This is a genomic window from Trichormus sp. NMC-1 (genome assembly GCF_001858025.1).
In the GTDB taxonomy this organism is placed as follows: domain Bacteria; phylum Cyanobacteriota; class Cyanobacteriia; order Cyanobacteriales; family Nostocaceae; genus Anabaena.
Genome location: NZ_LZQD01000002.1, coordinates 824572 through 882242, shown reverse-complemented (window position 1 = coordinate 882242; position 57671 = coordinate 824572). Strand labels below are relative to the sequence as shown.

At 38.7% G+C, this 57671-nt stretch carries 57 protein-coding genes, 1 tRNA gene and 1 pseudogene (1 of these 59 running past the window's edge); 25 read left to right on the top strand and 34 right to left on the bottom strand.

What is annotated here, in order from left to right; translation table 11 throughout:
- Positions 1–599, bottom strand: partial view of a ferredoxin--nitrite reductase gene (locus tag A9Y75_RS10600; protein WP_071189516.1) — the beginning only. Its footprint begins 970 nt before the window's first position; 599 of the gene's 1569 nt are visible here — the first part of the coding sequence; the start codon lies at positions 597–599; its stop codon lies beyond the left edge, outside the window.
- 381 nt (positions 600–980) lie between these two features.
- Between A9Y75_RS10600 and A9Y75_RS10595 the strand changes: the two genes are divergently transcribed.
- The 3 genes from A9Y75_RS10595 to A9Y75_RS10585 are packed head-to-tail and all read left to right on the top strand — an operon-like array spanning position 981 to position 2189.
- Positions 981–1346: a hypothetical protein gene (locus A9Y75_RS10595; protein WP_071189515.1), complete on the top strand. Its 366-nt coding sequence runs from the start codon at positions 981–983 to the stop codon at positions 1344–1346.
- A 27-nt stretch (positions 1347–1373) separates the two neighbouring features.
- Entirely contained in the window at positions 1374–1718 is a 345-nt protein-coding gene (locus A9Y75_RS10590) for a hypothetical protein (RefSeq protein ID WP_071189514.1), read from the top strand.
- 3 nt (positions 1719–1721) lie between these two features.
- Positions 1722–2189: a hypothetical protein gene (locus A9Y75_RS10585; protein WP_071189513.1), complete on the top strand. Its 468-nt coding sequence runs from the start codon at positions 1722–1724 to the stop codon at positions 2187–2189.
- Between the two features lie 28 nt (positions 2190–2217).
- On the opposite strand, the gene A9Y75_RS10580 is transcribed toward A9Y75_RS10585, so the two are convergent.
- The 4 genes from A9Y75_RS10580 to A9Y75_RS10565 all read right to left on the bottom strand — a co-directional run bounded on the left by A9Y75_RS10580 (position 2218) and on the right by A9Y75_RS10565 (position 3809).
- Positions 2218–2703, bottom strand: coding sequence for a DUF3368 domain-containing protein (locus tag A9Y75_RS10580; protein ID WP_071189512.1), 486 nt, complete (start codon positions 2701–2703; stop codon positions 2218–2220).
- 5 nt (positions 2704–2708) lie between these two features.
- The gene (locus A9Y75_RS10575) at positions 2709–2945 is read right to left on the bottom strand and encodes a UPF0175 family protein (RefSeq protein WP_071189511.1); all 237 of its coding nucleotides are present in this window, start codon (positions 2943–2945) and stop codon (positions 2709–2711) included.
- 118 nt (positions 2946–3063) lie between these two features.
- The gene (locus A9Y75_RS10570) at positions 3064–3405 is read right to left on the bottom strand and encodes a XisI protein (protein WP_053539158.1); all 342 of its coding nucleotides are present in this window, start codon (positions 3403–3405) and stop codon (positions 3064–3066) included.
- The gene (locus A9Y75_RS10565; RefSeq protein WP_071189510.1) at positions 3393–3809 is read right to left on the bottom strand and encodes a XisH family protein; all 417 of its coding nucleotides are present in this window, start codon (positions 3807–3809) and stop codon (positions 3393–3395) included. Before A9Y75_RS10565 ends, A9Y75_RS10570 begins: the two co-directional genes overlap by 13 nt.
- Before the next feature lie 225 nt (positions 3810–4034).
- Here A9Y75_RS10565 and A9Y75_RS10560 point away from each other — a divergent pair, with 225 nt between their 5' ends.
- From A9Y75_RS10560 to A9Y75_RS10550, 3 genes are all read left to right on the top strand, one after another.
- Complete coding sequence (locus A9Y75_RS10560) at positions 4035–4331, top strand: hypothetical protein (protein ID WP_071189509.1); 297 nt, start codon at positions 4035–4037, stop codon at positions 4329–4331.
- Between the two features lie 5 nt (positions 4332–4336).
- Positions 4337–4741, top strand: coding sequence for a PIN domain-containing protein (locus A9Y75_RS10555; RefSeq protein ID WP_071189508.1), 405 nt, complete (start codon positions 4337–4339; stop codon positions 4739–4741).
- Between the two features lie 61 nt (positions 4742–4802).
- Positions 4803–5243 carry a ubiquinol-cytochrome c reductase iron-sulfur subunit gene (locus tag A9Y75_RS10550; protein WP_071189507.1) on the top strand — a complete coding sequence of 147 codons (441 nt, stop codon included), beginning with the start codon at positions 4803–4805 and terminating at the stop codon, positions 5241–5243.
- On the opposite strand, the gene A9Y75_RS10545 is transcribed toward A9Y75_RS10550, so the two are convergent.
- From A9Y75_RS10545 to A9Y75_RS10505, 9 genes are all read right to left on the bottom strand, one after another.
- Positions 5240–7174 carry an adenylate/guanylate cyclase domain-containing protein gene (locus A9Y75_RS10545; protein WP_071189506.1) on the bottom strand — a complete coding sequence of 645 codons (1935 nt, stop codon included), beginning with the start codon at positions 7172–7174 and terminating at the stop codon, positions 5240–5242. The two genes, A9Y75_RS10550 and A9Y75_RS10545, sit on opposite strands and share 4 nt — an antisense overlap.
- A gap of 12 nt (positions 7175–7186) precedes the next feature.
- Entirely contained in the window at positions 7187–7906 is a 720-nt protein-coding gene (locus A9Y75_RS10540; protein ID WP_071189505.1) for a DUF928 domain-containing protein, read from the bottom strand.
- A 181-nt stretch (positions 7907–8087) separates the two neighbouring features.
- Entirely contained in the window at positions 8088–8501 is a 414-nt protein-coding gene (locus tag A9Y75_RS10535; RefSeq protein WP_071189504.1) for a hypothetical protein, read from the bottom strand.
- Positions 8502–8633: 132 nt separating this feature from the next.
- Positions 8634–11237: a CHAT domain-containing protein gene (locus tag A9Y75_RS10530; protein ID WP_071189503.1), complete on the bottom strand. Its 2604-nt coding sequence runs from the start codon at positions 11235–11237 to the stop codon at positions 8634–8636.
- A complete protein-coding gene (locus tag A9Y75_RS10525; RefSeq protein ID WP_071189502.1) occupies positions 11234–11803 on the bottom strand; it encodes a POTRA domain-containing protein in 570 nt (189 codons plus the stop codon). Before A9Y75_RS10525 ends, A9Y75_RS10530 begins: the two co-directional genes overlap by 4 nt.
- Positions 11804–11999: 196 nt before the next feature.
- Positions 12000–12629, bottom strand: coding sequence for a Uma2 family endonuclease (locus tag A9Y75_RS10520; RefSeq protein ID WP_071189501.1), 630 nt, complete (start codon positions 12627–12629; stop codon positions 12000–12002).
- Positions 12630–13066: 437 nt separating this feature from the next.
- Entirely contained in the window at positions 13067–14200 is a 1134-nt protein-coding gene (locus A9Y75_RS10515; RefSeq protein ID WP_071189500.1) for a class I SAM-dependent methyltransferase, read from the bottom strand.
- A gap of 134 nt (positions 14201–14334) precedes the next feature.
- Positions 14335–17205, bottom strand: a complete 2871-nt coding sequence (locus A9Y75_RS10510) for an S-layer family protein (RefSeq protein ID WP_236721370.1) — start codon at positions 17203–17205, stop codon at positions 14335–14337.
- A gap of 84 nt (positions 17206–17289) precedes the next feature.
- Positions 17290–18990: a ShlB/FhaC/HecB family hemolysin secretion/activation protein gene (locus A9Y75_RS10505; RefSeq protein WP_343232399.1), complete on the bottom strand. Its 1701-nt coding sequence runs from the start codon at positions 18988–18990 to the stop codon at positions 17290–17292.
- A gap of 338 nt (positions 18991–19328) precedes the next feature.
- On the opposite strand from A9Y75_RS10505, the gene A9Y75_RS10500 reads away from it, so the two are divergent.
- The 4 genes from A9Y75_RS10500 (at position 19329) to A9Y75_RS10485 (ending at position 22700) form a co-directional block, all read left to right on the top strand.
- Positions 19329–19895: a hypothetical protein gene (locus A9Y75_RS10500; protein WP_071189499.1), complete on the top strand. Its 567-nt coding sequence runs from the start codon at positions 19329–19331 to the stop codon at positions 19893–19895.
- A gap of 238 nt (positions 19896–20133) precedes the next feature.
- A complete protein-coding gene (locus A9Y75_RS10495; protein ID WP_071189498.1) occupies positions 20134–21636 on the top strand; it encodes an ATP-binding protein in 1503 nt (500 codons plus the stop codon).
- Positions 21608–22276 carry a response regulator transcription factor gene (locus A9Y75_RS10490; RefSeq protein WP_071189497.1) on the top strand — a complete coding sequence of 223 codons (669 nt, stop codon included), beginning with the start codon at positions 21608–21610 and terminating at the stop codon, positions 22274–22276. Before A9Y75_RS10495 ends, A9Y75_RS10490 begins: the two co-directional genes overlap by 29 nt.
- Before the next feature lie 352 nt (positions 22277–22628).
- Positions 22629–22700: transfer RNA gene (locus tag A9Y75_RS10485), tRNA-Lys, on the top strand.
- A gap of 202 nt (positions 22701–22902) precedes the next feature.
- Here the strand turns inward: A9Y75_RS10485 and A9Y75_RS10480 are convergent.
- The 3 genes from A9Y75_RS10480 to A9Y75_RS10470 form a co-directional block, all read right to left on the bottom strand.
- Positions 22903–23238: a hypothetical protein gene (locus tag A9Y75_RS10480; protein WP_071189496.1), complete on the bottom strand. Its 336-nt coding sequence runs from the start codon at positions 23236–23238 to the stop codon at positions 22903–22905.
- 152 nt (positions 23239–23390) lie between these two features.
- Entirely contained in the window at positions 23391–25088 is a 1698-nt protein-coding gene (locus A9Y75_RS10475; protein ID WP_071189495.1) for a DUF262 domain-containing protein, read from the bottom strand.
- Between the two features lie 200 nt (positions 25089–25288).
- Positions 25289–26194, bottom strand: coding sequence for a TetR/AcrR family transcriptional regulator (locus A9Y75_RS10470; protein WP_071189494.1), 906 nt, complete (start codon positions 26192–26194; stop codon positions 25289–25291).
- 125 nt (positions 26195–26319) lie between these two features.
- On the opposite strand from A9Y75_RS10470, the gene A9Y75_RS10465 reads away from it, so the two are divergent.
- The 3 genes from A9Y75_RS10465 (at position 26320) to A9Y75_RS10455 (ending at position 29651) form a co-directional block, all read left to right on the top strand.
- Positions 26320–27624, top strand: a complete 1305-nt coding sequence (locus tag A9Y75_RS10465) for an ABC exporter membrane fusion protein (RefSeq protein ID WP_071189493.1) — start codon at positions 26320–26322, stop codon at positions 27622–27624.
- Positions 27621–28802: an ABC transporter permease DevC gene (gene devC, locus A9Y75_RS10460; RefSeq protein WP_071189492.1), complete on the top strand. Its 1182-nt coding sequence runs from the start codon at positions 27621–27623 to the stop codon at positions 28800–28802. The genes A9Y75_RS10465 and devC overlap by 4 nt, the downstream gene beginning before the upstream one ends.
- 132 nt (positions 28803–28934) lie before the next feature.
- On the top strand, positions 28935–29651 hold the full coding sequence (locus A9Y75_RS10455) for a DevA family ABC transporter ATP-binding protein (protein WP_071189491.1): 717 nt from the start codon (positions 28935–28937) through the stop codon (positions 29649–29651).
- Positions 29652–29686: 35 nt separating this feature from the next.
- Here A9Y75_RS10455 and A9Y75_RS10450 read toward each other — a convergent pair whose 3' ends face one another.
- From A9Y75_RS10450 to A9Y75_RS10435, 5 genes and pseudogenes are all read right to left on the bottom strand, one after another.
- Complete coding sequence (locus tag A9Y75_RS10450; protein WP_071189490.1) at positions 29687–30148, bottom strand: DUF29 domain-containing protein; 462 nt, start codon at positions 30146–30148, stop codon at positions 29687–29689.
- A gap of 223 nt (positions 30149–30371) precedes the next feature.
- Positions 30372–30827: a DUF29 domain-containing protein gene (locus A9Y75_RS10445; RefSeq protein ID WP_071189489.1), complete on the bottom strand. Its 456-nt coding sequence runs from the start codon at positions 30825–30827 to the stop codon at positions 30372–30374.
- A 91-nt stretch (positions 30828–30918) separates the two neighbouring features.
- Entirely contained in the window at positions 30919–32472 is a 1554-nt protein-coding gene (locus A9Y75_RS10440) for a bifunctional ADP-dependent NAD(P)H-hydrate dehydratase/NAD(P)H-hydrate epimerase (RefSeq protein ID WP_071189677.1), read from the bottom strand.
- Positions 32473–33027: 555 nt separating this feature from the next.
- Positions 33028–33276, bottom strand: a pseudogene (locus A9Y75_RS29540) (type II toxin-antitoxin system antitoxin SocA domain-containing protein); the annotation flags it as partial.
- Positions 33276–33797 carry a hypothetical protein gene (locus tag A9Y75_RS10435; RefSeq protein WP_177176149.1) on the bottom strand — a complete coding sequence of 174 codons (522 nt, stop codon included), beginning with the start codon at positions 33795–33797 and terminating at the stop codon, positions 33276–33278. The gene A9Y75_RS10435 and the pseudogene A9Y75_RS29540, both read right to left, overlap by 1 nt.
- A gap of 237 nt (positions 33798–34034) precedes the next feature.
- Here A9Y75_RS10435 and mnmA point away from each other — a divergent pair, with 237 nt between their 5' ends.
- Positions 34035–35087: a tRNA 2-thiouridine(34) synthase MnmA gene (mnmA, locus tag A9Y75_RS10430; RefSeq protein ID WP_071189487.1), complete on the top strand. Its 1053-nt coding sequence runs from the start codon at positions 34035–34037 to the stop codon at positions 35085–35087.
- Between the two features lie 148 nt (positions 35088–35235).
- Positions 35236–35838 (top strand): Uma2 family endonuclease, encoded by a 603-nt coding sequence (locus A9Y75_RS10425; protein ID WP_071189486.1) that lies wholly within the window; start codon positions 35236–35238, stop codon positions 35836–35838.
- Positions 35839–35874: 36 nt separating this feature from the next.
- Here the strand turns inward: A9Y75_RS10425 and A9Y75_RS10420 are convergent, their stop codons facing one another.
- On the bottom strand, positions 35875–36303 hold the full coding sequence (locus A9Y75_RS10420) for a hypothetical protein (RefSeq protein ID WP_236721368.1): 429 nt from the start codon (positions 36301–36303) through the stop codon (positions 35875–35877).
- Positions 36290–36736 carry a type II toxin-antitoxin system antitoxin SocA domain-containing protein gene (locus A9Y75_RS10415; protein WP_071189485.1) on the bottom strand — a complete coding sequence of 149 codons (447 nt, stop codon included), beginning with the start codon at positions 36734–36736 and terminating at the stop codon, positions 36290–36292. The genes A9Y75_RS10420 and A9Y75_RS10415 overlap by 14 nt, the downstream gene beginning before the upstream one ends.
- Positions 36737–37007: 271 nt before the next feature.
- On the opposite strand from A9Y75_RS10415, the gene sat reads away from it, so the two are divergent.
- The 3 genes from sat to A9Y75_RS10400 all read left to right on the top strand — a co-directional run bounded on the left by sat (position 37008) and on the right by A9Y75_RS10400 (position 40782).
- Entirely contained in the window at positions 37008–38189 is a 1182-nt protein-coding gene (sat, locus tag A9Y75_RS10410) for a sulfate adenylyltransferase (RefSeq protein ID WP_071189484.1), read from the top strand.
- 100 nt (positions 38190–38289) lie between these two features.
- Positions 38290–40419, top strand: coding sequence for a caspase family protein (locus A9Y75_RS10405; RefSeq protein WP_071189483.1), 2130 nt, complete (start codon positions 38290–38292; stop codon positions 40417–40419).
- 39 nt (positions 40420–40458) lie between these two features.
- On the top strand, positions 40459–40782 hold the full coding sequence (locus A9Y75_RS10400) for a hypothetical protein (protein WP_071189482.1): 324 nt from the start codon (positions 40459–40461) through the stop codon (positions 40780–40782).
- A gap of 102 nt (positions 40783–40884) precedes the next feature.
- Here the strand turns inward: A9Y75_RS10400 and A9Y75_RS10395 are convergent, their stop codons facing one another.
- Positions 40885–41757, bottom strand: coding sequence for an S-methyl-5'-thioadenosine phosphorylase (locus tag A9Y75_RS10395; protein WP_071189481.1), 873 nt, complete (start codon positions 41755–41757; stop codon positions 40885–40887).
- Positions 41758–41942: 185 nt separating this feature from the next.
- Between A9Y75_RS10395 and A9Y75_RS10390 the strand changes: the two genes are divergently transcribed.
- Both A9Y75_RS10390 and A9Y75_RS10385 read left to right on the top strand, forming a co-directional pair.
- Entirely contained in the window at positions 41943–42146 is a 204-nt protein-coding gene (locus A9Y75_RS10390; RefSeq protein WP_071189480.1) for a hypothetical protein, read from the top strand.
- A 94-nt stretch (positions 42147–42240) separates the two neighbouring features.
- On the top strand, positions 42241–42936 hold the full coding sequence (locus tag A9Y75_RS10385; RefSeq protein ID WP_071189479.1) for a response regulator transcription factor: 696 nt from the start codon (positions 42241–42243) through the stop codon (positions 42934–42936).
- A gap of 325 nt (positions 42937–43261) precedes the next feature.
- On the opposite strand, the gene A9Y75_RS10380 is transcribed toward A9Y75_RS10385, so the two are convergent.
- A complete protein-coding gene (locus tag A9Y75_RS10380) occupies positions 43262–43495 on the bottom strand; it encodes a hypothetical protein (RefSeq protein WP_071189478.1) in 234 nt (77 codons plus the stop codon).
- A 173-nt stretch (positions 43496–43668) separates the two neighbouring features.
- Here A9Y75_RS10380 and A9Y75_RS10375 point away from each other — a divergent pair, with 173 nt between their 5' ends.
- Positions 43669–45732: a flavin-dependent dehydrogenase gene (locus A9Y75_RS10375; protein ID WP_071189477.1), complete on the top strand. Its 2064-nt coding sequence runs from the start codon at positions 43669–43671 to the stop codon at positions 45730–45732.
- Here the strand turns inward: A9Y75_RS10375 and A9Y75_RS10370 are convergent.
- On the bottom strand, positions 45722–47284 hold the full coding sequence (locus A9Y75_RS10370) for a hypothetical protein (RefSeq protein WP_071189476.1): 1563 nt from the start codon (positions 47282–47284) through the stop codon (positions 45722–45724). The genes A9Y75_RS10375 and A9Y75_RS10370 overlap by 11 nt on opposite strands.
- A gap of 401 nt (positions 47285–47685) precedes the next feature.
- On the bottom strand, positions 47686–50214 hold the full coding sequence (locus A9Y75_RS10365) for a mannose-1-phosphate guanyltransferase (protein ID WP_071189475.1): 2529 nt from the start codon (positions 50212–50214) through the stop codon (positions 47686–47688).
- A gap of 635 nt (positions 50215–50849) precedes the next feature.
- Here A9Y75_RS10365 and A9Y75_RS10360 point away from each other — a divergent pair.
- The gene (locus A9Y75_RS10360; protein ID WP_071189675.1) at positions 50850–51041 is read left to right on the top strand and encodes a hypothetical protein; all 192 of its coding nucleotides are present in this window, start codon (positions 50850–50852) and stop codon (positions 51039–51041) included.
- 42 nt (positions 51042–51083) lie between these two features.
- On the opposite strand, the gene A9Y75_RS10355 is transcribed toward A9Y75_RS10360, so the two are convergent.
- Complete coding sequence (locus A9Y75_RS10355) at positions 51084–51353, bottom strand: YciI family protein (RefSeq protein WP_071189474.1); 270 nt, start codon at positions 51351–51353, stop codon at positions 51084–51086.
- Positions 51354–51502: 149 nt separating this feature from the next.
- Here A9Y75_RS10355 and A9Y75_RS28395 point away from each other — a divergent pair, with 149 nt between their 5' ends.
- Positions 51503–51697 (top strand): hypothetical protein, encoded by a 195-nt coding sequence (locus A9Y75_RS28395; protein WP_071189473.1) that lies wholly within the window; start codon positions 51503–51505, stop codon positions 51695–51697.
- Here A9Y75_RS28395 and A9Y75_RS10345 read toward each other — a convergent pair.
- On the bottom strand, positions 51687–51875 hold the full coding sequence (locus tag A9Y75_RS10345; protein WP_071189472.1) for a type II toxin-antitoxin system HicA family toxin: 189 nt from the start codon (positions 51873–51875) through the stop codon (positions 51687–51689). The genes A9Y75_RS28395 and A9Y75_RS10345 overlap by 11 nt on opposite strands.
- A complete protein-coding gene (locus tag A9Y75_RS10340; RefSeq protein ID WP_201788405.1) occupies positions 51872–52075 on the bottom strand; it encodes a type II toxin-antitoxin system HicB family antitoxin in 204 nt (67 codons plus the stop codon). Before A9Y75_RS10340 ends, A9Y75_RS10345 begins: the two co-directional genes overlap by 4 nt.
- Positions 52076–52100: 25 nt before the next feature.
- Between A9Y75_RS10340 and A9Y75_RS28390 the strand changes: the two genes are divergently transcribed.
- Positions 52101–52247, top strand: coding sequence for a hypothetical protein (locus A9Y75_RS28390; protein ID WP_177176147.1), 147 nt, complete (start codon positions 52101–52103; stop codon positions 52245–52247).
- Positions 52248–52319: 72 nt separating this feature from the next.
- On the opposite strand, the gene pheT is transcribed toward A9Y75_RS28390, so the two are convergent.
- Entirely contained in the window at positions 52320–54755 is a 2436-nt protein-coding gene (gene pheT, locus A9Y75_RS10335; RefSeq protein WP_071189470.1) for a phenylalanine--tRNA ligase subunit beta, read from the bottom strand.
- Between the two features lie 570 nt (positions 54756–55325).
- On the opposite strand from pheT, the gene A9Y75_RS10330 reads away from it, so the two are divergent.
- Positions 55326–55859: a single-stranded DNA-binding protein gene (locus tag A9Y75_RS10330; RefSeq protein WP_071189469.1), complete on the top strand. Its 534-nt coding sequence runs from the start codon at positions 55326–55328 to the stop codon at positions 55857–55859.
- A 198-nt stretch (positions 55860–56057) separates the two neighbouring features.
- Here the strand turns inward: A9Y75_RS10330 and A9Y75_RS10325 are convergent, their stop codons facing one another.
- Positions 56058–56936: an NAD(P)-binding domain-containing protein gene (locus A9Y75_RS10325; RefSeq protein ID WP_016949074.1), complete on the bottom strand. Its 879-nt coding sequence runs from the start codon at positions 56934–56936 to the stop codon at positions 56058–56060.
- A 331-nt stretch (positions 56937–57267) separates the two neighbouring features.
- Positions 57268–57671: SAM-dependent methyltransferase (locus tag A9Y75_RS10320; RefSeq protein WP_177176146.1), on the bottom strand; the 404-nt coding region annotated here is incomplete at its 5' end.

Genomic DNA, 57671 nt, shown 5'->3' with positions numbered 1-57671 from the left:
ATTTCTGCGTGAACTGAATTATCTCTTCCGCCGGTAATTGCAATATTAAATTTACGGGGAAGATTGCTAAATTCTGGATTACCTTCACCGCTATTAGTGAGCATATCTTGGATTTGCTGCACTAATTCCCTGGTATCATAAAATTCGTCAGCATCCAAACCCGCTACAGGATCACCTGTAATATTACGGATGTTATCCATCCCGGATTGGATGGTAGTCAATCCCACTTTGTGAAATTTGTTAAAGATATCTGGGATATCTTCAATATTGATCCCGCGTAGTTGTATATTCTGTCTGGTGGTAATATCAGCGCTGCCATTTTCACCGTAACGCTGTACCACTTCTGCTAAGGCAGACATTTGATTGCTGGTGAGAATACCGTTAGGTAAACGCATCCGCATCATGAATTTACCGGGAGTGACTGGACGGAAGAATACACCTAACCATTTTAGGCGATGGTTGAGGTCGTTTTCGTCCATTGCTTCCCAACCTATTTGGGCAAAGTTTTCTATTTCGTTTTTAACTGCAAGTCCGTCTTTTTCAGCTTTGAATTTCTCGAATTTATTAAGTTTTTCGGTGGTAGTTGCTGCTTCTGTCATGGGCTTTTTTTGGGGAACAGGACTTAATTAACTGTGTATCCGTGTTCTTATCGGTTTTGTACTTGCCACTTTGGGGAAATAACTGTTAGTAGTTTCCTGGTTGGTGGTGTAACTGTTTCGATGTTGTTACGTTAGTGTGATTTTTCATAACAATTCGTATAGTAGGTTACGGAATTTGGGTAACTATGCAAAAATCGGATAAAAAGATTGCGATTTTTACATAATTAAGATAATACAAAGCATTTGTGACTATTTATATAGCATTAAAAAATGTATTGACTAAAAGTGATTAAGAATCATTACATAGGCATTGCTTTAATGAGACTTTGTTTATTAAGATAACCGCATAAACAGAATGGAAATTTTTACAAATCTAATCTTATGCCCAGTTTTAATTTGAGTGACTCAATTGCGTCAGTTAAAAATGCTTTTTCTCAAGCATTAAAATCTATTCCTGAGTTTGTAAATCTAAATGCTTTTGATAAAGGAAAAGTTATAGATGCTAATTTTAAGTCTCTTATCAAAGACTTAATGAAAGATTTCGGTATGATTGCTGGTGAAGATTATAAAGATGATTTACTTGATAATGAACCAGCCGCTGATTTTGTTATTCTTTCAGAAAGGGCAAACAATTTGATGAAAGATTTGTTAGAAGGAAGGATTACAGTGGTTAAAGAACATTCTAGAGTGAGTAAAGCAGGTGCTAATTGTATAGTTAAAGCTCATTTTAGAAAAGTTACGAGATAAATCAATTTAATAATTCATGTACTAAATATGCAATCTAAAGTTTTTAAACAGGGAAATTACATCTGGGAATGCAAATCTTCCCACGATCTTAGTGGTGAAATTGATTTAACTTATTTGAAGTCAGCAATTAAAGAAGTAGAAAAAAGATGGGAAAGAGAAGGAAAACCAAGTGGTTATAATTATGTATTTCCCATTAATTTGATCACAAATACAGCTAGACAAGAGTTAGAAAGATTTAAAAATGCTTACCGAGGTCAGGTAGACATTGACTATTATGATCGGGAACAGGTGCAAAAATTAATTCAAGGTTTGTCAAAAATGAGTGATATGGAATCTCTTGTTAATTATATAAAACAGGTATGGAAAGGGTAAATTATGTCGCAAACTATTCAATTTTACACAATAACGATTTTCTCAGAAAAATTTGTTTCAGAATTTAATGAAGAAACATCACCTTTTTCTTTAGATAGTATTTACAAATGCTTGAAAGAGTTGTTTAAAGGAACTGAAAAAAACGCAAAAGAGTATAGAGACAAATATTTTGAAAGTGTAGAATTAGATATATCCATTAGTGGAACTGAACTAGAACAAATAGATAAAGATTTTACTCAAGAATTACAATATATTTTTGATCCCGAAACTGATATTTTTTCATTAGTTGATGACAAGCTTTGGTTCTCCTTGCAAAAAATCATACATAATAAAATGAAGGTAATTATTAATGGTGAAAATGACGAAAATGATATAAATAAAATATTAAAGTTCAATACTGAAATTAGTAAAGACTACGCTAAATTATCAGAACTTTTTCATAAAAGAAAATTGTTTATAGCTCTTTTTTAGTATGGAAGTTTTTACCTGTTACCTATTATCATTCACCAACAATTGATAAAATACGATTATAAAGAGAGGGACTAACCCAAAATTTAGCTGTATTAATTAAATCATCAAGAATAGGTTTAACTAAGGGAATTAATTTCTGACGTTTTGCGTCAATTAAAATTCCTAAAATACCTGTTATCTTTAAGTTATATTCTGTTGCTGTTTGTCTGCCTAATTGTTCATCTATAATTAGCAAATCTGCATTTAATTCTAATGCTAAAGCTATTACCGAAGATTCCCCTTCGTCCAATTTGTTTTTTAGAGATTGTACTAAAGTAAGATTATTAACAGGTTTTACAATAATCCAGTCATAAGTTTTGACTTCTTTTGCTCCTGGTATTGACTCTCCCCATTGTGTTAATTCTTGAAAAACGGCTGATGATATGATGATTTCTCCATAAAGTTGTTCTAATAATTGGATTTTTCCTATAGCTGATAGATTAGTAATAGGTGAAGTATTGCTAACTATGATCATAAATTTTAGATAATTCCCAAGTTTTTTAAATCAACATCTAAATCAGTTTCATCATAATGAATATTAATGTTTCTGATAGCTAATTCATTTTGAAATTGCAGTAAAGGCATTTTAGCAAGTTGGGATGCTTTACCGATACTAATTTTTTTCCTTTGAAATAATAGAATAATCAACTCTAACACTAATTCCTTTTCTGATAATCCACTTGCTTGGACAATATCTTCGGAAATGACTAAGCTCATTGTGATCCTCCTGTTAACACAGATTAGGAAAATTATAACACACAGGTAGAGGCTTGATACTTTCTGTTATAAATTTGAGAACAGACACTAACTTATTTGCATCATTTTAAAAAGAGAATTAAGCAAAAGCAAACTCAGTCAATTTCCGAGTTTCTGGATCATAAAAAGCTAAAACAATATCTTCTTTGGGTACACCTTCTCTTAATAAGTCTGTAGCTATTCCCTCTTCAGTCCAATCTTCCTCAATGTAAATTTTCTCATTTTTAATGCGAATATAAACAGAAATTGTTTTTACTCGTTTATCATTTTTCCAACCAATATTAAACCAAAGATATTGACTTCTTTGATCATCAAACATTAACACTTCATCTATATCAGGATCAATTACTTGTGATGAGATTTTTTCATATTCAGTTAAAATTTGTTTGATTAAGTTTTGATAATGAGTTAGCTTGTCCATTTGATAACCACCTCTTGATTAATATCAATAACTAATAGTGAAACTTGATATTTTTGTAAAATCAGTTGAATAGCAACTTGTTCAAAAAACTTTTCATAAATATTTTTACTGATGGCTAAAAATACTTTATATTCAGGATGAGTAACCAAAAGAAAAGTTTGATAAATCAGATATTGACCTAAAGCTGTTTCAAATTCACGCATGGGAGAACGACTCAAAAAACTTTTAACTTCAATAACAATTTGTTCACTTTCTTTTGTCGCAGCAATCGTTTTTTCACCAGCTAAATCAGCAATAAGTCTGATTTCTTCATACTTAATCGGATAAGGATCAGCGGTAATCGTCCAACCAGCCTTAATTAAAGCATTTTTAACCGCATCATGGTAAGTATCCTTTGCTGGCATTGTTTTATTTGTAATTACAGGGTAAACATTACCCACTGTAATATTATACTAAACCAAAACGGCATCATATATAAAACTTAATAATTAAACTATTAATTTCAAGGTCTGACACAATCTATTCCTCATAAATTAACACTGGAGCAATGAACAAACATCACAAAACTAAAAAATGCTACAATATATAACATCCATGAATATCATTTACATTTCCCAGGAAGAAATATTATGTTATCAACAGAACTTCAACAAGAATCCATGCTCAACAGAATTGAGAAAATTGTGACTATTTTAATGGAAGAACGTCCTTTATTTAAAGAAGAACTTAATCCAAGAGAAATAGTTGAACATTTATATCATATCGTTCAGCAAAATTTAACTAAAGAACAATTCAATAACTTATCCGATGACAAGTTAAAAGAAAATTGTAGCTTTGTCATGTCAACAGAAATCATGTCAGGAATGTTAGATGATTTAACACCTGAACAAATCGCAATTTTTGATGAAGCAGTTAAACGGAAATAAGTATTTTGAGTTATTTATTAGATACAAACATTGTTTCTTTTGCGATTAAGAAAAATTTGCAGATTACGCAAAAGTTAGAAGTAATGAAATTTCAAGGTGTGCCAATTTATATTAGCTGCATTACTTATTTTGAAATAAAAAGAGGTTTACTTGCTGTTAATTCCCCTAAACAAACAGAAATTTTTAATAAGATTGGACAAGATTACCAAATTATTTTTCTAGACGATTTAGCGATTTTAGAAAAAGCGTCAGAAATTCATGCGAATCTCAGATTAAGAGGATTACCAATCCAAACAGAAGATATTTTAATTGCTGCGACTGCTATTATTAAAAATTTTACTCTCGTTTCTAATGATAGTGATTTATTGAGAGTTGAAGAATTAAGTTTAGAGAATTGGTTACAGGAATAATGACAGTATCGAAGTAATAATATATATTGGTGAAAAACAACACATTAACTAAAAGCAACTAATGAAACGTCGTGAGTTTATCAATTGGGTAGGATTGGGTTGTTTAGCTAGTTCTTTACCTGTCGCACTTGCTGCTTGTTCTCCCCAAGCCAGCACATCTGCTACTTCTGGATCTAATGATGCTAATAAGGGCTGGCAAAAGGTGGGTACTATTGCAGAATTAGATAAAACTGGGCAATTATTGGCGGAGAATTCACCCATTGGTGCAGTATTGGTAGTAGGGACATCTAAAGCTGCAAAAAATTTAATTGCTGTTAACCCTACTTGCACTCACAAAGGTTGTACAGTTGCGTGGAAAACAAATAAAAATCAATTTGTCTGTCCCTGTCATGATGCAGAATTTGGTGGTGATGGTAAGGTGAAAGCAGGTCCTGCGGAAAAACCTCTGAAAACTTATCAAGCTAAGATTGAAGCTGGTTCTGTCTTAGTTAAAGCAACTTAAGAAAGTAGAACTTGGTAAATTTGAGTTAATTGATCTCGTCCTTTTAGCTGGCTACTGCCGATAAATTTTGTAGGAAACTTATCTTTAATATGTTGATAAGTTTCTTCACTAATCAAAATTCGGCAAAGTCCACAATTCAAAGATTTATCATAACTTTCTAGTCGAGATGCGATGTTTACGGTGTCTCCCAGGGCTGTATATTCTGCTCTTTTGGCATTGCCTAACATACCTGTAACTACTGTTCCTGTGGCAATACCAATGCGAATAGCAACGGTGGGATTACCTGATAACTGCCATTGTTGATTAAGCGATCGCAATTTATCGGCCATTGCTAAAGCACAACCTACTGCATTTTCGGCATCAACGGCGATTTCTGTCAATCTTGTGCGTTCAATCGGTACACCAAAAAGCGCCATTACCGCATCACCAATAAATTTATTCACCATACCGTTATATTCCAGGACAATATCAGCCATTGCTTGCATATATTCATTCAGCCAAGACATCAGCGCTGTAGGACTTATGGTTGTAGCAATAGAGGTAAAACCCTCTAAATCTGAAAATAGTACAGTTGCTGTCATTTCTCGCCCGACAATTGACCCTTTCTGGAGCAAATTGTGGCGAGATGTCCAGATTTGATCAGCAACTTGAGAGGTAACTTGCTGTTTAAACAGTGCCATGAGAGTGTATCGATCTTGACGTTCTAAACTAGTAGTGTAGATAGCAATAGCGATCGCAGATCCTCCTAAACCTACTAAAGGTGGGACAACTGGAATCCACCAACCTTGGAGAAAAACGAGGTAAGAACCAAAAATCAAACTACTTCCAGCCACTATTAAACTTAATATTGTTTCTTTATAGGAAATATTTTTATGAATAAATTTTTGAGAACGCAATGTCCAGCCGAGAATAGCACCGACAAAAGACCATAAAATAATCCATAACCATTGTATTGCTTCGGGACTACCTCGCATCATCGGTCTTTCTTCAAGTGCAGCACTCAAAATTTGACTAATAACATTAGCATGAATAACTACCCCAGGCATTCTTTCTGGAAAAGCACTAAAAGAACTACTATAAGGAGTGAAAAAATCATCATGTAAACTTTCCGCAGTTGCGCCAATTAAAACAATGCGATCGCGTCCCCAATCCTGTGGTACTTTACCATTCAACACTTCCATGATTGAATATTTTTGAAAGTACTCTTGCGTCCCTCTAAAATTCAATAAAATCTGATAACCTCGATCATCGGTGCGAATATAACCACCATCATTTTTTTCAAAAGGGATAAAAGTAGCTTTTCCTAATTGATAATGACGTTTTTCAGCATCTAGTTCTTTTAACTCAATACCTTTATTTTCCAAATACATTAAAGATAGTCTTGTCCCCAAACTCATAACTTGCTCACCCGAATTAGGCTCAAGAGAAATTAGACCCCGACGGACTTTACCATCAGCGTCTAATAACAAATCAGAAGCAGCTATTTGATCAAGTTTATTTAAAATAGGATGGGGATTTACTGCCGGACCAAATCCATCTCCTACTACCTTTTTGACTCCAATTAGATTTGGTGTAGATTTGAGAATCTCAATGAGTTTTTCATTACCAGGTTGTACAGGTAAATCTCGATATAAATCCAACCCAATAGCTACAGGTTTTTGTTGGCGGATTGTATCCAACATTTTCGCCAGCACAGCATCAGGGATGGGCCATTGTCCAACTTTTCTAATTGTGTCTTCATCAATAGTGACTACCACAATGCGGGAGTCTAGAGGTTCTGGGGGACGCAGTTTAAAAAACTGGTCGAGTGCTGCCCAATCTATCACCTGAAACAATCCCAGAACCCGCATGAGAATGATGAAACCCGCTACTGATGGAGTTATTAGCAATACTGCTCGCCAGTTATTGAGAAACTGTTTGAGTTTAATCACATCAGCGGACTGTTAATTTTTGGGCTGCTGACAACAATCAACTACAGGTACTTGGCTAAGTTCAGTTAAGCCAACAGACTGAAGAAGTTCGTGCCATTCAGCGCCAATTTGAGTATTTTGGGGAAGCGATCGCTTCAAATCAGCTAAAGTGGCTACAGTATCATACCAAAGCCCATGTTGAGCATAGAGTTTAGCTTTTTCTAAAGGACTGGCAGTTGCCAGACTACTATTAAGAGCAGAACTGAGTTCGACACGTTCCAATTTTCCTTCCAGAACTATATCCCGTTGTCGTTCCTCTGGATCACAAATCAAAGCCAGATTCCATTTATACCGCTTACCAACTGCCAAAGGTTCAGCCGCTTTCGGAATTTTAAAGCTAGTAATTCCGGAGGTAGCATTCAAATCAACGACAGTTTGGTAAATTCCGTTGCCTTCTTCATCCCATAAAGTCAACTCAGCCTTCCGAGTTGCCGGTTCAGATATTTTCACCAGCACTGTGGGATAAGCCGCTGCGGTTAATTCCCTTTCTGTCGCTGGTATCAATGCCGTCAAAATTGGTTGTGGGGATGAAGTCCCAACCTGCTGACAAACTCCCCTAGTTGCGCCCCCTGCGGTTTTATGGGGACTACCTTTAGCGCGAAAGGTGACACTGTAGGCTGGTGTTAAGGGTAACAGTACCAGTCCGGTAAAAAGCAGAGATAATACAGAACGAGATAATTTTTGCATATTCATAATTTAAGATTGAAAGTTATCTAGTTATATAAACAAGGAATATTTACTGTATTTCTGTAATTGCGATTTCTAGGCTTCTAAGTATTTCTCCTTAGAGAGATGAATTAATTGTAATTTTCATGAAGAACTAATGTGATTATACTGAAAAGTCCTGAAAAATAAAATACCCCCAGGTAAAAATTCACAATAGCTTTAAAAAAGTAGAGACGTTTCGGCGGAACGTCTCTACAAAGTTTATTTTAGCTGACATAATCCAAGTATCTAGAGCATCTTGAATTTTACCCCGTTCTAGTTGTAATTGTCCTTGAATATCGAGACTTTGGGCAAGTATGCGCTGTTGTTTGGAAGTTGGAGTTTGGGATTTGAGAAGGGAAAGACTAGAATTGATATTTTCTTCTGCTTGTTCCCATTGTCCTAACTGTCCGAAGGTTGCAGCGAGATTACTTAATACTATACCTTGATTTAAGAAGTCTCCCTGATTCTTAAATCCGGTTGCAGCTTGTTGTAATAAAAAGACAACTTCTGGAAACTTTCCCGCATCATAAAGAATTCGAGCTTGTTGAATAATTGTCTGTGGTTGTTGGATTTGAGCCATTACAGGAGTAACGCCAATTGTCAACAACAGAGAGAGGAAAAACAATAAAATTGATTTTAGTAATTCATGAATTACCCCTACTTCCGTTCTCTTTTGCGTAAGTCCTATAATTTTTTAATTTTTACCAAATGTCTATTGCCAATTTCCTATCAACACAAAGGCCGACCAAAAATAAGGATTCTGGAACTTACGATTTTTTAATAGCAAAAGTTGAGCATTGCGGAGGGCTTCAGCTTTACTAACTTTTGACTTGGCCAATTGTCGGTAAAATTCACTAATGAGGATAGATGTAGATTCGTCGTTAACTTGCCAAAGAGTCCCCACAGTGCTACGAGCGCCCGAACGAATTGCTATACCTGCCAAGCCTAAAGCCGCACGTTCATCACCAGCAGCCGTTTCACAGGCACTGAGAACTAACAATTCAATAGGAAGTTTTTGGGAATTACTGCGCGATTCTCTGAGTAATTGGTCTAATTCCTTCACATTTAGCCGCTGATTCCAAGTCAAAATAAAGGTGTCTGCGGCATTAGAGCTAAATTGGCCATGTGTAGCTAAATGAACAATGGGAAAAGACACGGCTTTAATTTGCTTTTGTAGCGCCTCAACTATAAACTGCTGATTTAAAAGTGTATGTGTTGGTATTTCTGATGAAATCTGTTGAACTTCAGTAGCCACATCTGGTAAAGCTGGAAAACCCTGACGTGCTTCCGTTAAAGCCGCAATTAAGGCTTTGAGTTTAACTTGGGTGAGGGGTTTAGGTTCGAGAAGTTGGAGTCCAGGAGTCAGAGCAATGTTATATTTTTCTAGGAGATATTGTTGGCCATCATGAAGCGTGGCCATTGGTAAACTCTGTAAAGCACCATCGAGGACAAATACCAAAGTTTTGATACCATTGGCAGTCAAATCAGCCTCTGCGGGACGAATTAGCCAATCGTAAAGTTTTTGAACTTTGGGTAATCGCTCTTGCGTAAAAGCCGTCCGTCTCAGGGAAATTCGGGCTTGCTTAATGGCATTTTTTAATTCTGCTTGGGGTTGATTAGTTGTGTATTTACGTAAAGGTTTACCAGGAATAGAGAGAATAACTTCTAGTCTGTCATTTAAAATAATCGGATAAATAACAGCAGCAGTGGGATCAATTTGATCAATTAATTTCGGTTTAGCATCTGCACAAGCATCACGGAAAAAGTTATCTAATTCTGCTAATTGCAAAGATTCAATTATCTGCCGAGCTTGTTGCAATTTAGCCTGATTGGGAGATTCTTCTTGCAGTAGCAACCCGACTAACTCCCGATAAATAGGTTCTACACTTTCCCGAAAAGAAAATTGGACATCAGGGTTAACTGTCACTAAGTCACCGCGCAAAGAACCTAGAATTTTAATAGATTGAGTATATTGAGAAATTGCGCCTTCAGTATTTTTTTGTAATTGTTGAATACGTCCTAATTGCCAAAATAATTGATAAGCAATATCAGGATATTCAAAAGATGGAGCTAAATTCAACGCTTGAGTTGTATAGTTTTCCGCTCTTTTCCATTGTTTTTGCAGTTCAGATAATCTTCCCTGAGTGAGTAATATATAAGCTTGAGTGCGGGGAGTTCCTAAATTTTGGGCTTGTTGATAAGCACGGTTAAGAATTTGCTCAATTTCTGTAAATGATTCAGAATAATGTATTGCTAATTTAATTAAACTTTCAACTAGATTAATTTGAGAGTAGATTCCCGTTTGATTATTATAAATTTGATTAATTTGCGGTTTTAATGTTAACCATAAAGTTTGTGCTTCTTGCCAGTTTTGCAAATTTGTAAATAAACTGAGACGATTTAATAAAGCTTGAATTTGAGTATTTTGACGAGTTGCTAATTGAGCAGAATTAATATAAGCAGCAAGTGAATTTTCTTGATATTGATTTTTTTGTTGTTTATTTAAACCAGGTTGATTAGCAAAAGCACGGGCTGTATTTCCAATATTTAAATAAACTTCTGCTGCGATTTGAGGAAGACTTAATTTTTCAGCAGCTTGTAAACCCAAATTTAAAACTTCTTGAGATTCATGCAACTGTCCTAAAACTCGCAGAACATGACCTAAAGCATTTATAGATTGTATATTCTGCAAAGAGAATGATTGATTTTTCCAAGTTGCTAATGTTGCAGAGTCAACTTCACAGGTTGATGTTTCTAAATTTAAAGATAGTAATAGTGTTTGGCAAGCTCTGGGATATAATCCTAATGATTGTAAAGCTAGACTTTGGTTAATTTGACTTTGGATAATTCGTTCTTTTGCTCCTAGCTGTTTGTAGATTTTAGCTGACATAATCCAAGTATCTAGAGCATCTTGAATTTTACCCCGTTCTAGTTGTAATTGTCCTTGAATATCGAGACTTTGGGCAAGTATGCGCTGTTGTTTGGAAGTTGGAGTTTGGGATTTGAGAAGGGAAAGACTAGAATTGATATTTTCTTCTGCTTGTTCCCATTGTCCTAACTGTCCGAAGGTTGCAGCGAGATTACTTAATACTATACCTTGATTTAAGAAGTCTCCCTGATTCTTAAATCCGGTTGCAGCTTGTTGTAATAAAAAGACAACTTCTGGAAACTTTCCCGCATCATAAAGAATTCGAGCTTGTTGAATAATTGTCTGTGGTTGTTGGATTTGAGCCATTACAGGAGTAACGCCAATTGTCAACAACAGAGAGAGGAAAAACAATAAAATTGATTTTAAAAGCGATTGGGTAAATTTCATGAATAAATCTGAATAAGCATATTTATATTATTTTCTGTTAATTCCCCTTCAATAATCTGGATTTTTACCACACCACCTTCTCTAGGAAAGGTTTGGTTAGCAGAAATCACCGCACCAGAATTTATATATCCGGCTTCGACATATTTTTGCGTTATGGCTGTCTCTATTGCTATCAGTTCCCCAAAGGTGATTTCCCTATCTGTAAAGGGCTTGGTGACTTCTGCAAGTTGGCGATCGCTAAATGCAGTGTTTCCCTCAAATTCAACGCCTTCTACACGAATTGTCCCCGGAATCTGCGGCGATATTTCCCCCGGTTGCGGTATGGGTGGATTTGTTTCCAGGGGAGTAGGTGGAGACTGTTCTGGTTGAACTGGGGTTAATTCAGGTTTTTGAGGGATAATGGGGTTAGGTAGTTGACCCACAGAAGCTTGAATTCTACTATTTAATTCCCCTGGATTTTGAATACCTAAAAGCTGTACAAGCCCCGCATCAATAGTAATATTTCCTGCATCACCTGAACCTAAAGAAGCCGCCGAAATTATCCCCCCATTCTCAAGAGTCAGCACTGGTGTAGAAAGGTAAATATCACCTCCTCTGCTATTAGTATAAGTATCAGCACTGAGGAAACTAATACTCCGGCCTCCATTCGCTAAAACCCCAGAAACACCAGTTAATTCTACTGATCTCCAAACCTCTCCCCTTGTAGGGGAGAGGCTTTGACTCCCACTTCCCTGGTAGGGAAGGGGGCTGGGGGGGTTAGGTCTATATTATATTTTTTAACGCCCACCTACTTAAAATCTGAGAAATCGTTAAGTTTAAATCTGGAAAAAGTGGAGATATGATTTGATCATCACCTCTAAATTGATTAATTTCATATTCTTCATCAATTAAGGAATATACTGAGATAGTTGGTTGTTTAGGATTACCGATAAATCTTCTCCCACCGAAAGCAGCATAATCAACTATCCAATATTCAGGAATACCCATTGATTCATATTCATCAGCTTTGATGGAATAATCTGTTTTCCAATTACTGCTAACAATTTCTATGACTAAAGGAACAGAAGCAGCTTGAGTAATGGTTGATTCTTTTTTCCACAAGGGTTCATTAACTAAGTTATTTCTATTCAATAGTAATAAATCAGGTGAATAGGCTGATGAACCGTTAGGTGTTTTAATTAAAGCTGTTTTAGGGATAAAATAAGGAAATTGGAGTTTTTTGTATTCTGTGACTATTTCTTCTACTAAAAATCCAATAATTTCCTCATGATCTCCTAGTGGCGGGTTCATTTCAATAATTACTCCGTTGTGTAATTCATAGCGTAATCCTGTTTCTGGATACCATTGGATAAATTCGTCAAAGGTTACTGGTTTAGTTAAGGTTTGAACCATAATTCACCTCTTGAATGGTTATGATTATTTTACACTGATACTAGGGCATTTTATATAATTATTTGGCTAAATCATAGTATTTGTTATCAGTTGAAGAATTAATTCAGGAAGATTTATCTTTACCCAATCCTAATAGAGTATTTTTAGTAACGTAAGTTGCTAGTTAAGTAAACTGTCTGATAGCGTTCACGTAGTGTGCCGTAGGCATAGCGTGGCGTAAGCCATATCAGGATGTCCAGGATTAAAGGATTAACAGGATGAAGACAGAAATTTACTCACCAATTACCCAATTACGAATTACGAATTACGAATTACCAATTACCAGGTTCAACCAGATAACTAGCAACTTGAGTTAGTAGAAAAAATAAGGGGGACTTTTACTCTAGTTCCCCCCTTATTAAGGGAGTTAGGGGGGGAACTGGCAGTATCTTCAAAGCTTAAGCATGAACCATTAAATATTGTCCATTACCATTGTATTCACCGTCACAACTTGCAAAATTAGAGACAAACCAAATCAAATAGAACCGCCAAATGCGGCGAAATTTGGCATATTCAATACCGTAATCTAAATCTTTAACTATTGCATGAGAATCATCAAAATTTTTCAGCCAATTAGCAAAAGTTCTGGAGTAATTAGAGCCATTAAGATACCATCTATTAATAGTTTTTAGGTCTTGATTATAGCTAGGAACTGCATCATATTTCCAGTAACGTCCATGAGGAAAAATGTATTTGTGGGTAAAAACACTGGAGATATTATTAGGAGTGCGGACTGTGATAATGTGAATAAAAACCCGACCATTATCCTTGAGAAAAGATGCCAGCTTTTGGAAAGCTTTTGTTAAATTACCTACATGACAAAAAACGCCAATTGAGAGAATTTTATCAAATTTTGTTTCAAATTGGGAATCATTCAAATCTCCTTCATAGAGAGTAAAACGACCTGAACTCAGGTAACTTTCAGGATCTTGCATTTTCTGACGCATATATTCACATTGCTCGTGACTCAAGTTAATTCCTGTAAACTTGACATTAGGGAATTTGGACAGAATATAATTTGCTACGCAACCCCAACCACAGCCAAAATCTAAAATATTATCGCCATCTTTTATTTCTAATTTATCAATTACATCATCCATCATTTGCATTTGCGATTGTTCTAGATTGGCTGCTCCTTTTTCCCACAATCCCATACTATATTTAGGATAAATGAGTTTTCCATCACCTAACATGGGATTCAGCATAGCTTGAGGCAAATCGTACTGAATTTTCATTAAATCTGGCGCACCTTCGGCGGTATGCTCTGTTTCTGTTAATACCCATTCGTAGGGTGCAAGGAGAGATGGAAAATATTTGAAAAAGACGGGCATACAACTATCAAAAAGCGATCGCAACACAGAATCTGGTACTTCTAATCCATTAATGTAGGACTCTGCTACTGCCATTTGCACAGCATTAACTGTACTAACTGCGATACGGGTTGCTCTGTAGGCAATCGGACTTTTGGTATGCACATCTCCCACTATGGGAATATGTTTTTCAAGGTTTTGTAAACTAGTTAATGAAATCATATTTATATTGGGTTGGGTTTGGAATATGCCGCTATTGTATCCCAACAAAACCAAGGAAAAATAACATTAAATAATAGATATTCCCTGAGATAGATCGTAGGAGAAAAACAGGAATAATAAATATATTTCCATGTTCACTCTGGCTGACAATTAGATAAAGGTCGCCAATCACGTTGAGAAAATTCCCCCGTTGGTTCATAAGCCAAAAGCGTCACTTCTCCCTTTTCATTCATCACCCAACCTTTCGCCGGTATAACTTCAGTTTTAGGTAATTGGTGATTAGTAATTATTTCTCTCTGCTCCCTGCGCCCTGCACCCTGCCCCCCTGCCTCTTCCACCCAAGCAAACTGCTGAGAATTACCGCTCAGAGCGTCATTAGGACTTGGTGGTACTCCTCCCCGTCCAGTGATAGAAAACTCGCTCCCTGCCCCTTTTGTACAGGGATTAGCGGCAATTAAAGTATTAGGATCAACGACATTTTGCGGTATTTCTACCAACCCTTGGGCAGGATTCACCCCAGAAGTGCTAAAAGTGACTGTCCCTTGTAAAGAAGGCCCCGATATTTGGGAAAAAGCGGCGATGTCACTGGTAGTCAGTAGTGATGTAGGATTTACCTGTAAAGCTGCAAATTGGGCATCTGTCAACCCTAAACGCTCTCTAACTTGTTCTCGACTAACCGCTGTAAAACCAAATATATTCGGAACATTGACAGTAACTTTGCCACCTTGGGCTGTGCGAGCATTAGCTGTGATATCGCTATTTTCTTGGGGAAATGCTAAAAGGATGTCACTGTTGATATTGATGTTACCACCGTCAGAACTACCCGCATCAGTAGTAATTGTACTGGCTCGACGTAACTGTACATCTTTGGCTGTGATATTAACGTTTCCCCCACCACCTGCATCCGTACTACCATTAATACTACCTTGATTATTGAGGGTAATAGCATCAGCAATAATATTAATACTCCCAGCCTTCCCTGTTCCTAAAGCCTGAACATTAATTGTAGATTCATTTTGTACAAGCAATTGTTGAACATTGAGATTTAAGGAACCCGCATTTGCTGTAGCGTTGGGATTAGTGAACTCACCTACAATCCCCACAGAAGCTTGAATTCTACTATTTAATTCCCCTGGATTTTGAATACCTAAAAGCTGTACAAGCCCCGCATCAATAGTAATATTTCCTGCATCACCTGAACCTAAAGAAGCCGCCGAAATTATCCCCCCATTCTCAAGAGTCAGCACTGGTGTAGAAAGGTAAATATCACCTCCTCTGCTATTAGTATAAGTATCAGCACTGAGGAAACTAATACTCCGGCCTCCATTCGCTAAAACCCCAGAAACACCAGTTAATTCTACTGATTCAGTCGCCCTAATTGTTAAATTTCCTCCAGTTCCCCCCGTCGGATAAAGCAGCATACTACCAATAGCCACACCACTTGTTAAGGTAATTCCCGCGCCATCAGAGATCAATAATCGTTTAGTATCAATAGTAATATCCCCAGCTTTGCCAGTTGAACCAAAAGAAGTTGTCCCAATTAAAGTTTGTGATACACTTCCAGCCGGAGTACGCAATACTTCTACTGATTCAGAGGCTTGAATATTGATATTTCCTGATGCTCCTTCACCGCGATTCAAGCTTGCTAAACTAGAACCATCACGCACTATTAACCGTTCTGAATTAATGGAAATATCTCCTCCTCTGCCGGTACTTCCCTGAAAAGTACCACTGTTAATTCCAGAACTGACTAATTCTACAACTTTGGCATTGATATTGAGTTTTCCCCCATTTTCAGATCCATAAGTTCCACCTCCTATGACTGCTCCATTTTCTAAAAATAAATTACCAGTATTAATTATGATGTCTCCAGCAGCCCCTGTACTAAAAGTATTATTACTCAAAACAATTGGCGAATCAAACGGGTTTACTAATCCAGTTATCAGATATGTAGCTATCAAATTTTGCAGACTAGGAAAGCCTACACCACTCAGTTCTATAGCCTCTTTAGTGTTGATGTTTACAGCCCCTCCTGCACCCTCACCAAAGGTTGTAGTGGATATTTGCGATCCCCCCTGAGCGCGGAGTTTTTGAGCATTAATATTTATGCCATTTCCATCTAAATTTCCTAAAGTTAAAGCAAAAAGACGAGAACTATTTAAAAGGATATTATTACTTTTTAAATCTATTGTTCCACCACCAATACCGCTAGTATTAATAAGTGAATTATTGGTTATTTTAATATTGCCGAAATTCTGAATATTGTCATAATTGAAAGTTGTATTTTTTGGATTAAGAGCGAAATCAACTAAACCTGGACTAGCCACACTACCCAGAATAATTTGTCCGCTATTAGCAGTTAAATTACCATTATCAAGTTGAATATTACCACCAATAAAGGCTAAACTTTGACCAGTATCTACGGCTAGACCAAGATTATTTAATATTGGGATATCTAAGGATAATTTTGGTAAATTTAATGTTCCTCTAGCTTGTGATTGATTGATAATTGCCCCAGGATTTTCTCGAAATCTCAACCCAACAGGAATATTGACAGTTAATAAAGGTGTTGTGGGATTATTACTACTAAATTCAAAACCATTATTAAATACCACACTATCTGCCGTAGAAGCAAAAAACGAACCCCGCAAATCTAATTGAGCATTTTTACCAAAAACAATTCCTTGGGGATTTAATAAAAATAAATTAGCAGTTCCCAAAACTCCTAATGTTCCGAAAATATTGCTAGGATTGCTACCTGTAACGCGGGTAAAGATATTGGTGATATTGTTGGGATTTGTAAAATAGACTCCTCTGCCTTCACTAACATTGAATTCTTGAAAACTATGAAACAGACTAGAACCACGAATAGCTCCACCTTCAATATGATCAGATAGTGAATTATTGATAATGTGGGAATTTTCCGAACCTAGAGTATTATCTGGAATAACTTGGGCTAAGGCTGGGAGCGAATTAAAGTTTCGCGCAAAGATACAAAGGAGCAAAGGCGCAAAGGAAGATTTCCACCTAAATTCTTTGATTTTCTCTGTGTCTCTGCGCCTCTGCGTGCAAAAAAGTATTTTCATAATTTAAAAGAGAAAATAGTTAATAGTAAAATAAAAACCTTGATCTTGTAAAGTTTGATTATTTGCTTTCACATCAATTAAAGGAATACCATAATCTAAACGGGCATTTAAACGATTGCTCATTTGCCAGATTAACCCTAAACCTGTACCTAATAAACTATTTGATTGGGAATTGGGTTTTTCTCCAGAATAGTTCCACCCAATTCCAAAATCAATAAAAGGAGCAATTTGCAAAACGCTTTTTATTTCCGGTAAACGCACAATAGGGACGCGTAATTCTGCGGAAGTAATGACACCGCTATCTGTTAATATTAAATCTTGACGATAGCCGCGCACGCTTTTAGCTCCACCAATTCCTATCTGTTCTAAGGATAATAATGAATCTGTAGATAGCTGAATATCGGAACGCAGAATTAACAAAGTTTCTGGTGCTAATAACCGCACATATTGCCCTTGTCCTCTCCATGCGAAAAAACGACTATCTGGTGCATTATTATTGACTGTAGCATTGAAAATATCTGTTCCTAGGGAAAATTGCGATCGCGCGGCCAAAACTTGACGAGGGCTACGTTGCACATATTCTTGGAAAAACCGCAAACTGGAAACGCTGGTTTCTCCTTCGTTATTCGCTCCTGGAGACAGGGGAAATCGTTCATTGAATAGGGATGTTTCGCTTTCCTGTCGGGAAAAAGTCAACCCTAAAGCTAGTTCTTGATTTGGCTTCTGAACAATCGGTTGACGATATGTGAGTTGGTATGTGCGTGATTTTCCTTCAATATCCCAGCGATTAAATGGTTGTTCAATGACGTTAGTATTAGTTACACCTGTTGTAAATTCAATTGTGCCATTACGGGCATTGATGGGTAATATATAACTGGCATCAAAAGTATTACTGCCATCACTGTTGGTATAAGATAGCTGTAATCCATCACCCAAACCGAGTAAATTACCTTGATTAATCTTTATCCCCCGTCGGAAACTACCTACGCTGGGAGAACGATTGTTATCTGTAAATATTTCACCACTGAAGGTATCTGCTTCTTTAACTCGCACTTGTAAACGACTTTGTTGGGGACGGCTTCCTGGTTGGAGTTCGGCAGATATATTAGTAATGAGGGGGTCTAGTTGCAGTATTTGTAAGGCTTCTAGTAATCGGTTACGGTTGAGGGGTTTTTTGGTAGCGATTTCTAGGCGCGATCGCACATAATTAGCATTAAGGCGACGATTGCCGATAATATTAATTTCTGTTAATTCCCCTTCAATAATCTGGATTTTTACCACACCACCTTCTCTAGGAAAGGTTTGGTTAGCAGAAATCACCGCACCAGAATTTATATATCCGGCTTCGACATATTTTTGCGTTATGGCTGTCTCTATTGCTATCAGTTCCCCAAAGGTGATTTCCCTATCTGTAAAGGGCTTGGTGACTTCTGCAAGTTGGCGATCGCTAAATGCAGTGTTTCCCTCAAATTCAACGCCTTCTACACGAATTGTCCCCGGAATCTGCGGCGATATTTCCCCCGGTTGCGGTATGGGTGGATTTGTTTCCAGGGGAGTAGGTGGAGACTGTTCTGGTTGAACTGGGGTTAATTCAGGTTTTTGAGGGATAATGGGGTTAGGTAGTTGAGCGATATAGCTAATTTCTATATTTTTGGCCTCACGCAGAGGCGCAGAGGAAGAGACTTCCGTAGGCGGGTTTCCCAACTTGTTCGCGAAGCATCTCGAAGAGAGGAAAGTGTCCGTCGCGCAGAGAGTCATCAAGAGTATGTCTAAGTACATAAAAACTGCTTTAAGTCTAAAGTCATCAATTCATAGGATTTAAGTTGCATAAATATAAAAATACATAATACTGCATCCAGTATACTGCCCAAAATCCGAAGCGGTTTGAAGATTTTGATTGGTCTTGGGAGCGGTCTTTTTGATAAGTACCCAGACAGAATGAATTACATATTGATGAACTTTTTCTCATGAATTATTTAAGCAAGGTTCATGTAACGGTGTGACATTAATAACTGTAACCTTTCACAAAAACTTTAACCATAATGCTAAAACCAATTTCCGGTGTGGCGATGACATTAATCGGACTTAGCACTAGTCTAATGTTCCCTCATATTGCGATCGCAGAAGAAATTGCCTGCCAAGGAAGCTTAGGTGCAATCACCGTTGATAATGTGAAAGTACCTCAAGGCAAAACTTGTACACTCAATAGAACAACTGTTAAAGGAAATATTGTTGTCGAACGGGGAGCAACCCTCAAGGCCATAGGTGCAAAAGTAAATGGCAATATTCAAGCCGAGGGAGCAAGTCTAGTCGATGTAAATTCCAGTGCTACCGTAGGTGGAAGCATCCAAGTGAAGCAGGGTAGAACTGCTCGTGTGGTGAGTACACGCATTACTGGAGATGTGCAGTTCGAGTCAAACTCAGGACAAATGGTTGCTAACCAAAACCAAATTGGCGGAAGTTTACAAGCCGTTCAAAATACTGGAGGGGTGACGATTCGGCAAAATCGCATTAACGGCAATTTGCAGTGTAAAGAAAATGCTCCTCAGCCAATTGGTGGCGGTAATATCGTTCAAGGTAGTAAAGAAGATCAGTGTGCAAAGTTATAAAAATCACGGTAATTCTTGAGAAGAATACTTTGATAAACTCCACTTTCATTTACTAACTCTGTACCAAGGAGCGATCGCTATGCTCGTTGTATATTGCTCCTTGGTAAAATGAATTGGCGAAGAAGGAGAGGCTTAGATCCCCGACTTCTTAAAGAAGTCGGGGATCTTTTTGTTCATGAATCATTTACGCTATATATGCATAAATAGCTGGATTTAATTCATTACTTTAGTTAGCTTTATGTGGAATTATCGAAAAATTATATTTACCTCTATTCGGTCAAGAATTTTTATTTTTTATTTTATTTTATTATCTCTATTTTTAGTTATTACAGTACCATTAATATTCAAATTTGTATTTTCTGCAATTGCTAATCGGGTTACTGAAGATATTAGAGAAGAAGCAGAAATATTTCAAGGACTTCTTCGTAATGACAGTAAGATAAAATATAAATTAGCTCTTAGAAATCAAGAAATACAATATCCAAAAGATGCTGGGCAACTCGCTAACTTATTTAACATTTATCTCTCACGACGCGTCCCAGAAGATGACACTTATCTCATCGGTGTCTTGAATGAAGATTTTTATCGTTCCAGTCCAGAAGCACTGCCTAATGGATTCCAGCCTGAATCATCATTGATGCAGTCTTTGATAAAAATAAAAACAGTCCAGGAGGGTATTAAACTGCAACCTAATACGAAGACTGGTAATATTCTCTATATCGTTACACCAATTCGCTTTGAAAAACAGATTATTGGACGCTTGATTGTTGTCCATGCTGTACGTGGAGAGCAAGAAGAAGCTTTTGATACCCTAAAAATAGTTTTTTGGGTGATGATAGGTGTCTTTATATTATCTGTTGTTGTCACCTGGTTTATGGCAGGAAAAGTTCTTTCTCCCCTCAGTTCCATCATCTCTACAGCAATTAAAATCACTGAGACAAATCTCAACGAGCGAATCGAAGTCCAAACAAGTGGAGAATTGGCTGAATTAACAAACTCTTTCAACGCCATGATGAATCGTTTAGAAGCTGCTTTTGTCAGTCAAAAACACTTTATAAATGATGTCAGTCATGAATTGAGAACACCGATCACGATCATTAGAGGGCATTTAGAACTAATTGATCTAGATCAGGCTTCTAGTATTGAACAGGAAACCATTAATTTAGTAATTGACGAAATTGATCGCATGAGTCGATTGGTAGATGATCTGAGTTTATTGGCAAAGTCTGAGCGTCCAGATTTTTTACTACTAGAAACCATTGATGCTCAATCCTTTTTAAACACACTATCTGCTAAGATACAGGCTCTAGCTCATCGGAATTGGCAATTTCAGGGAAAGGTGAAAGGAATATTAGTAGGCGATCGCCAGCGTCTCACCCAAGCAGTCATGAATTTAGCCCAGAACGCTGTCCAACATACCCAGGAATGCGATCGCATTACCCTAGGTGCTTCTCTCAATAATGGCGAATTTAAGATATGGGTTCAGGATACGGGAGCAGGAATTGACCTCTGTGAGCAAGAACGAATTTTTGAGCGGTTTGCTCGTGTCAAGAATAGTTATCGTCGTTCAGATGGTTCTGGTCTGGGATTATCAATTGTCCGAGGAATCGTGGAAGCGCATCGTGGCTTGATTCAACTCCAAAGTCAACCAGGAACAGGATCGACCTTTATGATTGTCATACCTCTTAATCCACATCAAGCGCGGAAAATCGATGTCACAAATTCTGATTGCAGAAGATGAACCCCGGATTGCGTCCTTTATCGAAAAAGGTCTCAAGAGTCACGGTTTTATTACCACTGTTGCTACAGATGCCCAAAAGGCACTGTCATTAGGGCTAAGTGGTATGTTTGAACTTCTGATCCTCGATTTAGGACTACCTGGTAAAGATGGCTTTGAGGTCTTAAAAGACCTGCGTGGGCAAGGTGCAACTCTACCCATCCTGATTTTGACTGCCCGTGATGACCTCCAAGATAAGGTATCTGGGTTAGAAGCTGGTGCTGATGATTACATGACAAAACCCTTTAGATTTGAAGAGTTACTTGCCCGTATTCGTGTTCGTTTAAGATCTGTCAATCACATCTCTACATCAGAAAAATTTACTCTGAATGCTCATAATATTGTGTTGGATCTAAGAACCAGAAAAGTAAAGGTAAATAATCAGTTGATTGAATTACCTTTCCGTGAGTTTATCTTGGCGGAAACTTTTTTTCGTCATCCGGGACAGGTTCTGAGCCGTCAGCAACTGCTTGATAGAGTCTGGGGATATGATTACGAGCCTGGGTCTAATATTGTCGATGTCTATGTTGGATATTTGCGAAAAAAATTGGGTAGCAACCTCATCGAAACCGTTCGTGGCGCAGGGTATCGCTTAATTCCATGATAATATTCTTAACTCAGATATTGCACCTAAAAATAGGCATCACCGTATAAAAACGTTAAATAAGTACGGTTAAGGCTGAAAGTCTTACTGGACGAGCATTATGGAAATCGCTATTTTTGCCCCTTAAAAACTTGGACAGTCGAAATTAAAATGTACCAATTAGCCTCATTTTTCCCTCATTCCACCAATCAGTTGAGGGAAATCTGAGGGAAAATCTACATTAGTCAGGTTATTAACTGCTTTAAAGTGCTAACAGTCAAATCACTTTCACAATTATATTCCCGCTGTAGCCAGTTTTTTAACTGCAACACTAGCGCCAACGTCAAAAGTCTGATATTATGAGTCCTAGTGTGGGTGAGTAGCTCAACGGTAGAGCAGTTGACTCTTAATCAATTGGTTGCGGGTTCGATTCCCTCCTCACCCACTAAAGGTTTTTGACTACCAAGAATATTTCTCAGCTTACCACAGATGCAACACATAAAATTACATTCTCGTGTAGGCTTAGACGGCATTTTAGATTTAGAGGTTCCTGTATGAATTATAGATACAGAAATAGAAGTGACAGTCACAGTTAAAGCTTTAACTTCTAGACATCATAAATTTATTCATAAAAATTCAGAGCAAGTTTAAAAGGGATTTTCATCAATTTCTTGACGCAAATATTCCCAAGTTTCTGTTTGTTCTTGTAGTTCTCCTTCTTCTATCCATTCTTTTGTTAATTGTTTGAGTGCTTGATGTTGTTCATTTAAAAGTTGTTGCTGTTGTGCATCTCTTTCTTGTTGATTATGGTTTAATAATTCGGTTTTAAAAGTTACGCTTTCTCTAAATACTCGCATTATTTGTAGTAAGTTCGGCCAGTATTCTTTAGGTGTGGCTTGAATTTCGCGTAGAATGTCTGTTAGATAGTTTTCTTCAGCAGTGTTACTGACTTCAGGTTTATTAATTAAATTTGGTTGAGACATATTTATTTATTCCTTATAATGCTGATAAAGCAGGTATTTAGGCTATTTGTATAATTATAGCAATTGGTAGAGCAATCTTGGCCTCTCCCCTTTCCTTTGTAGAAAAGGGGGTTGGGTTCAGCCAGTGTGTGATGTGGCAATACTCACTCTCATTATCTAGTCCAAACTTTAATAGCTATATCAGCCAAGTATTCTGCACGGTTTTTGATTGCTTTTTCATCCCAATCATCTATTTTTGCTAACTCTCTATTCAAGGAAAAATTACTCTTCTTGAAATATTCCAATTTAAAGGAAAAGGGTTTGTTACCCATTTCAGAGTTATTGCCTGTTAACGTAAGGTTGCCTAAAGTATGTAACAGATATTTATGAACGGAAGCAGAATTTTCTCCTAACATCTTTTGCCATTCTGATGTTAATTTTTGAGGCATTATATGTTCTACAGTTAAAATATCAGTTTTAACCTTTTCTTTATTAAAAGATGACTCTAAAAGTTCCAAAATAAGTTTAGCTCTATCATTCTGACTAGGAGAATATATCCCAGTTTTAAGAATTCCAGTACTAAATGCCTCGTCGTCTGGCCATATTTTAGTCTTGTCATAATTTCTTAACACTTGATATAAGCCATCTACCAAATCAGTAGAATTTGCTTTTTTAACTTCAACATACAAATTATTGAAAATTTTCCCTAAACTATTAGTGGGAATTCCTGCGAATAAACGACGTACAAAATAAGACTCTAGATAAAGCAAAATTTTCTCAAACTGAGCCAATGATAAGCGGTTTGATTCATATTCATAATAAATATTTAGCAAGAAGATATGACAAGTCATAAAATCAAGCCGCTTTAATCTAACAAAGCAATTTCTTAACTTAGGTTCTGGTTCTTCATCAGGAAAATTAAAACATTGGTAATATTTGGCAAATTGTATAAGTTTTTGTAACTCAGATTTTACGCCATTTTCTGAAGTATCAAAACGCTTTTTGATGACTTTATAAACTTCCTTTTCATTAACATCATCACCATCTTTACGCAGATAATACCAAAATGCTTTAGTAAGTTCTGAAGCATATCCTTTATTTTCTAAACTCAGCTTAAAGCTTTCTATAAAAGGCAGCCATTCATTCTCATATACTTCTTGTCTGTCTTCAGGAGTTAATCTCATGAATATATAATTACGAACTAAGTCTACTTGAGTTAGTTCCTCTCCTTTATTATTTAAACTTTCAAAAATGAGATAGGCATTATCATTAGCATCAGAAGTAATATTTACCAAAATTAACCGTTCTAATACTATTGTTTTTAAACGTGCTAAATCAATTGGAATATCCTGATCAGGAACAGACTCTTTTAGCCGCTTATCAAAAAAAGCATAAGCCTCGGTTATTTTTCCTGACTGCAATTCTTTCTTTTTGGTTTTTACTGTTTTAGGATCAAGTATATTTTTATAGGCTTCACGATCATCTTGAGTTGGCAATACTTTAAAACAATCGTCATTTTTCTGATATTTGTCAAATAAGTAACGGTCATATATTTGTTCTGACATTTGTTTATCAGACTTCTTGAGATGATTACGTAATGCTGCCAAGAGAATACTGAAAGTAGTAAGTCGCTGTTGCCCATCTATTACAACATAAGGAGTAATACCATCAGCGGTGCCTAATTCTGCTTGTGTGACTATAGGACCAAGAAAATAAGAGCCTTTTACCTCCTCATTGTAAAGGTTCATTAAATCGTCCCAAAGAGTTTGCCAGTTTTTTTCTTCCCAAGAATATGGTCTTTGAAAAAGAGGAATTTGAAACTGTTTACCACCTTCTAGCAAATTTCGGAGTGTTGTTTCGGAAGCTTTCATGTTTTTCGTATAATTTAGACTCTCTTAAAAAGAATATAGTAAATTTCCTTAGATATGTAAAAATTTTGAGAAAGCCGCATAGGTAGGCTTTATTCCTTAAACAAACAGCACACTCAGTCAACTAAAGAGTTTCAGGATCATGAAAAGATAAAACAATATCCTCTTTCGGTATACCAGCAACATCCATGTATATACAAAAATTACCCTCCCAACTCCTTTCCATCCCCAAAGCCTTGACGAGCAAAGATTTCAATCATCTCACTGCGGGTCAAATTATTTGCTGCTGCTAATTCATCCAACTTAGCCCAAGCGGTATCTGTAAGCCTAATAGACCGCAACTTTTTAGACTCATCACCATAATCAGCCTCAAATCTCCCCCCAGTTGTGCGCTTACGTCTGGGTGATTTATGCCTTGTTCCTGAATACTTGTCACCATGTATATCTATTTTATTACTGGTGATTAAATTAACTAGATTATCAATCAAGCGATCGCTCTCCATTGGTAAAATCTCTTGACTATGGAGCATATTCTGAATAATTGTGAAATGGATTAATGTACCCTTAAAAATCCGTGCAGCTACCTCTGGATCAGGTAATTGTAGTTCTGGATGGGCTGTAAAATATTGAGTCAGCAAGTCCAACCCCGGTTTATCTACATTGCGGACAAAAACCTGCGCTAGTAGAGGGAAACGTCCAGATTCGGCAATAATTAGCCTCACCAGATTCAGTAATTCCTGTGAAGAATTAATATTATTTAAGATATTATTTGCCAAGCGACGCAGAACAATCTCTGGTTCACCTTCCAGAAATTGGGAATCTTCAGGGTTAAAAACTGCCAAATATTTTTTCTGTGCTAATCGTTCAATCAGTGCAGTAAATAACCCTTCCTTATCTTGAAAGTAGCTGTATACCGTTGTTTTCGATACACCGGCGGCGGCTGTCACTCTATCCATAGTGGTTGCAGCGTAGCCGTGTGTCAAAAACTCCTGCATTGCACCAGCCAAGATAGCATCAACTTTCTCTACTAACAGCGATTGCCTTTGGCACTGCGCTCCTCGCGATCGCTCTACAGAAATTTCTTCGACTTCTTTGTTCTTTTTTCGCATATCAGCTACCCAGATTAATTATTTTTGCAGTGACTATTGACAAGACTGTAATAGACGGTTTAGTTTAGTTACAGACAACTAAACTAATTAGTTTACTTCCCATCTTAAATCATAGGGGAAAACTTATGGTGCGTGATGTAACAGCTAAAGATTCCGCATTTTTGAAACCTACTTCCCGTCAACTGATATTGCTGACAACAGCCATAATTATCGCAATTCTAGGAATTAAAGGGTATAGATTGTTACAGCTTCAATCCAAAACCACTGAAATACCCGCTTCCCAAATAACTACACCGCAAATCAAGACGGTGACAGCATTAGGGAGAATTGAACCCAAAGGAAAAGTAATTAAACTTTCCGCACCTACATCTAGTCAAGGTAGCCGAGTAGAGACACTTTTGGTTAAAGAAGGGGATAAAGTTAAAGCTGGGCAAGTAATAGGCATTTTAGATAATCGTCCTCGTCTCCAAGCCGCTTACCAAGAAGCCCAAGCAGCCGTGAAAGTTGCCCAGGTAAACTTAGAAAAAGTGCAAGCGGGGGCGAAAGTAGGCGAAATAGAAGCACAAAAAGCCGATATTGCCAGAATAGAAGCCCAAAAGCTCGGAGATGAAACCGGACAGAAACAAGCAGTTGCGAGATTAGAAGCGCAATGGCAAGGTGAGACAAGCGCACAACAAGCAACAATTAATAGACTACAAGCCGAACTCAAAAATGCTCAAATAGAACTGCAACGCTATCAGCAACTTTACCAAGATGGGGCAATTTCTCAGTCTTTATTTGATACAAAACGTCTCAGTTTTGATACCATCACCCAACAGTTAAGTGAAGCTAGAGTAAACCTCAACCGCATTGATAGCACTGGACGCAAGCAAATTAGTGAAGCCAAAACTGCCCTCACTCGAATTAATGCCACTGGTAGTAAACAAGTCACTGCTGCTAAAGCCACCTTAAACCAAATAGCCGAAATCCGTCCGGTAGACATAGCCGCAGCCAAAGCAGAAATTAACCGCAGCCAAGCCGCAGCCCAACAAGCAAAAGCTAATTTAGATCAAGTTTATGTGAAATCACCCCAAGATGGTGTAATTTTCGACATTTACACCCGTGCAGGGGAAGTAGTATCTAATGACGGAATTGTAGAAATTGGGGAAATTAATCAGATGTATGCAGTAGTTGAAGTTTACCAAAGTGATATTAGTAAAATCCGACCCCAACAACAGGTAAAAATATCTAGCAATTCCCTAGCAGGAGAATTACAAGGAACTGTAGATAGGGTTGGTTGGAAAGTACAGCGGCAAAATGTGATTAATTCTGACCCTAGTGAAAATATTGATTCTAGAGTTGTTGAAGTTTATGTACAGCTAGATGAAGCCTCAAGCAAGAAAGCAGCAAAATTTACAAATTTGCAAGTTAAGGCAGTAATTTCACTATGATAGGATTTATTCAAAAACTCCAACGACGCACACCTCTAGGATGGTTGCAACTCAGCCATAGTAGAAGCCGCTTGTTAGTTGCTATATCAGGGATTGCTTTTGCAGATGTGCTAATTTTTATGCAGCTTGGCTTTCAGAACGCCTTGTATGACAGCAATACCACCTTAAACCGCGCTGTTCTTGCAGACATCGTTCTCATAAGTCCCCAAAGCCGGAATATGCAAAATATGTCCACCTTTTCACGGAGGAGGCTGTTTCAAGCTACTGATGTCCAAGGTGTAAAATCGGCTGAAGCCATGTATATCGGATTAGTCACCTGGAAAAATCCCCAAACACGCCGCAAAACCACAGTACAAGCAATAGCCTTTAATCCTGAGCAACCTGCATTAAATATACCAGAAGTCAACGCACAATTAGATAAAATTAAATTACCCGATAACTTTCTTTTTGATCGTGGTGCCAGAGGAGATTACGATCAAGTTTTTAGTCAAATAGACGCAGGTAAAACTGTCAGCACAGAAATAGAAAAACGGACAATTAATATTAGTGGATTATTTAAATTAGGAGCATCCTTTGGTGCAGATGGGACGATAATTTCTAGTGACGAAAACTTTTTACGCGTCTTTCCTAGAAGACAAGTAGGAAGTATTAATCTTGGTTTAATTGCCATTCAACCCGGATATGAACCAGAACAGGTAGCAGCAGCATTAAAATTACACCTGAAAAACAATGAAGACGTAAAAGTTTTCACTCGTGCAGAATTTATCAAATTTGAAGAAGATTTTTGGAAAAAAGAAAGCCCCATCGGGTTTATTTTCACTATAGGCGTAGCAATGGGATTTATTGTAGGTGTAATTATTGTTTATCAAGTTCTTTCCACAGACGTAAATTCCCATCTTAAAGAATACGCCACATTTAAAGCAATGGGATATCAAAACTCATATTTATTAGGCGTAATTTTTGAAGAAGCAATAATTTTAGCAGCATTAGGTTTCATTCCCGGATTTATAGTACCTTTAGGAATTTATCAACTAGCCAGAAACGCCACTAATTTACCTATATATATGACCTTAACCAGAGCCTTAATAGTCCTAATACTAACAATCATCATGTGTGCAATATCCGGAACAATAGCAACTAGCAAACTACAATCAGCCGATCCTGCGGATATGTTTTAAAGAAAGAAGTAAGGAGTCAGGAGTCAGGAGTCAGAATTTTTAGTATTAAAGAATCAGCAGAATCAACATCTCAAAAATTACTCTCTGTGCCTCTGCGTCTCTGCGTGAAAAACCTCTTAAACATCCTCAACTATGCAACAGATTAACTTTTTACAACCAGTAATTGATGTCCAAAATCTTGATCATTACTTCGGAACTGGACAACTCAAAAAACAAGTTTTATTTAATATCAACCTCACCATCAATGCTAGTGAAATTGTCATCATGACAGGACCATCAGGCTCAGGAAAAACCACATTATTAACTTTAGTTGGTGGTTTACGTTCTGCTCAATCTGGAAGTTTGCGAATATTAGGAAATGAACTGTGTAACGCTAATGCTAAACAACTCACCCAAGCGCGACGAAATAACGGTTATATCTTCCAAGCTCATAATTTACACAGTAGCTTAACTGCAATTCAAAACGTGAGAATGGGTTTAGAAATACATCCGAAAATCTCAACTCAAGAAATGCTCAATCGCTCAAAAGCAATGTTAGAAGAAGTAGGATTAGGAAATCGAATTAATTACTATCCAGATAGTTTATCAGGAGGACAAAAACAAAGAGTGGCTATTGCTCGTGCATTAGTAAGTCAACCGAAAATTGTCCTAGCAGATGAACCCACAGCCGCACTGGATAAGCAATCGGGACGGGATGTGGTAGAATTAATGCAGAAATTAGCGAAAGAGCATGGTTGTACAATTCTACTTGTTACCCATGATAATCGGATTTTAGATATAGCCGACCGCATTGTTTATATGGAAGATGGTCATCTGGTTAGAGATGGTGTAGGTGTGATGAGTTCTTAACAGGAAAATGACGAGGATAAGAATTAGGAATTTAATTAATCAGGTAAAAGGTCTTGATTTAAACATTCATCGGTATTAAAAGGAGATTCTAAGGGAAAAATATCTAACTCTAAACCAGTTTCTATAGATGCTTGCTGACGTGCGTCTTGATAACACTCTGCAAATGTTTCTAAAAAATATTTTTTTAGACTAGGACTATCTTGGAAATGTTTATTTAATCTACGACGATGTTCAAAGATAGTCGAAAGCCAACTTTTAGAGCGTTTTTCTGGCTGATATTTATATTTTAACAGGTGCATTAAAAGCACTACTAAATTACTTTCTAATGCCCTTTTTTCGCTTCTTCCCATGCTTTCGATTTCTTCAATCAGATTTTCTAAATCAATTTCTGCAAATTTACCTGCTTTTAATTGCTTGGCTGTTGTTTCTATCCACAAGTAAAAATCTTGTTCGTAAAGATTAGAGTTTGTGGTTAGTGCTAGTTGAGGTGCTGTCATATATTTTTTAACCTCCTCTGGTTGCTTACCAATATTATATCTTTAAAAATTCCATGTTAAGTTGTTTATCATGCAACTTCAAAAGATTGACCTATTGGAATTAAGTCTGGAGTATCTCCCTGTCCAACAATACCATTTTCTAAATATAACCCCACCCAGTAAATAGAACTTTATCTGAGTAGAACTGTGTAAAAATTCATTGATATTTACCTGTTAAAATAGCTTAATTCTTTAAAAAATAATCATTCAAAGTCTCATCTAAAGTAAAAGGAGATTCTTTTGGAAAGAAATTCAACTTAATCCCTGTTTCTTCAGATAATTTCAGACGAGCTTTATCATAACAATCTGCAAATACTTCTGTAAGTAAAGGTTGCAAACTAGGACTATCTTCTAATAATGCTTCAATACAAATCCTTTGTTCAGTAATCGTACTGCGCCAACTTTCACTGCGTTTTTCTGGTTGATATTGCCATTTTAGTAAGTGCATCAATAGCACAATTAAACGGCTTTTTAACTCCCGCTTTTCACTTCTACCCATGCTTTCAATTTCTTCAATTAAATTAGGTATATCTATTTCATTAAATCTATTTTCTTTTAAATGCTGAACAATCGCTTTTGTCCATAAATAAAAATCTTGTTCATAGAGACTTTGAGTATTGACAAAAGATTGATTTATCATTTATGTCCCTCCTAGTTTTTCCCATTCAATGAATGTTAGATTAACCCTAACTCATTCTAACTTACATGATATCAACAAAGCCTACTCCTCCTTAGGAAATCACATTACCGCTCATTTTCAAAACCGACCATTTCAAAACTTCCATCAAATATTGCGTCAAAGTAAAAGCATCAACACCTAATTCTGTCCTATCTTCTGCTGCTAAAATACCCGCTTGAGAATGCCACCAAGCCGCAGTTGCTACAACATCTTCAATACTAACTTGTTTATTTGCAACTTGCGCCAAAATTCCCCCCATTAAACCAGTTAACACATCACCGCTACCACCACGGGCTAAAGCTGGTGTACTTTCAGAATTGATCCAAACGACACCTTCAGGGCTAGATATGGCGGTTCTTGCCCCTTTTAACAACACTACAGCCCCAGTTTGTGATGCTGCTGTTTGTACTGCTTTCACCCTATCTTTAAAATCAATATCAGGAAATAAACGATGAAATTCACCTGTGTGGGGTGTGAGAATTGTTGTATTTTGCCGTTTTTGTAAAGTAGAAATAGTTCCTAATTGTGCCAAGATATTTAAAGCATCAGCATCAAGAATTAAAGGAACTTCACTTTCAATTACCTGTTGTATTATTGGCATAGCATCTTGAGTTAAACCGGGACCGCAAGCAATTACAGTAAATGAACTTAAATGGGTTTTTCCTGGTAATTGTAAATGAGAAATTGCTCCCGTTTCTGTTTCTGGACAATCGATAATTAAAGCTTCTGGTAAATGCGACACCAACAAAGGTTTAATAGATTCAGGTACAGCAATTGATAACATTCCTACCCCTGAAGCCCGCGCACCTAAACCTGTTAAAATTGCTCCACCTGCATAACGTCTTGAACCACAAATTAATAGTAAATGTCCTGATTTATATTTATGTGTAACTGGGGAACGAGGTAAAGGTAAAGTAGCAAGTGCAGTTTTGGTAGTTATGCGTTTAATTTTCGGTGGATTTCCTAAAACAGCATGAATATCTGCTAAGGGAATATCAAAATCAATTAATTCGGCTTTGCCAATATATTCTAATGCTTGTTCTTGCAATAAACCCTGTTTCCACAAACCTAAGCAAAATGTATGAGTCGCGCGAATAGCCGTTCCTAAAACCTCACCTGTATCTGTGTGTAAACCAGAAGGTAAATCAATACTAATAATTTGCTGATTCCATTCATTAAAATGATTAATTGCAGTAGCAACAGTATCGGTAATTTCTCTTTCTAAACCAAAACCAAATAATCCATCAACCAGAAAATCGCAACTTGGTAATTTATCAATTTCTTGAAAACAAGGAATTTCTAAACTTTGAGCATATTGGAAATGTTGGGAAGTTAATTCTTTTAGTTTAGAAAAAGGTTGATAAATCCAAACTTGATAGCCGCGAAAGTGCAATTCACGAGCTACAACTAAAGCATCACCACCATTATGACCGGGACCGACTAGAATTCCTACACGCTGTCCTTGGGGAATAATAGCCTGTAAGCGATCGCTAATCAATCCCGCTACCTTTTCCATCAAAGCTGCAACAGGCATCCCAGCGGCAAATATTCGCCCCTCAATATCCCGCATTTGTGCAGCAGTAACTACAATTTGCTCTTTAGTCATTAGGAATAGGGAATAGGGAATAGGGAATAGGGAATAGGGAATAGGGAATAGGGAATAGGGAATAGGGAATAGGGAATAGGGAATAGGGAATAGGGAATAGGGAATAGGGAATAGGGAATAGGGAATAGGGAATAGGGAATAGGGAATAGGGAATAGGGAATAGGGAATAGGGAATAGGGAATAGGGAATAGGGAATAGGGAATAGGGAATAGGGAATAGGGAATAGGGAATAGGGAATAGGGAATAGGGAATAGGGAATAGGGAATAGGGAATAGGGAATAGGGAATAGGGAATAGGGAATAGGGAATAGGGAATAGGGAATAGGGAATAGGGAATAGGGAATAGGGAATAGGGAATAGGGAATAGGGAATAGGGAATAGGGAATAGGGAATAGGGAATAGGGAATAGGGAATAGGGAATAGGGAATAGGGAATAGGGAATAGGGAATAGGGAATAGGGAATAGGGAATAGGGAATAGGGAATAGGGAATAGGGAATAGGGAATAGGGAATAGGGAATAGGGAATAGGGAATAGGGAATAGGATTTCCATGCAGAAAACTGACCATAAACAGAATACACTTCATCTAGTAGTTCACGAGTTTGCTGATCATATTTTGAAAAATCAATATCTTCAGGAATAGGAATAGCATTAGAACCATAATCTTTATATATATGATAAGCTTCAGGCACTACAGGCCCATGTGTCCAAGCTTCTATAGATTCTGAAAACAAAGGTTGATCATACAATGCTAAATGAAAACCTTGAGCATAATAAAGTAACTTTTGCAGCTTAAGATTAGACATTAAATCTCCCGCATCTTCGTCCGTCTGAGCCAGAAAATACTTGGCAATATCATTCTACCAGAAGAGGAAGATACTGTTTCTGCGTTGGAGAAACTGACAACACGAGCGCCATTAACACCTTTTAACTCCAGTTCTCTCACTCGTTGTTGGGCATTAGATTGTCGGCTAAAAATACCTGACTGGATAACGTTACGTCCATTGTACTCCCGAATATAAGCATTACTCTCAACCTGACGGACTCGTTGAAGTATTTGCATATTACTGCTGTCAACATAGACAAAATAGCGTTCAAAGTTTTGGTTATATTGACTAATTTGTGTGGTTGAGTAGGAATCAGAATTCTGGTTATATTGATTAAACTCTAATGCTGGCATTGGTTTCAACTGGGGTAATGCTGATTGCCCTATTAAAAAACCATTTTTGGATATTTGGGCTTGTGCTGGGCTATATTGGGGAATTACTAGCAACCATCCACCAAAAGCTAGAGCAAGTATGGATAGGGGAGTAAATTGGCTGGACATTTTACTAAACATATATTTTTTCAACTAAATGGTCTTACACATTTCCTAGCAGACATCATTTTAATCAGCCAATTCGGGATTTTCAATACTTGCATCAAGCATAAAAACCGAAGTGCTTTTCTACCAAGGGTTTACAGAAGTTTATGCTACAATTGGAAAGTCTGGTAATTCCCGTGCTGTGCTAGGATGAAAAACCTCTACTAGCAATCAAAAGTTAGCACTTTAAAAGTGTGGTTTATGAAAAAAGTCGTCGTTGGTCTTTCAGGTGGCGTTGACAGTTCTGTAGCTGCCGCTATTCTACACAATCAGGGCTATGATGTAATCGGTTTGACTCTTTGGCTCATGAAAGGTAAAGGGCAATGTTGCTCTGAAGGAATGATCGACGCGGCTCAGATTTGTGAACAATTGGGCGTTCCTCATGAAGTTGTCGATATTCGGGATGTCTTTCAAACAGAGATAGTTGATTTCCTAGTCACTGGTTACAGTGTGGGAATTACGCCGTTGCCTTGTTCCCAATGTAACAAAACTGTGAAATTTGGGCCGATGGTAAAATATGCCCGTGAACAATGGGAATGCAACAGCATTGCTACCGGTCATTATGCCAAAATACGCTACGATGAAACTACTAACCGTTACCAATTGTTACGTGCAGTTGACCGCAACAAAGACCAATCTTACTTTCTCTACGATTTGTCTCAAGATTTACTAAGTTGCTCTATCTTTCCTTTGGGTGAACTGAACAAAACCGACACCCGACGCATGGCGGCCGAATACAACTTAAAAACTGCCGATAAACCAGAAAGTCAAGATTTATGCTTGGTGGAAAGTAATGGTTCCATGCGGGCATTTTTGGATAAATATCTAGCTCCTAAACCAGGCGATATTGTTGATACTACTGGTAAAATCTTAGGTCAACATGATGGAGTGCATCATTACACAATCGGACAGCGTAAGGGTTTGGGGATTGCTGCACCGGAAGCGTTGTATGTGATTGAATTGGATGCTGTAAATAACAGAGTAGTTGTAGGAGATCGCACTAAAGGAACTGAGGCAGAATGTACAGTAAACCGAGTAAATTGGGTTTCTATTGCTGAACCTGCAACCCCCATTCGTGCAGAAGTGCAAATTCGTTATCGTTCCGCACCTGTACCCGTGACAGTAATTCCTTTAGAATGCGATCGTGTGCGTTTAGTATTTGATGAACCGCAATTCAGCATTACCCCTGGACAAGCAGCGGTTTGGTATGACGGGGATAAGGTATTAGGTGGGGGAATTATCGAACAGTTTTAGTTACAGCGATTTTCAGGTAAATAAACTACATTTTTAAATCTCACGCAAAGGCGCAAAGGCGCAAAGGAAGAGAAAATAAGAGTGTGGTAAAAATACATGAAAACTGATGTAATTCCCAAGATTGAGCTAATAGTGAGGAAAAATCATAATGGTAAAATCAGCCCTCAAATTGATCACAGTTAATGAATTTATTACTCAGTACGGTGATCATGATAATTATGAACTCATTGATGGGGAATTAATCGCAATGGAACCAACAGGACCCCATGAACAAGTATCATCTTTAATTGGGCGAAAACTGAATGTAGAAATTGATCATCACGACTTACCATATTTTATTCCCCATCGTTGCTTAATCAAACTATTGGGAACAGACACAGCCTTTCGTCCCGACGTGATTGTGTTAGACCAAACACAACTAATTAATGAACCATTATGGCAACAAGAACCTGTAATTACATCAGGAAAATCAATTAAACTAATTGCAGAAGTCGTGAGTACAAATTGGCAAAACGACTACGCCCGTAAAGTTGAAGATTACGCCCTATTAGGTATATCTGAATATTGGATTGTAGATTATTTAGGCATTGGTGGTAGAGAATATATTGGCAAACCCAAGCAGCCAACTATTACAATTTGTACGTTAGTAGAGGATGAATATCAAAAGCAATTATTTCAAAATAATGATCAAATTGTTTCTGCAATTTTTCTCGATTTGAAATTGACAGCAAAGCAAGTTTTTATAGTGTAATTATTAGATTAAAAATTTACTATATGCAAACAGTAATTAACCATGATCGTAAAGAGTAAAATTTCTATCTAACCAAATAACATAAAATATAGCTCCATCTCTATAGCCTACCATTGCTTTCATACCAGAAAAGCGAAAAGCAATAAAGTTTACATCTTCTGTAATAAAACCGGGAATTGGTGCTTTAATAGCATCTCTCGAAATTTTCTCATAACCAAGTTTATGTCTATCTTGTGACTGTATTTGGCTCCAAGTTAATTTACTAAGTCGATAAATTTTTAAAGCAAATGCAGCTTGATCATCTTTTTCACATTTTGTGATGCAATATTCCCCTTCTAGATAATGTAAAGAAAATATAGGGGGTTGTTGTTCCGGGGGTATTTCGTGTTTATCAGGTGGAGCAGATAGTTTATTTCCTCTTTCTTTTTGCGGTGGTTTAAATCTTTTTTTACTACTCATTTGCATTCACAAGCTGCGTCTTAAAGTGTTTTTTGAGAGCTTGATGACTGATAATTATATTATCTTGACGTGCATTTTTCCAAGGTTCTTCTTCGTGAATTAAGCTTAATAATTTCCATGCAGAAAACTGACCATAAACAGAATACACTTCATCTAGTAGTTCACGAGTTTGCTGATCATATTTTGAAAAATCAATATCTTCAGGAATAGGAATAGCATTAGAACCATAATCTTTATATATATGATAAGCTTCAGGCACTACAGGCCCATGTGTCCAAGCTTCTATAGATTCTGAAAACAAAGGTTGATCATACAATGCTAAATGAAAACCTTGAGCATAATAAAGTAACTTTTGCAGCTTAAGATTAGACATTAAATCTCCCGCATCTTCGTCCGTCTGAGCCAGAAAATACTTGGCAATATCATTACAATTGAGCATACTTAATTCCTTCCATCTTTATAATTTCGGCAACTATATATTATTGATAAAAAGTATATTAAATTTCCAGCATTGATAAATTATTATATTAGTATAATACTATTGTACTATACAGCATTGATTAAAGCAACCCCCTGCCCCCTGCCTTCTTTTCCCAATCTCACCCTTTCCGACCGGCAATTTACAAAAAGTTTTAAGAATTTGTACTATGTGTACCAACAATTTGATAAATTAATACATAGTTCGCAACAATTATAGGGAAAGAATCACGTTGAGTTACCATCAAGATGCCATTGCCCCCCACGGTGGAGAGTTGGTTAACCGGGTTGCTACACCCGCACAAAAAGAAACATTTCTCTCCAAAGCCGACTTCTTGCCACGAGTTACACTGGATGAGCGAGCAGTTTCTGATTTAGAAATGATTGCAATCGGTGGTTTTAGTCCGCTGACTGGTTTTATGAACCAAGAAGACTACAACCGAGTAGTAGCAGAAATGCGGCTGGCTAACGGTCTTGTCTGGTCAATACCAATTACACTATCTGTAACAGAAGAAGTTGCAGCCCCTTTGACAGAAGGTGATTTAGTCCGTTTGGATAATCCTAATGGTGAGTTTATTGGGGTTTTAGAACTTACCGAAAAATATACCTATGACAAAAAACACGAAGCCATCAATGTTTATCGCACTGATGATGCCAAACATCCCGGCGTGCAAGTAGTCTACAATCAAGGTTCTGTAAATCTTGCAGGTGATATCTGGTTATTACAACGTGATTCCCATCCTCAGTTTCCCAGCTATCAAATTGATCCTGCCGCTTCACGGGAAATGTTTAAAGAGAAAGGTTGGAAAACTATCGTTGGTTTCCAAACTCGCAACCCTATCCACCGCGCCCATGAATATATTCAAAAGTGTGCCTTAGAAACTGTAGATGGTCTATTTTTACACCCATTAGTAGGGGCGACTAAAGAAGACGACATCGCCGCTGATGTGCGAATGCGTTGCTATGAAATTTTGATGGAACACTATTACCCTTTAGATAGAGTAATATTAGCTATTAATCCAGCGGCGATGCGTTATGCTGGGCCAAGGGAAGCTATTTTCCATGCTTTAGTTCGCAAGAATTATGGCTGTACACATTTTATAGTTGGGCGAGATCATGCTGGTGTAGGTGACTACTACGGCACTTATGATGCTCAATATATATTTGATGAGTTTGCGCCTGAAGAATTGGGCATTGTGCCAATGAAGTTTGAACACGCTTTTTATTGCACACGCACCAAACAAATGGCGACAACCAAAACCAGTCCTAGCAAACCAGAAGAACGGGTTCACCTGTCGGGGACAAAAGTCCGGGAAATGCTGCGTCGTGGTGAATTACCCCCACCAGAATTCTCTCGTCCTGAAGTAGCAGCAGAGTTAACAAGGGCAATGCGTGTTCCAGCAGTATTAGCTTAAAACTGTCTTGGAATTAGCAAAAAGTATAATTGAAACTTTACTCTACAGACATCAGCCCTTTAAGCTATTATGCTGATGGGCTGATGGCTGATAGCTAATTATGAAACGGCGTGGGTTTTTAGAAAGGATGAGCCGCTTACTGGCGGTACTGGGATTGACTGAGGCTGAGTGGTTGACTTTGGGCGATCGCTATTATCAAGCTTTAGCACAACCCAGCCCTCGGAAGTTGGCGTTATTAATAGGCATTAATAAATATCCACACAGTCCCGCCTTGGGTGGTTGTCTGACTGATGTGGAATTGCAAAGGGAACTTTTGATTCACCGTTTTGGCTTTGCAACTTCAGATATTCTCACCTTAACCGAGGAACAAGCCAGCCGAGAATTTATTGAAGCGGCTTTTTTCGATCATTTGGGAAAGCAAGCAAAAGCAGGTGATGTGGTTGTATTCCACTTTAGTGGTTATGGCAGTCGTGTGAAATTGGCGACTTTGCCAGAAACTGTGCAGAATGCCCTGATTCCATTTGATGAAAAAAATATCCAAAACAGGCGCGTTGTCAACTATTTATTAGAAGAAACACTTTTATTATTATTGCGATCGCTCCCCAGCGATAAAGTAACCGCAGTATTAGATACTAGTTACTATGCTCCAACTACATCACAGCCCTCAAGTTGGCGAATTCGCACCCGCCCAGAATTGCCAGTTGCAAAGTTAGCAGTCGAGGAACTTGAGTTTCTCCAACAACTCAAAACCCAGAACTCAGCCGCCAACAATGCTATTGTCCTAAAAGCCACCTCCGACGAAAATCAGCAAGCTGGAGAATTGCTGTTTTCTGGCTTTAGTGCCGGATTATTTACCTATGCTTTAACTCAATATCTGTGGGAAGCTACCCCAGCTACAACTATTCAATTTCTTCTTTCTCATGTGAGTAGTTCTATTTCCAAACTGGGAATTCAACAGCAGCCAGGGTTATGGAGTGAGCAAAAAAATCCTCAAACTGCTTTGATTGTCGATCATCTCCCCCTAGAAAGCACCAGCGCGGAAGGCGTTGTCACAGATGTAGATGAAGACGGTAAAACAGTCCAGTTATGGTTAGCAGGTTTACCCCCGCAAGTTCTAGAATACTACGGTGTTAATTCTCGATTAACTCTAGCGACTGGAGAACAACTAATATTAAAGTCACGAACGGGATTAACTGCAAAAGCGCAACTATCTCCAGAACCTACTACTACGCCACAAGTAGGACAACTTGCCCAAGAAGCAGTACGGGTATTACCGAGAAATATTAATTTAACTGTAGCCTTAGATACTGAGTTAGAAAGAATTGAGCGAGTAGACGCAACTAGCGCCTTTGCCGCAATTACCCGCATTGCCAACATAGCAGCAGAACAGCCAGCAAATTATGTATTTGGTAAACTGCAACAAACTCCTAGCCGTTATGGTCTTTTTTCTGTCAGTGGGGAACTAATTCTCAATACTGCTGGGGAAGTTGGGGAAGCTGTGAAAGTAGCAGTACAGCGATTAAAACCGCAATTTTCCACACTGTTAGCCGCAAAGTTATGGCGACTGACAGAAAATGAAGGTTCTTCCCGCTTATCAGTTAAAGGGAGTTTAGAGATTATCAACAATATCTCAACACGTGTAGTTATGCAACGGGAAACCTGGCGCAGTCGGAGTGGGGAAACTGCGACGAATAAAGCATTTACAACTCAAGGAAAAGGGATTCCTACCGTTCCCGTGGGGAGTCGAATGCAGTATCGAGTGGAAAATTTGAGCGATCGCTCTATATATTTAATGCTGATAGGGTTAAATAATACTAGAAGTGCGATTTCCTTTTACCCTTGGCAAATCTCCCCTGAAGAAGTCTCAGACACCAAACCTTATTTACAAGAAATAGTCATTGCCCCAGGACAAACTCTGAGAATACCACAAAATGATGCATCCATCGGCTGGATGCTACCTACACGCCCTCTATTTTGTGAACATCAATTAATTCTCAGTACTTCACCATTCAGTGAAACCCTGGAAGCTTTAAGAACTGCTAAGTATCCTACTGCTGATCAACAGCCTATCAGCCCATTAGTTAATCCTTTAGAAGTCGCCCAAGCCTTGCTGCAAGACTTGCATAACGCTAGTCAAGCCAAAGTGGAAATGAATGGAACTGCTACAGACTCCTACATTTTAGATGTGAATAATTGGGCAAGTCTTAATTTTAGTTTTCAGGTAGTTTAAGAAGATGTCTGAACATAACTCAGCCAAAATTCAAATACCATGACATACTCACTAGAAGAAATTGCAAGACATAGCAGAATAGCCAAAGAATATCTCGGAGAAATTCCTAAAGAGGAAATACCACAGAGTGAACTATGGGAGGAAATACAGTCCGAAATTCTTACAAACTACAGTGAACGGTTAAAAGTGCTTGGAATCAATCTTTGTAACTCAGAGTTAATAGTTGCAATCAATTACGCCATCTGCCTAGAAGATGCCATTATCCGAACGCTGCAACGCGCAAAGTATGGGTTTGAAAGTGAAGTTCATGCTCACAATTACTTTGTAGCCGCAGTTAAGGAAGGTTGGAAACCAATCTGGTAAGTGGTTAATTTATATGATGTCCGGCAAATTATCCATAATAAAAAATTTCTCCGTATCCTTATGTCAACGATAATTATGGATATTTAACCGGACATGATATTACTACAAATACTTCTTCAACAACAACTCTAACTTTTCTTTAGTTGCTGCCGGTGCTTTATCCAAATTTGTCAAAATCGCATACTTTAAAGCCGAATGTGCATCACTAGCAGGCGGATTTTCACTCAACCGCTTCACAGTTTCTTGAATTACTTTTTGAGCATTGATCGCATTTTTGTGTAAGTTACCAATCACCATCTCTACTGTCACACTATCATGGTCTGGATGCCAACAATCATAATCAGTCACCAGCGCCAAAGTTGCATAAGCAATTTCTGCTTCTCTGGCTAACTTGGCTTCTGGTAAATTTGTCATCCCAATTACCGTTGCCCCCCAACTACGATAAAGATTAGATTCTGCCTTTGTAGAAAATGCTGGGCCTTCCATGCACACATAAGTACCGCCCCGGTGTAGATTCACATCTGGTAAATTTAAAGAAGCTATGGCATCAGCCACCACACTAGCCAAATTTTTACAAATCGGCTCACCAAAGGTGATATGCGCCACAATTCCTTCACCAAAGAACGTAGAAATTCGATTTTTTGTCCTGTCAATAAACTGATCTGGTACTACCATATCTAGTGGTTTAGCCTCTTCTTTCAAAGAACCCACAGCACTAGCTGAAATTAAGTACTCCACACCTAACTGCTTCATTGCATAAATATTGGCGCGAAATGGCAACTCAGAAGGGGACAGCGTATGATTACGACCATGACGAGCTAAAAAAGCAACCCTGGTTTTGCCCAAAGTACCTAAAATAAAAGCATCTGATGGTGAACCAAAGGGAGTCTCCACCTCTAATTCTTCCACATCTTCTAGGCTCTCCATTTTGTATAAACCACTGCCACCTATAATCCCTATTTTCGCTATTGTCATATGTTTAAGTTTGTTATTTCTGAAAGTGCTAAGTTATTTTACCGAAAATTTGCCGAGTACAAAGCTACAAACTAGTAATTAGCTAAGTTTTTTTGTTTAAGTAAAGCTACCAATGGCAAGTTAGTCAAATTTTGTTATCGTGCAATTAATAAATATGAAAATTATATAAAGCAGTGGTAAAGAATATGCAATTTACAGATAACTCACCTCAAAGTGACTTAGAAGCCATCTTGGAACGCATATTTAGTAATCGCCGAATTACACGTCAAGATCAATCAATCATGATGTATAAACTTTTACATGAATCCGATTTAAGTGAGCATAACATGAAGCAAATTAATAAAGTATTTGATGCTTTAAAAAGAGGAATAATTAAGGTAGTAGATTAAGGGACTTGCAAATAAAAACTTTCCCCAATTCCCTGTACCCAAAATCTCTTAACTTTCGCTAAATTAGAAAAAGGTACACTTAAAGGAATTTTCAATGTCAGCACAACTGTTACTGGTAGATGATGAACCAGGATTGCGGGAAGCCGTGAAAGAGTATTTACAAGAAAGCGGTTTCAGCGTTCAAACTGCCAGTAACGCCCGTGAAGGTTGGGAATTGATGCAGCAAAATACACCGGATTTGGTGATTTCTGATATCATGATGCCCCAAGTGGATGGTTATCAGTTTCTCAAACAACTGCGAGATGACCCCCGCTTTCAAGCAATGCCTGTAGTATTTTTAACTGCTAAAGGAATGACAGGCGATCGCATTCAAGGCTACCAAGCTGGTGTTGACGCTTATCTACCCAAACCCTTCGATCCTGATGAATTAGTGGCAATTATCGAAAACTTGCTGGCACGTCGCTCTGCTCAAGCACCAGCTATAAGTGAAGATGGAGAAAACATGGATATTGCCAAATTAGCTCTGGAAATTTCCAAAATTAAAGATTTGTTAAGTCCCAGAACAGCAATTTCTTACTCCCCACCTCCGTTCAAAATCGATTTGACACCCAGAGAACAAAGCGTTCTTAACTTAGTAGCAGAAGGATTGATGAACAAAGAAATTGCTCGACGTTTAGAAACCAGCGTTCGCAATGTCGAAAAATATGTCAGCCGTTTATTTAGTAAAACCGGCACTAATAGTCGTACAGAGTTAGTTCGTTTTGCTTTAGAACATGGACTGGCTAGTTAAACTTCTTTCAAGACAGATAGCTGCATAACTAGAACTGACCCGAAATGAGTTATTGCCGACATATTAGTAGGGTGCGTCAGATGGCAAGCCCTATGTTAATTGTGGGCAAATTATCGGGGCTGACGCACCATAGAAGAGATAAAATCCACAATTCATATTTGATGCACTTTGTCAATGTGTAAATCCTAATAACCTCTAATTTTGAATTTTGAATTTTGAATTTTGGGAAAGTGGCCTGCGGTCGGCATTAGTTGGCATTACTTGGCATTATTTTAAATTTTGTCCAGCGGTATTAGTCCGTACAGGGTAAAATGCCAAAAGAAGATTAGGGGAAACTTTCCCACGCTTGGGCAAGCAATGTACTCAGCCAGCGTCGCTGTTGTCGATTTAACACCAAGTCATCGGCTAACACTTGGGCAGTTAATTCTTCTAAAGATTGACCCTGAGAGCGGACAAGTTTGACTACGCCGGCAATTACCGCTGCTACCAGTTCTTCATCAACTGGCTGTTGTTGAAGTGCAAAAATTTCTTGGGGACTGTCTGGGATAGGATAATTCATGGTATGAGTTTACAGAAGTTCTAAAATGAATAATAAATTTAACAACCTATTAAAATTTCTTAATTTTCTTAATTAAATTTTTTTGATGCAACTGATAGGGCGGAGTCTAGCGCACTTTCCGCCTTTGTTAAATCTGTCGTAGTGAGTAAATCGATAGGAGATGTGAGCAGAATATGAAAGAAGTTCTTTACTTAGAAATTCCTACGACCGATACTGTGGCTGTACGCAGTTGGCTGCAAATAGATTTTGCACCAGGGTATGGAGAAAAATTACTGACCACAGACGGTTTTTGCCTGAGAAACCCTGTTGTGTCTGTTGAGGAAAATTTGGCAGATGAACTTTCTGTGTTTGTCTGGTCGGTACAGCGCACTACTTACCTGAAGGTGTTCCGGTGGGCTGATAAACCTGTTGCGAATGAGGGACAAATTCTCCAACGCCTAACTACAGGAATTAGAAGCCGCTTTCCCCATATTTATCCAGAACCACCAGAGATTGATCCTCAAAAATCGATTTTTCTACAGCTAGAACCCTATTATCCCCTGACTGTCAAGTACTTTCAGAAAATGCCCAATGGGGAATATGATCTCCAGCGTGCGTACTGGTGGGAGCAACGTTGGCGAGAAGGGGTGAGAAATCCCCAGCAGCCTCGTCAGGTGGTGTTTTATGAAGGTCAGAGGCAAGAAAGAAATCCCCATCTCCAATATGACCTTATTTATATCGGTGGGGCTTTAGGGTCGATTCATGCGGCTGTGATGGCTAAATTGGGTTATAAAGTCCTGCTGGTGGAAAGATTGCCGTTTGGACGCATGAACCGGGAATGGAATATTTCCCGTGATGAAATTCAATGTTTGGTGAATCTGGGTTTGCTGACAAATGCTGAATTGGAAACAATTATTGCTAGGGAGTACAAAGACGGATTTAATAAATTCTTTGATGGCAATAATCCCTCTCACCTAAAATCAGCAATTTTACACACGCCTACTGTGTTGAATATAGCTTTAGATTCTGAGAAATTGTTGCAAATCTGTGGAGAAAAACTACAAGCTGCTGGTGGTGATATTTGGGATGAAACAGAGTTTATTCGGGCAGATGTGAGTGATACACAAGTTAATGTTTTAGTCAAGCATTTACCTAGTGGTAATCAAAAGCAAGTTAGTGGCAGATTGTTAATAGATGCAATGGGTACAGCTTCACCTATTGCTTGGCAATTAAATGGTGGTAGAGCTTTTGATAGTGTCTGTCCGACGGTGGGAGCAGTAATTGAGAAAGGGTTTGAGCCTGGTGTGTGGGATTCTCAGTATGGAGATGTTCTCTACAGTCACGGCGATATCTCTCGCGGTAGACAGTTGATTTGGGAATTGTTTCCTGGAGTTGGGGACGAACTGACGATTTATTTATTTCATTACCATGAGGTGAATAGAAAAAATCCCGGTTCCTTGTTGGAAATGTATGAGGACTTTTTCACGATTTTGCCAGAGTATCGTCGCTGTGATCTAGACAAGCTAGTGTGGAAAAAGCCGACTTTTGGATATATACCGGGGCATTTTAGTGTTAGTAGTAGCGATCGCACAATAGCCTTTGATAGATTAATTGCTATGGGTGATGCTGCCTCACTTCAGTCACCCCTAATCTTTACCGGGTTTGGTTCCCTAGTTCGCAACTTAGAGCGGTTAACAACACTTTTAAACACTGCCCTTAAACATGATTTACTCAGTTTCCGCCACTTAAATCAAATTCGCGCCTACCAAAGTAATGTTTCCGTAACATGGCTGTTTTCCAAAGGAATGATGGTTCCTACAGACAAATTTATCCCTCCCCAACGGGTAAACTCGATGCTGAATACCTTTTTTGGGTTATTAGCAGACGAACCTCCAGAAGTAGCAGATAATTTCATTAAGGATCGTTGCGATTGGTTGACATTTAACCGTTTAGCACTCAAAGCAGCTACGAAAAATCCAGCCTTGCTGCTGTGGATTTGGCAACTAGCTGGTTTTCGGGACTTAGTGCGCTGGTTGGGTAATTATTTCAATTTCGGTCTTCATGCCTTAGTCAGTGCTGTGCTGAGTAAATTGCTCCCCAAATTCTTGAAATTGAACCAAACTTGGTTAGAATCCCGCTATCCGGCCATGTGGTTACAGTTGTTAACTATTAATTATGCGATTTCTAGCGGCAAACCATTATGGCGTAATCAGGTAGTCCCAGTTAACCCAAAAGCCCTAACTCAAATTAGTCACTAACCTTTGATTGAGGACTATTGGGGCGAAAATTTGGCAATTCTACAGAAGCTAATGATTTGCGTCCTTTGGGTGGACGTTGGGGATAAATCACTGGGGAAGGTGATTTTTGATCTTGCGGATATTCACCCAATGGTTCTGGGAAAAAATTGTGCAAAGGCAATTTTGACGATGTAGAGGGTGCGACTTCTGACCAATAGTCCTCGCTTTCTACAGCATTTGTCTCTTGGTGTCGAGAAGTGGGAGTGACTGGTGGTTCATGAGTTGGAGAACTCAGCAAATCTTCTGTCTGTAAATCCTGTTCGATTTTAACTTTTGGTTCTTCACCATTCTCGAACGTTAAGGATTCCCAAATAGGTGTATCAGCTTGATGACTTTGTACATCATCTACCGGCTGGGAGGAAAAAAACCTTTGAATCAAACTCTCCAATTGCTGATCTAAATGTGAGCCATGAGGAGTAGAAACAGTTTCTGATTGAGTTACAGAATCATCAACTGCTGACAAGGCAGCTATTTGTGTTGGTGTCAGGGTATATTCCGCATCTAAGCTATGCTCAGAAGATGGGGAAGTGGTCGCAGAGTAATTGTTTTGGTGTGAGCATGGTGTTGAAGATTCTGCACAGGAATTATCTATATTTTGGTGTAGCCCGTCGCAGAAAACACCCATAATATCTGCTTCTGCTGACCAAGGTTTAATGGGCTGTGCATTAGGAAATAAAGACCGCGCTTTTCTGGAGAATCTTGTCTGTCCACCAGTTACGCCCTGTGGGTGATAAGCTGTATCCTCTAAAGTGTCATAGTTAGGGACAGATGTATCTAAACACTTTTCTAAAGCGGCTTTAAATTGCAAAGTTTGGCGTTGTTGACGCATGAGCCTACTTTGCAATTCTCGACAAGTATTTTCTGAGTGCGATAACTGCTGAGACTTTTCACTGTAGTTAGTTTGTAGCAGTGAACATTCGCGTTCTAATTGAGCTAGGCGTTGTTGACTAATTTGTAATTGTGCTTTGTGGGTGTCGATGAAAATTTCCTGACGTTCAACAGTTTGTACAGCTGTTTCCAACTGTTGGAATAGCGACTGAATTTGCTCTTGGGCGGCTGAAAGTTCCTGAGTTTGTTGATTTAGCATCGAATCGGTGACGCTGGATCGCTTTTTTTGCCATTGCAAAATTCTTTCTGCTTCAGCTAATTCCTGTTTTAACTGCTCTACCTGACTGTACAAATCACCATTAGCTGTAGTTAACTCCTCATTCAAAGCTAGTAACTTCTGAAATTCTGAGTCTACAAGTGCTTGTTTATCACTGTCAGGTTCTGCCACCCAGTCCTGTTTGATATTATCTTGCACGTTTTCTACAATTGTAGTGTCATCTTGCTGTAGGTGTAGCCCGTCGTAGACATCTGCGGCTGGGTTCAGGAGTGGTAAATTAGTCACGGCCATATTTTCATAATGCACAACTGAGTAAAAGGGACAACTCGCCTGCTCCGATTGTGGCGAATTTGCAGAATTTTGGGGTTCAATCACAGTGCCGTTGTTTGAGGTGTCAGCTATATTCATCACTCTTGACCCACCTGCTTAAAAATATTCACCTATGCTAATGTCAGCATTGCTGATCAATTGCGTTTCATTGCTGGAGGGACTGCCGTAGACAATGACAATTTCCTCTAGAAGCCAAGTTTAACTCTCGTTCAGCATGAGTGACTAGTGCAATTTGGCAAATAGGCAGAAAGCAAATGGCAAATGGCTGTAATGCTCATAAAATCTAATTGTTGGTATGTTTCTAAATGTTTAGTGATTGCTGTCGTCGGGATGATCCCATTGAGCATCTATGTAATGCTAAATGAGGCCTTTATAACATTGCCAGCTTGGTTGCGGTTAACTTTTTGCATCATGTAGTATTTTTGCCCCCAAGCGGTAAAGGGTTTGAACCTGCTTGACATAGCCGACGTTAGGGTAGTTTAGACTTCGGCGGCGTAATGTTCCTGTTCTCGTTCCACAAATGTCTGAACACGGTTGCGGTAATTTCTCAAGTTGTCATCTACCCATTCGCGATCGCTGCTATTGACAAATAAATGTACCATCGGTTCACTAGCATCTGGCAAAACTAACACCCAACTATCATCATAAGGCTGACAAATTTTTACCCCGTCAATTAATTCTAGGTTTTGGGCTGGGTGAGTTTCTACCAAATAACGCATTAACGCCCCTTTAGCAGTCCAGGGACAGCGGATAGTATAATTTCTATGAATGACGCGAGGCAATTCGGCGCGAACAGATGCCAGCGATCGCTCTTGGATAGTCAGCATTTCAATTAATTTAGCAATACAGAACATCGAATCAAACCCCGGATGTAAATGGGGGAAAATAAAACCAGTCTCCCCACTACCTCCTAAAACTACATTCTGATTTTTTTGGGAAGCTTCCATTAAAGCCGTCGGATTGGCTTTGGTGCGAATGACTTTACCATCATGACGACGAGCTACTTGTTCTACAGCACTGGAAGCGTGGACTGGGACAACTACTGAACTCCTGGGGTTAGATGTCAACATCATATCTACCATCAGCGCTGTCAGTGTCTCCCCCCGCACCGGGTAGCCAGACTCATCAACTAAAATCAGTTGTTCTCCATTCGCTGATACCTGAACACCAAAATTAGCCTTTAGTGCTTCCACCACATGACCTAATTGTGTCAGCAATCCTTCGCGGTTAGTCGTTGACATTGAGGTTTTATTCAAACTCGCATTTAGCACTACCGCATCAGCACCAAATTTATCTAACATTTGCGGTAAAACTGCCCCAGACACAGCATAAACATAATCAATCACCACCTTCGCCCGACTGTTACGAAGTGTCCCCACATTCAATAATTTCTCAAAAGCAGTGCAGTAAAGGTCAATTACTTGGCTGGGATATGCCACATCCCCAATTTCATGACTTTGCGCCCTCCGCATATCTTCCTTAAAATAAGCCCCCTCAATTTTCTTTTCCTGGGCTTTAGTAATATTAATTCCCTTGGCATCCATGAATTCAATCAGGATATAATCAGGGCGATCAGGGTGTACACGCACATGGATACCCCCCGCGACTCCCATAGTCGGGATCACTGTCCGGGTGATAGGAATAGCTGTAGAATCAAGGTTTTGAATATCAACACCTACGGACATCAAACCAGCAATTAAAGAACGAGTTACCATCCGCGAGACATTACGTTGGTCACGCGAAACCGTCACTTTAGAACGGGGTTTTAATGTAGAACCATAAGCAGCACCCAATTTCACCGCAAATTCTGGGCTGATATCGATATTAGCTAAACCTTGTACACCACGTTGACCAAATAAATTGCGTTGGGCAGTGTTACCCCAAATCAAGTTAATGTTTAAGATTGCACCTGACTCAATCTTTTTACTCGGCCACACCCGCACACCAGGGCTAATTTGGGCTTCTTCTCCCACGGTGGAAAGGGAACCGACTACGGCAGCTTCTAATACATGAGCGCGTCTATCTACACGAGTCCCACGGGAAATTACACAAGCTGATAGCTGGGCTTCATCACCAATGATTGCGCCATTCCAAACTATGGGACGCTTTAAGTTGGCATCAGCGCCGATGGTGACATTATCGCCAATTACAGTCCCGTCTTCAATGTGTACTCTCGCCCCAATCCGACAATTGTCACCAATTACAGCAGGCGTTTCAATTCTAGCTGTCGGATCAATATAGGTATTTTGACCAATCCACACACCGGGAGAAGTTTCTTGGTAGGGAAAATCAAGTTTTACTTTCCTAGCTAGAGCGTCATATTGCGCTTCACGATATGCATCTAAATGACCTACGTCACACCAGTAACCTTGGGCTACATAACCGTAAATTGGCTCATTTCTGGTGAGTAGTAAGGGAAATAAATCTTTAGAAAAGTCACATTCTGTGTATTCTGGTAGATATTCTAAAACTTCAGGTTCTAATATATAAGTACCAGTGTTGACAGTATCAGAAAAAATTTCGCTGGTGGAAGGTTTTTCTAGAAATCTCTGTATTCTTCCCGTTTGGTCAGTAATCACCACCCCAAATTCTATCGGGTTGGGAACACGGGTTAAAACTAAAGTTGCTTTTGACTGTTTTTGTTTGTGAAATGCGATCGCTGCTGTGAGATCAAAGTCTGTGATACTATCGCCGCTAATCACTAAAAAAGTTTCATCCAGCAGTTCTGCAATATTTTTTACACATCCTGCTGTACCCAGTGGCTGGTCTTCTTCGATAGCATAAGTCATCTGCACGCCAAAATCACTGCCATCTTGGAAGTAATCCCGTAGGACATCTGGTAAATAATGCAACGTTGCGATCACTTCCGTAATCTTATGTCTTCTCAGAAGATTAATGATGTGTTCAGCAATTGGTCGATTTAATATAGGAACCATCGGTTTTGGTAAATCGCAAGTTAAAGGACGTAACCTTGTCCCTGAACCCCCTGCCATCAATACTGCACGCATAAACCCTCCTATTTGCAGGTTAACTGCATTAGTATCCGTTATAAATTTTATGTTATTCTTTATTAAGTAGAGTAACGTAAATAATTAAAGGTTTGTCATCAGGGTTTCAGCCCTAAGGTTAAAAGCCCTGACTACGAGCCAATTTTAAAATTTGTTACCTGACTTAACATAGTTTGATTTCTTTTCACCTGACTTTAAAATAAGACCCCACCCCTAACCCCTCCCCGCTGTTTCGTGGAGGGGAATAAGAAGTTTTTTTTCATGTGTTCTGGTGTACGCAGTTCATGATGCCTACTTACTTAAGTCTCTTATAGATGTGACTCTTTGAGAAATTTCCACAAGATACATCTAGTGAGAAATAAGTTTAATTACTTATTAAACTATAGCAATACTCTTTGATTCATGAGAGAATTTTTTAAACTACAATCAAATAAATAAGTAGTCTCAAACTAAAGGACTGATTAATGCAGGCTACAAAAAAACCTACATAAGTGAGGCATACTTATGTAAGTTGGCGTAAATATTGATAATTGGCATAAAGTTTGAACTCTGTTCATCTTTCTCACAAGATTTATCTTGATTTGCGCCTTTCTAATTAGCTAATATTCTGTTAGTTACTAGGGGAGTTGATGGAAATGGGTAAATTAATTATTCTTGCCTTGATCGTAGTTTATGTCGGTGGAGCTTGGAAGTTTTGGACTGGATTTAATAAAACTAACTTTAATCAAAGTCTACCAAATCGCATTGGTTTTTCTTTGCTATGGCCAGCTTTGTTTATTGCTAATCCATCCTATCGGCGTAATTTTAGAAAAGCCCTTAAAGGATAATTCGTAATTCGTAATTAATTACAAATTATGAATTACGATTGACTAAAAAGCTTGAATCCACTCTTTAATAGAGTATTCAGTCCAAATGCCGTTTTGCCAATAGGGATCAGCTTCCACTAATTGACGAACGGTGTTTTCGTCTTCAGCGTCATAAATGCCAAAAACTTGTGTGACATCTTTGGTAGGGCCAAGGGTAATCAAAACACCAGCTTGTTTCTGTTTGGCTAATCCGTCTAAATGGGCTTGACGATAGGGTTCACGTTTTGCTATTACATCTTCGCAATAAGTTCCCCACATTATGTATTTTGGCATGGTGTTGTTATTTTTATCTTGGTGAAAAAATTATTGTAGATGTATTGTGAATTGTAGTCAATTATGATTAGGGCTTATTTGGTATAATTTATATTATTAGTCTCTCTTAGAGAACTAGCAAATAATACATTAAAAATTGTATGATACCGATGATTCCTTTTTTAGTAAGAATTCAGGAGTCAGGAGTCAGAATGCTTACCATTTCTCGAATTGAATTTTTATCTAAATTAACTTCTTTTCTAAGTTGCTCCATTCTTGTAATTACTGCTAGAATTTATTATTTAGTAGTTATTTTTCCCCAAGCATTATATTTAGGTGAAATTTCTTATCCTGTCATTTGGTAAAAGGTATCCCTAAATCCTTACAAATCTTTTTAGCTAGAATATCATCAATTTCTTGATGTCGAGGAATGGCTGATCTCCTGTTTTTATCAGGATTCCACCACCAAGAATGTCGAGAACCTTCACGAATAAACTCACAACCACACTCCTGTAAATGGCGTAATAAATCTCCCCGCTTCATAGTGCGATCGCTTCCTCAACATAATCACTACCCGCAGCTTCTATAGCATCTTGACGGTTAAATTCTAGTGCTTCTAACAGTGTAATGCGTAAACTTTCTAATAATTCCTCTCGCGTTGCTTCCTGACAATTTACACCAGGAATTTCTTCAATCCAACCCAACCACCAATCCCCAGAGTGTTTAATTACTGCTGTGTACAAAATCTTTCCTCCTTAGCTTTAGCAGTTGTTTAATATCTATCATAACAATGATACGGCAGAATTCAGGAGTCAGGAGTCAGGAGTCAGGAGTCAGGAGTCAGGAGTAAAACTGGCGAATGTGTATAGGTTTCAATTTAGATTCTGTACCTCATTGATATGCAATCTGCTATAATGAGAATTGGTAATTAATAAAATCAAACAATTCTGATTAATTACCAATTACTTATTACCAATTACCGATTAATTAACTTCTCAAACTCACGCCGAATTTTTCCACTAACGCGCTACGAACTTTATCGTGGACTGGTTGAACTTCAGAATCTGTGAGAGTGCGATCGCTGGCACGGTAGACTAAACGAAAGGCTAAACTCCGTTGTCCTACTGGAACGTGTTCACCACGATACTCATCAAACAATTCTACAGAATCTAATAAACCTTTACCAGCTTTGGTAATCACCTTTTCAATTTCCGAAACCGTGACTTTCACAGGTGCGAAAAAGGCAATATCTCTATCGCTCGCTGGATAGGTAGAATAAGAATGGAATTTGGGAACTAGCAAATCATCATTATCCAGCCCATTCAACAGCACATCCAAACTTAATTGGAACACATAAACTGCTTCTGGTAAACCCTTTTCTCGTCGCAATTGAGGATGAACTTGCCCAAAAGTCCCCAGTCTGTTTCCCCCCACCCATAAAGAAGCAGTGCGTCCAGGATGCAATCGAGAATCGCGGTTTTCTGGTTGAAATTCCACCTGCAAACTAAGTTGTTGAAACACACTTTCTAAAATGCCTTTCGCTTCAAACCAAGTCATAGGTTGTTCACGACCACCTCTTGACCATTTACCCAAAGAGGCATCACCACCAATGATCCCAGCCAGCATATCAGTTTCTTGGAAACCATCTTCTTCTCGCCAGAAAATGCGCCCAATTTCAAAACCATTTAGCGCCCCATTTCCCTGTTCTATATTATATTGACAAGCATCAATTAACCCAGATATTAAATCGGTTCGCAACGCCGAATATTCAGCAAATAATGGATTTGTTAAGACTATTTGCTGACTTTCTCCTGGTTTAACCAAAGAATAATGAATTAATTCTGTCAAACCTTCAGCCCGTAGAGAAGCGCGTAACTTCCGAAGTAACTCTTGATCTAAAGATAGATAACCAGGTTCAGTTTTTTCTGGTAAAGTATCGCAGAATTTATCATAGCCATAAAGACGGGCAATTTCTTCAATTAAATCAATTTCCCGTTCTAAGTCCCGGTAACGATAGGGAGGTACTGTCACCTTCCAAGTACGTTTACCACTATTCACCAACTCACATCCTAGTGCAGTCAGAATTTCTTCTACATCTTTTTCTTGCAGTTCTCCTGTTTCTTCTCCCAAATCAACCGGTCCGAGTACGTCATTCACTCGATCTAAACGCAGGGCGATAGAATGAGACCAAGTAGAAGATTCAGGACGACTATCAGCAGTTTCTTGCTGAACAATTACACCTGCTGCTAATTCACTGATTAACGATAAAGCGCGGTGACAAGCAATTTCTAATTCTGCTCGATTTACTCCGCGTTCATATCTGCCCGAAGCCTCACTTCTTAAGCCTACACTACGAGAAGAACGGCGAATAGCTACAGAATCAAATAAAGCCGCTTCTAAAATTAGACTTTGTGTACTTTCATGAACTTCTGTTTCCTCACCACCCATAACACCAGCTAAAGCCACTGCTTTATTATTAGCGGTGATTAACAAATTCTGAGTTGATAAATTGCGGGTTTGTCCATCTAAGGTTTTGAGAGTTTCGCCAGCATCAGCAAAGCGCACACCAATAGTTAATTTTTCACCCCCAGCCACAGATTTTAACCGTTCTTGATCAAAAGCGTGGAGAGGTTGTCCCCGTTCTAACAAAACGTAGTTAGTGATATCAACTACATTATTAATTGGTCTAACTCCAGCAGAACGCAAACGCTGTTGTAACCATTCCGGAGAAGGAGCAATTTTTAGCTGTTCTATTACCGTACCGATATAAGCCGGACAAGCTTCTGGTTCAGATATTTTTAAAGCTAAGTTTCCTGTACCTTTGATAATTTCTACTTTTGCGGATTCGGGAATAGATAATTCTCCACCTGTTAAAGCTGCCACTTCCCTAGCGATACCCACCATAGATAAAGCATCAGCACGGTTAGCAGTCGCAGTCACATCTAAAATGACATCATCTAAACCTAACAAGGGACGTACATCACTACCCAAGGTGAGATTTTCTGGGGTGAAAATATGAATACCATCTATGTCAGTGGGTAAACCTAGTTCTTTTAAAGAACATATCATCCCGTTAGATGGGACACCCCGTAGTTTTGCCGGTTTAATTTTTAAATCGATATTTGGTAAATAAGTCCCTGTAGTGGCAATGGGAACATAGATATCTGCACGGACATTAGCAGCACCACAGACAATATTTAAAGTCTCATCTGCACCAATATCTACTGTACAAACGCTGAGTTTATCTGCATTGGGGTGAGGTTGACGCTCAAGCACTCTCCCCACAACTACGCCATTTGCCCAAGTCCGGCGATCTTCAATATCTTCAACTTCAAACCCTGCCATTGTCAAGGTTTCGGCTAGTTCTTCTGGAGTAAGTTTTATTTCTACTAGTTCCCGCAGCCAATTTAGAGAAATACGCATGGAGTGTGCTGGTGTTCAGATTTGTCTTTTGCTTTAATTTTATCTGTTAGGTGGAGATAATTAGGTTTTTATATCGTTGCTGGAATCCCCTGACTTTACTCACATCTTGCACCTGGCGACTGGAAGTCGCGGCTAGACAGACAAAACCCGCCTACGCGGGTTTGAAACCACTGATTTTCCGTGAGTCCGCGCAGGCGGACTTAGTTTGTGTAGCCACGAATTCTATTCGTTAGGGCTTGGTGCAAGATATGTGTTTAGACATGGGGTGTCCCCGTGTCTTCTTCAACTGCCGGCGCGGTTAATTGCTCTAGGTGTTTTCCAGTTTATGTCCAGATTTAATCTTTTAATGGTAAATTAGTACTACTCAATGCAGAATAAATTGCTCGTTTCAGTCAGGTGCAGTTCATGAACAGCTATTTATAGTTGTTCAAAGTTCTCACTTGACTTTTGTGATTAAATGTGATTTAAATCCCCTGCGATAAAGTTCAGAAGTGCTAAATCCTTAGTAACATCATAGATAAATCTAGGGGATGGAAATATTGTAAAGTTTGACTGAATGAGGAGGAATATATGAACAGTTGTATTTTAATGGCAGAAATTTATGACGCGCCCCAACTGCGTCACACACCCGACGGGTTAGAAGTGACGGAAATGATCGTTCATGTTCCTGGAGTGCGTCCAGATGACCCTTCACACCCTTTGAAAGTTGTCGGCTGGGGTAATTTAGCGAAAGAAATTCATCAAACTTATCAATCAGGCGATCGCGTGATCATCGAAGGGCGCTTAGGGATGAATACTTTTGATCGTCCCGAAGGTTTCAAAGAAAAACGTGCTGAGTTGACAGTACAACGTATTCATGCTATAGGCAAAGGTATGAATCCGAATCCGAGTCCACAACCAGTGGCGACTGTAGCACCACCAGCACAGCGTCCTCCAGAGACATACCAATCAACCCAGCCAGCACCAACCCCAGCGACAACTTTTACAGGTACAGTACCCCAGCCAATCACCCCCGAACCGACTTATCAACCGGCAAATATTGAACGTCCATCCTATCAGCCTGTAACAGAAGCCGAACCTGATCCGGACGACATTCCATTTTAAGGAGATTAAGGATTGGGGATTACTAGCAAATAATTTTCCCCTGTCTTCAACAAGATGACGCTCTCAGGGAAACGAAGATAAGCGGTTTGATATCAAGTCTGGCTAATTGCTTATCAAACAAACTCTCCGCATCCCCGCGTCTCCGTGTCCCCGCGTCTCCGTGTCTCCCTAATGATAAGTATTCAACCGAACATGATATTACCCACCACTAACTTCACCCCATTCCCGAATTGCGGGAAAGACGGAAGAGTAATCATCTTCTGGATATGACATTTTCATTGCTGACTGTAAGATATGCCTTACACCCTCAATACTGCTGAGATTCAAACCAAGGGATTTAGCTTCAGAGATAAATAAATCTATTTCTTTGATCAATTGTTTTGTAGGCAAATTCGCTTTAGTGTAATTGCCATCTAACATCCGTTTCAGGTTTTGATCAAAGGTAGGCGCGTACAGTTTACTATCGCGCAGGATTCGCATAAACAAGTCTATATCAATGCCTTGCATTTGGACAAAAGCCAAACTCAGGGCAAAGCTAGTAGTGAGGGAAGCAATGAGTTGATTTAGTGCCAGTGTCAGCGCTGAGGCAGATCCCACAGGACCGATGTGTAATGGTTCGGGGCCAAAATGTTGCAGTAAATTGACGTGACGTTGATATTGTTCTGGTTCCGCACCTACCATCACAATTAACTTGCCAGTTTCTGCTTCCGGGATACTACCGAGTACGGGCGCTTCTATATATTCACCACCTGCCGCAACTACCGCATCTCTGATTTCTTGGCTTTCTGGGGGAGTCAGTGTTCCCATTTGGATGACACTGCGCCCTGATAAAGTGTGCCAAGAAGTATCTGTGAGCAAGACATGATAAATAGCTGCGGCATTAGATAGCATAAGAACTATACAATCAGCAGAGCGAATTGCTTGCCGTGGTTTTGTGACAATTTCTGCCCCTGCTGCTTGTAGTGGTGCTAATTTTTCTGGGGTGCGGTTGTAGGCCACTAGCTCTACATTTGCGGCTAATAACCTTTGAGCCATCGGTAGTCCCATCAATCCAGTTCCCAGAAATGCAACCTTCATGTTTTACGTTCCTTTGTCATTGGTCATTAGTCATTGGTCATTGGGGAATGGGAATCGGGAATAAGTAATTATTAATTATTTAATTATTTATCCGCCCCATCTCCCCATCTTTTCATTTTCCAGACATCAGCCACCTGCGGCAAAAGTAGCCATAATTATAATTGAAAGCAGGAGTCCGGGACTAAGTAGAGTTACTAGCACAAGTAGGTCGTGAGCAGTCATAGTGATTACTAAATTAAAGTTTGAGAGTTCAAGGTAATCACTGTTATGCTAGTCTAATAAAGACTAATACAGGATTCTTAAATAGAGTTTTAACCTTTTACCTTCACCTCTACCCAGGTGTGGTTAATCCCTTCAAGCATTGCAAGGCTTGTTTTGCCGTTAATTCCTTGCTTTGAACCAGAACTCCAAAACTGCCCAGTCCCGTGGGTGAAATTAGTTGGTGTAATGCTTCCCGTCGGTTTAGCACTTGTGATAATGGTTTGTTTTGAGATGAAAGGGCAGCTAGTCGTTCACCTAACCCTAACGCCATCAAAAATAAACCTTGTTGTGTCCAACCAACTGAATTCAAACCGCACTTTTTACCCCAAGATTCCAACGCTGTAAAATCAACATGAGCGGTGATATCTTGTCGCCCAATATTGATATAAGGATTATCATGATAACGATGATGGTAGTAGCACTGTAGTGTTCCTTGCGATCGCCTGGGGTTATAATAACGGCTGGAAGGGTAGC

Coding starts and splice junctions, on each gene's coding strand:
- A9Y75_RS10400 (WP_071189482.1), top strand. CDS start 40,459: ATGACATACTCACTAGAAGAAATTGCAAGACATAGCAGAATAGCCAAA.
- A9Y75_RS10580 (WP_071189512.1), bottom strand. CDS start 2,703: ATGATCATAGTTAGCAATACTTCACCTATTACTAATCTATCAGCTATA.
- A9Y75_RS10395 (WP_071189481.1), bottom strand. CDS start 41,757: ATGACAATAGCGAAAATAGGGATTATAGGTGGCAGTGGTTTATACAAA.
- A9Y75_RS10375 (WP_071189477.1), top strand. CDS start 43,669: ATGAAAGAAGTTCTTTACTTAGAAATTCCTACGACCGATACTGTGGCT.
- A9Y75_RS10530 (WP_071189503.1), bottom strand. CDS start 11,237: ATGAAATTTACCCAATCGCTTTTAAAATCAATTTTATTGTTTTTCCTC.
- A9Y75_RS10480 (WP_071189496.1), bottom strand. CDS start 23,238: ATGTCTCAACCAAATTTAATTAATAAACCTGAAGTCAGTAACACTGCT.
- A9Y75_RS10520 (WP_071189501.1), bottom strand. CDS start 12,629: ATGGTTCAAACCTTAACTAAACCAGTAACCTTTGACGAATTTATCCAA.
- A9Y75_RS10420 (WP_236721368.1), bottom strand. CDS start 36,303: ATGCAAATGAGTAGTAAAAAAAGATTTAAACCACCGCAAAAAGAAAGA.
- A9Y75_RS10405 (WP_071189483.1), top strand. CDS start 38,290: ATGAAACGGCGTGGGTTTTTAGAAAGGATGAGCCGCTTACTGGCGGTA.
- A9Y75_RS10390 (WP_071189480.1), top strand. CDS start 41,943: ATGCAATTTACAGATAACTCACCTCAAAGTGACTTAGAAGCCATCTTG.
- A9Y75_RS10380 (WP_071189478.1), bottom strand. CDS start 43,495: ATGAATTATCCTATCCCAGACAGTCCCCAAGAAATTTTTGCACTTCAA.
- A9Y75_RS10565 (WP_071189510.1), bottom strand. CDS start 3,809: ATGCCAGCAAAGGATACTTACCATGATGCGGTTAAAAATGCTTTAATT.
- A9Y75_RS10330 (WP_071189469.1), top strand. CDS start 55,326: ATGAACAGTTGTATTTTAATGGCAGAAATTTATGACGCGCCCCAACTG.
- A9Y75_RS10535 (WP_071189504.1), bottom strand. CDS start 8,501: ATGGCTCAAATCCAACAACCACAGACAATTATTCAACAAGCTCGAATT.
- A9Y75_RS10500 (WP_071189499.1), top strand. CDS start 19,329: ATGCTAAAACCAATTTCCGGTGTGGCGATGACATTAATCGGACTTAGC.
- A9Y75_RS10345 (WP_071189472.1), bottom strand. CDS start 51,875: ATGAAGCGGGGAGATTTATTACGCCATTTACAGGAGTGTGGTTGTGAG.
- A9Y75_RS10590 (WP_071189514.1), top strand. CDS start 1,374: ATGCAATCTAAAGTTTTTAAACAGGGAAATTACATCTGGGAATGCAAA.
- A9Y75_RS28395 (WP_071189473.1), top strand. CDS start 51,503: ATGATTCCTTTTTTAGTAAGAATTCAGGAGTCAGGAGTCAGAATGCTT.
- A9Y75_RS10575 (WP_071189511.1), bottom strand. CDS start 2,945: ATGAGCTTAGTCATTTCCGAAGATATTGTCCAAGCAAGTGGATTATCA.
- A9Y75_RS10370 (WP_071189476.1), bottom strand. CDS start 47,284: ATGAATATAGCTGACACCTCAAACAACGGCACTGTGATTGAACCCCAA.
- A9Y75_RS10550 (WP_071189507.1), top strand. CDS start 4,803: ATGAAACGTCGTGAGTTTATCAATTGGGTAGGATTGGGTTGTTTAGCT.
- A9Y75_RS10415 (WP_071189485.1), bottom strand. CDS start 36,736: ATGCTCAATTGTAATGATATTGCCAAGTATTTTCTGGCTCAGACGGAC.
- A9Y75_RS10595 (WP_071189515.1), top strand. CDS start 981: ATGCCCAGTTTTAATTTGAGTGACTCAATTGCGTCAGTTAAAAATGCT.
- A9Y75_RS10355 (WP_071189474.1), bottom strand. CDS start 51,353: ATGCCAAAATACATAATGTGGGGAACTTATTGCGAAGATGTAATAGCA.
- A9Y75_RS10385 (WP_071189479.1), top strand. CDS start 42,241: ATGTCAGCACAACTGTTACTGGTAGATGATGAACCAGGATTGCGGGAA.
- A9Y75_RS10495 (WP_071189498.1), top strand. CDS start 20,134: ATGTGGAATTATCGAAAAATTATATTTACCTCTATTCGGTCAAGAATT.
- A9Y75_RS10515 (WP_071189500.1), bottom strand. CDS start 14,200: ATGATTTCATTAACTAGTTTACAAAACCTTGAAAAACATATTCCCATA.
- A9Y75_RS10570 (WP_053539158.1), bottom strand. CDS start 3,405: ATGGACAAGCTAACTCATTATCAAAACTTAATCAAACAAATTTTAACT.
- A9Y75_RS10325 (WP_016949074.1), bottom strand. CDS start 56,936: ATGAAGGTTGCATTTCTGGGAACTGGATTGATGGGACTACCGATGGCT.
- A9Y75_RS10585 (WP_071189513.1), top strand. CDS start 1,722: ATGTCGCAAACTATTCAATTTTACACAATAACGATTTTCTCAGAAAAA.
- A9Y75_RS10425 (WP_071189486.1), top strand. CDS start 35,236: ATGGTAAAATCAGCCCTCAAATTGATCACAGTTAATGAATTTATTACT.
- A9Y75_RS10445 (WP_071189489.1), bottom strand. CDS start 30,827: ATGATAAATCAATCTTTTGTCAATACTCAAAGTCTCTATGAACAAGAT.
- A9Y75_RS10450 (WP_071189490.1), bottom strand. CDS start 30,148: ATGACAGCACCTCAACTAGCACTAACCACAAACTCTAATCTTTACGAA.
- A9Y75_RS10490 (WP_071189497.1), top strand. CDS start 21,608: ATGTCACAAATTCTGATTGCAGAAGATGAACCCCGGATTGCGTCCTTT.
- devC (WP_071189492.1), top strand. CDS start 27,621: ATGATAGGATTTATTCAAAAACTCCAACGACGCACACCTCTAGGATGG.
- mnmA (WP_071189487.1), top strand. CDS start 34,035: ATGAAAAAAGTCGTCGTTGGTCTTTCAGGTGGCGTTGACAGTTCTGTA.
- A9Y75_RS10360 (WP_071189675.1), top strand. CDS start 50,850: ATGGGTAAATTAATTATTCTTGCCTTGATCGTAGTTTATGTCGGTGGA.
- A9Y75_RS10465 (WP_071189493.1), top strand. CDS start 26,320: ATGGTGCGTGATGTAACAGCTAAAGATTCCGCATTTTTGAAACCTACT.
- A9Y75_RS10435 (WP_177176149.1), bottom strand. CDS start 33,797: ATGTCCAGCCAATTTACTCCCCTATCCATACTTGCTCTAGCTTTTGGT.
- A9Y75_RS10440 (WP_071189677.1), bottom strand. CDS start 32,472: ATGACTAAAGAGCAAATTGTAGTTACTGCTGCACAAATGCGGGATATT.
- A9Y75_RS10365 (WP_071189475.1), bottom strand. CDS start 50,214: ATGCGTGCAGTATTGATGGCAGGGGGTTCAGGGACAAGGTTACGTCCT.
- A9Y75_RS10560 (WP_071189509.1), top strand. CDS start 4,035: ATGTTATCAACAGAACTTCAACAAGAATCCATGCTCAACAGAATTGAG.
- A9Y75_RS10475 (WP_071189495.1), bottom strand. CDS start 25,088: ATGAAAGCTTCCGAAACAACACTCCGAAATTTGCTAGAAGGTGGTAAA.
- A9Y75_RS10540 (WP_071189505.1), bottom strand. CDS start 7,906: ATGAATATGCAAAAATTATCTCGTTCTGTATTATCTCTGCTTTTTACC.
- A9Y75_RS10470 (WP_071189494.1), bottom strand. CDS start 26,194: ATGCGAAAAAAGAACAAAGAAGTCGAAGAAATTTCTGTAGAGCGATCG.
- pheT (WP_071189470.1), bottom strand. CDS start 54,755: ATGCGTATTTCTCTAAATTGGCTGCGGGAACTAGTAGAAATAAAACTT.
- A9Y75_RS10455 (WP_071189491.1), top strand. CDS start 28,935: ATGCAACAGATTAACTTTTTACAACCAGTAATTGATGTCCAAAATCTT.